At 68.0% G+C, this 55,561-nt stretch carries 50 protein-coding genes and 6 tRNA genes (2 of these 56 only partly in view); 36 read left to right on the top strand and 20 right to left on the bottom strand.

Going from position 1 to position 55,561, the window contains the following annotated elements:
- On the bottom strand, positions 1-561 hold the 5' portion of the coding sequence (locus tag AC07PA_RS14115) for a Bug family tripartite tricarboxylate transporter substrate binding protein (protein ID WP_494608240.1). The gene continues 432 nt to the left of window position 1, outside the view; only the first 561 of its 993 coding nucleotides appear in the window; its start codon is at positions 559-561; its stop codon lies off the left edge, out of view.
- Positions 562-727: 166 nt separating this feature from the next.
- Between AC07PA_RS14115 and AC07PA_RS14110 the strand changes: the two genes are divergently transcribed.
- The 3 genes from AC07PA_RS14110 to plsY are packed head-to-tail and all read left to right on the top strand — an operon-like array spanning position 728 to position 2,882.
- On the top strand, positions 728-1,666 hold the full coding sequence (locus AC07PA_RS14110; protein WP_494608239.1) for a LysR family transcriptional regulator: 939 nt from the start codon (positions 728-730) through the stop codon (positions 1,664-1,666).
- Between the two features lie 25 nt (positions 1,667-1,691).
- Positions 1,692-2,183: an aminoacyl-tRNA deacylase gene (locus AC07PA_RS14105; protein ID WP_494608238.1), complete on the top strand. Its 492-nt coding sequence runs from the start codon at positions 1,692-1,694 to the stop codon at positions 2,181-2,183.
- A 45-nt stretch (positions 2,184-2,228) separates the two neighbouring features.
- Entirely contained in the window at positions 2,229-2,882 is a 654-nt protein-coding gene (plsY, locus tag AC07PA_RS14100; protein ID WP_007857417.1) for a glycerol-3-phosphate 1-O-acyltransferase PlsY, read from the top strand.
- A gap of 67 nt (positions 2,883-2,949) precedes the next feature.
- Here the strand turns inward: plsY and AC07PA_RS14095 are convergent, their stop codons facing one another.
- The 3 genes from AC07PA_RS14095 to AC07PA_RS14085 are packed head-to-tail and all read right to left on the bottom strand — an operon-like array spanning position 2,950 to position 5,156.
- On the bottom strand, positions 2,950-3,978 hold the full coding sequence (locus AC07PA_RS14095) for an HD-GYP domain-containing protein (protein WP_007857415.1): 1,029 nt from the start codon (positions 3,976-3,978) through the stop codon (positions 2,950-2,952).
- 26 nt (positions 3,979-4,004) lie between these two features.
- A complete protein-coding gene (locus AC07PA_RS14090) occupies positions 4,005-4,658 on the bottom strand; it encodes a retropepsin-like aspartic protease family protein (protein ID WP_494608237.1) in 654 nt (217 codons plus the stop codon).
- 12 nt (positions 4,659-4,670) lie between these two features.
- Entirely contained in the window at positions 4,671-5,156 is a 486-nt protein-coding gene (locus tag AC07PA_RS14085; protein ID WP_494608236.1) for a YajQ family cyclic di-GMP-binding protein, read from the bottom strand.
- Between the two features lie 77 nt (positions 5,157-5,233).
- Between AC07PA_RS14085 and murB the strand changes: the two genes are divergently transcribed.
- A complete protein-coding gene (gene murB / locus AC07PA_RS14080) occupies positions 5,234-6,307 on the top strand; it encodes a UDP-N-acetylmuramate dehydrogenase (protein ID WP_007857412.1) in 1,074 nt (357 codons plus the stop codon).
- Positions 6,308-6,373: 66 nt separating this feature from the next.
- Here murB and argG read toward each other — a convergent pair whose 3' ends face one another.
- The 4 genes from argG to AC07PA_RS14060 form a co-directional block, all read right to left on the bottom strand.
- Positions 6,374-7,714 (bottom strand): argininosuccinate synthase, encoded by a 1,341-nt coding sequence (gene argG, locus AC07PA_RS14075; protein WP_007857411.1) that lies wholly within the window; start codon positions 7,712-7,714, stop codon positions 6,374-6,376.
- A 23-nt stretch (positions 7,715-7,737) separates the two neighbouring features.
- Positions 7,738-8,055 (bottom strand): pyrimidine/purine nucleoside phosphorylase, encoded by a 318-nt coding sequence (gene ppnP, locus AC07PA_RS14070; protein WP_007857410.1) that lies wholly within the window; start codon positions 8,053-8,055, stop codon positions 7,738-7,740.
- A 199-nt stretch (positions 8,056-8,254) separates the two neighbouring features.
- On the bottom strand, positions 8,255-8,881 hold the full coding sequence (locus AC07PA_RS14065; RefSeq protein ID WP_007857409.1) for a glycine zipper 2TM domain-containing protein: 627 nt from the start codon (positions 8,879-8,881) through the stop codon (positions 8,255-8,257).
- A 146-nt stretch (positions 8,882-9,027) separates the two neighbouring features.
- Complete coding sequence (locus AC07PA_RS14060) at positions 9,028-9,417, bottom strand: arsenate reductase (protein ID WP_494608235.1); 390 nt, start codon at positions 9,415-9,417, stop codon at positions 9,028-9,030.
- Positions 9,418-9,474: 57 nt separating this feature from the next.
- On the opposite strand from AC07PA_RS14060, the gene folC reads away from it, so the two are divergent.
- The 16 genes from folC to paoC all read left to right on the top strand — a co-directional run bounded on the left by folC (position 9,475) and on the right by paoC (position 22,127).
- Positions 9,475-10,803, top strand: coding sequence for a bifunctional tetrahydrofolate synthase/dihydrofolate synthase (gene folC / locus AC07PA_RS14055; protein ID WP_494608234.1), 1,329 nt, complete (start codon positions 9,475-9,477; stop codon positions 10,801-10,803).
- A gap of 24 nt (positions 10,804-10,827) precedes the next feature.
- Complete coding sequence (locus AC07PA_RS14050) at positions 10,828-11,742, top strand: SPOR domain-containing protein (protein WP_494608232.1); 915 nt, start codon at positions 10,828-10,830, stop codon at positions 11,740-11,742.
- Between the two features lie 28 nt (positions 11,743-11,770).
- Positions 11,771-12,259, top strand: a complete 489-nt coding sequence (locus AC07PA_RS14045; protein WP_007857404.1) for a CvpA family protein — start codon at positions 11,771-11,773, stop codon at positions 12,257-12,259.
- A 72-nt stretch (positions 12,260-12,331) separates the two neighbouring features.
- A complete protein-coding gene (gene purF, locus AC07PA_RS14040) occupies positions 12,332-13,837 on the top strand; it encodes an amidophosphoribosyltransferase (RefSeq protein WP_007857403.1) in 1,506 nt (501 codons plus the stop codon).
- 196 nt (positions 13,838-14,033) lie between these two features.
- Entirely contained in the window at positions 14,034-15,458 is a 1,425-nt protein-coding gene (gene gltX / locus AC07PA_RS14035) for a glutamate--tRNA ligase (RefSeq protein WP_494608230.1), read from the top strand.
- A gap of 100 nt (positions 15,459-15,558) precedes the next feature.
- Positions 15,559-15,634: transfer RNA gene (locus AC07PA_RS14030), tRNA-Ala, on the top strand.
- A 35-nt stretch (positions 15,635-15,669) separates the two neighbouring features.
- Positions 15,670-15,745 (top strand) — tRNA-Glu (locus AC07PA_RS14025).
- A gap of 58 nt (positions 15,746-15,803) precedes the next feature.
- Positions 15,804-15,880, top strand: a tRNA-Asp gene (locus AC07PA_RS14020).
- A gap of 46 nt (positions 15,881-15,926) precedes the next feature.
- Positions 15,927-16,002: transfer RNA gene (locus tag AC07PA_RS14015), tRNA-Ala, on the top strand.
- A gap of 35 nt (positions 16,003-16,037) precedes the next feature.
- Positions 16,038-16,113: transfer RNA gene (locus tag AC07PA_RS14010), tRNA-Glu, on the top strand.
- A 51-nt stretch (positions 16,114-16,164) separates the two neighbouring features.
- Positions 16,165-16,241 (top strand) — tRNA-Asp (locus tag AC07PA_RS14005).
- A 404-nt stretch (positions 16,242-16,645) separates the two neighbouring features.
- Positions 16,646-17,281, top strand: coding sequence for a YbhB/YbcL family Raf kinase inhibitor-like protein (locus tag AC07PA_RS14000; protein ID WP_007851709.1), 636 nt, complete (start codon positions 16,646-16,648; stop codon positions 17,279-17,281).
- A 29-nt stretch (positions 17,282-17,310) separates the two neighbouring features.
- Positions 17,311-18,165 carry a helix-turn-helix transcriptional regulator gene (locus AC07PA_RS13995; RefSeq protein ID WP_145698919.1) on the top strand — a complete coding sequence of 285 codons (855 nt, stop codon included), beginning with the start codon at positions 17,311-17,313 and terminating at the stop codon, positions 18,163-18,165.
- Positions 18,166-18,306: 141 nt separating this feature from the next.
- On the top strand, positions 18,307-18,969 hold the full coding sequence (gene paoA / locus AC07PA_RS13990; RefSeq protein ID WP_007851713.1) for an aldehyde dehydrogenase iron-sulfur subunit PaoA: 663 nt from the start codon (positions 18,307-18,309) through the stop codon (positions 18,967-18,969).
- Positions 18,966-19,916, top strand: coding sequence for an FAD binding domain-containing protein (locus AC07PA_RS13985; protein ID WP_007851715.1), 951 nt, complete (start codon positions 18,966-18,968; stop codon positions 19,914-19,916). Before paoA ends, AC07PA_RS13985 begins: the two co-directional genes overlap by 4 nt.
- A 3-nt stretch (positions 19,917-19,919) precedes the next feature.
- Positions 19,920-22,127, top strand: a complete 2,208-nt coding sequence (paoC, locus tag AC07PA_RS13980; protein ID WP_494608226.1) for an aldehyde oxidoreductase molybdenum-binding subunit PaoC — start codon at positions 19,920-19,922, stop codon at positions 22,125-22,127.
- Between the two features lie 3 nt (positions 22,128-22,130).
- Here the strand turns inward: paoC and AC07PA_RS13975 are convergent, their stop codons facing one another.
- Together AC07PA_RS13975 and map are read right to left on the bottom strand one after the other, a co-directional pair.
- Positions 22,131-24,722 (bottom strand): [protein-PII] uridylyltransferase, encoded by a 2,592-nt coding sequence (locus AC07PA_RS13975; RefSeq protein ID WP_494608224.1) that lies wholly within the window; start codon positions 24,720-24,722, stop codon positions 22,131-22,133.
- 81 nt (positions 24,723-24,803) lie between these two features.
- Entirely contained in the window at positions 24,804-25,619 is an 816-nt protein-coding gene (map, locus tag AC07PA_RS13970; RefSeq protein ID WP_007859993.1) for a type I methionyl aminopeptidase, read from the bottom strand.
- A gap of 143 nt (positions 25,620-25,762) precedes the next feature.
- Here map and purL point away from each other — a divergent pair, with 143 nt between their 5' ends.
- Positions 25,763-29,758 carry a phosphoribosylformylglycinamidine synthase gene (purL, locus tag AC07PA_RS13965; RefSeq protein WP_494608222.1) on the top strand — a complete coding sequence of 1,332 codons (3,996 nt, stop codon included), beginning with the start codon at positions 25,763-25,765 and terminating at the stop codon, positions 29,756-29,758.
- Positions 29,759-29,984: 226 nt separating this feature from the next.
- On the opposite strand, the gene AC07PA_RS13960 is transcribed toward purL, so the two are convergent.
- On the bottom strand, positions 29,985-30,689 hold the full coding sequence (locus AC07PA_RS13960) for a class I SAM-dependent methyltransferase (RefSeq protein WP_494608220.1): 705 nt from the start codon (positions 30,687-30,689) through the stop codon (positions 29,985-29,987).
- A gap of 206 nt (positions 30,690-30,895) precedes the next feature.
- On the opposite strand from AC07PA_RS13960, the gene AC07PA_RS13955 reads away from it, so the two are divergent.
- Positions 30,896-31,888, top strand: coding sequence for a DUF808 domain-containing protein (locus tag AC07PA_RS13955; RefSeq protein WP_007850287.1), 993 nt, complete (start codon positions 30,896-30,898; stop codon positions 31,886-31,888).
- A 176-nt stretch (positions 31,889-32,064) separates the two neighbouring features.
- Positions 32,065-32,670, top strand: coding sequence for an OmpW/AlkL family protein (locus AC07PA_RS13950; protein ID WP_494608218.1), 606 nt, complete (start codon positions 32,065-32,067; stop codon positions 32,668-32,670).
- Here the strand turns inward: AC07PA_RS13950 and AC07PA_RS13945 are convergent.
- From AC07PA_RS13945 to AC07PA_RS13935, 3 genes are all read right to left on the bottom strand, one after another.
- Positions 32,667-33,293 carry a LysE family translocator gene (locus tag AC07PA_RS13945; protein WP_494608216.1) on the bottom strand — a complete coding sequence of 209 codons (627 nt, stop codon included), beginning with the start codon at positions 33,291-33,293 and terminating at the stop codon, positions 32,667-32,669. The genes AC07PA_RS13950 and AC07PA_RS13945 overlap by 4 nt on opposite strands.
- Positions 33,290-33,541 (bottom strand): DUF1272 domain-containing protein, encoded by a 252-nt coding sequence (locus tag AC07PA_RS13940; protein WP_145698542.1) that lies wholly within the window; start codon positions 33,539-33,541, stop codon positions 33,290-33,292. The genes AC07PA_RS13945 and AC07PA_RS13940 overlap by 4 nt, the downstream gene beginning before the upstream one ends.
- 116 nt (positions 33,542-33,657) lie before the next feature.
- Positions 33,658-34,716, bottom strand: coding sequence for a metal-dependent hydrolase (locus AC07PA_RS13935; RefSeq protein ID WP_494608214.1), 1,059 nt, complete (start codon positions 34,714-34,716; stop codon positions 33,658-33,660).
- A gap of 267 nt (positions 34,717-34,983) precedes the next feature.
- On the opposite strand from AC07PA_RS13935, the gene egtD reads away from it, so the two are divergent.
- A complete protein-coding gene (gene egtD / locus AC07PA_RS13930; RefSeq protein ID WP_494608212.1) occupies positions 34,984-36,096 on the top strand; it encodes an L-histidine N(alpha)-methyltransferase in 1,113 nt (370 codons plus the stop codon).
- Between the two features lie 85 nt (positions 36,097-36,181).
- Complete coding sequence (gene egtB / locus AC07PA_RS13925; protein WP_494608210.1) at positions 36,182-37,465, top strand: ergothioneine biosynthesis protein EgtB; 1,284 nt, start codon at positions 36,182-36,184, stop codon at positions 37,463-37,465.
- A 19-nt stretch (positions 37,466-37,484) separates the two neighbouring features.
- Here egtB and AC07PA_RS13920 read toward each other — a convergent pair whose 3' ends face one another.
- A complete protein-coding gene (locus AC07PA_RS13920; RefSeq protein ID WP_145698547.1) occupies positions 37,485-38,768 on the bottom strand; it encodes an aminotransferase class I/II-fold pyridoxal phosphate-dependent enzyme in 1,284 nt (427 codons plus the stop codon).
- Between the two features lie 287 nt (positions 38,769-39,055).
- On the bottom strand, positions 39,056-41,062 hold the full coding sequence (locus AC07PA_RS13915; RefSeq protein WP_494608208.1) for a peptidase U32 family protein: 2,007 nt from the start codon (positions 41,060-41,062) through the stop codon (positions 39,056-39,058).
- A 262-nt stretch (positions 41,063-41,324) separates the two neighbouring features.
- Between AC07PA_RS13915 and AC07PA_RS13910 the strand changes: the two genes are divergently transcribed.
- Positions 41,325-42,398, top strand: a complete 1,074-nt coding sequence (locus AC07PA_RS13910) for a branched-chain amino acid ABC transporter substrate-binding protein (RefSeq protein ID WP_052024458.1) — start codon at positions 41,325-41,327, stop codon at positions 42,396-42,398.
- Positions 42,399-42,402: 4 nt separating this feature from the next.
- Here AC07PA_RS13910 and AC07PA_RS13905 read toward each other — a convergent pair whose 3' ends face one another.
- Positions 42,403-43,401: a GlxA family transcriptional regulator gene (locus AC07PA_RS13905; RefSeq protein ID WP_494608206.1), complete on the bottom strand. Its 999-nt coding sequence runs from the start codon at positions 43,399-43,401 to the stop codon at positions 42,403-42,405.
- A gap of 100 nt (positions 43,402-43,501) precedes the next feature.
- Between AC07PA_RS13905 and AC07PA_RS13900 the strand changes: the two genes are divergently transcribed.
- The 4 genes from AC07PA_RS13900 to AC07PA_RS13885 all read left to right on the top strand — a co-directional run bounded on the left by AC07PA_RS13900 (position 43,502) and on the right by AC07PA_RS13885 (position 46,932).
- Complete coding sequence (locus AC07PA_RS13900; protein ID WP_007857496.1) at positions 43,502-44,122, top strand: LysE family translocator; 621 nt, start codon at positions 43,502-43,504, stop codon at positions 44,120-44,122.
- A 59-nt stretch (positions 44,123-44,181) separates the two neighbouring features.
- Entirely contained in the window at positions 44,182-44,445 is a 264-nt protein-coding gene (locus AC07PA_RS13895) for a hypothetical protein (protein WP_494608204.1), read from the top strand.
- Between the two features lie 8 nt (positions 44,446-44,453).
- Entirely contained in the window at positions 44,454-45,848 is a 1,395-nt protein-coding gene (tadA, locus tag AC07PA_RS13890; protein WP_494608202.1) for a tRNA adenosine(34) deaminase TadA, read from the top strand.
- 88 nt (positions 45,849-45,936) lie between these two features.
- Positions 45,937-46,932, top strand: a complete 996-nt coding sequence (locus tag AC07PA_RS13885) for an LD-carboxypeptidase (protein WP_494608200.1) — start codon at positions 45,937-45,939, stop codon at positions 46,930-46,932.
- A gap of 149 nt (positions 46,933-47,081) precedes the next feature.
- Here AC07PA_RS13885 and AC07PA_RS13880 read toward each other — a convergent pair whose 3' ends face one another.
- A complete protein-coding gene (locus AC07PA_RS13880) occupies positions 47,082-47,432 on the bottom strand; it encodes a hypothetical protein (RefSeq protein WP_494608198.1) in 351 nt (116 codons plus the stop codon).
- A 417-nt stretch (positions 47,433-47,849) separates the two neighbouring features.
- On the opposite strand from AC07PA_RS13880, the gene AC07PA_RS13875 reads away from it, so the two are divergent.
- The 3 genes from AC07PA_RS13875 to AC07PA_RS13865 all read left to right on the top strand — a co-directional run bounded on the left by AC07PA_RS13875 (position 47,850) and on the right by AC07PA_RS13865 (position 52,570).
- The gene (locus AC07PA_RS13875) at positions 47,850-48,779 is read left to right on the top strand and encodes an adenylate/guanylate cyclase domain-containing protein (protein ID WP_007857501.1); all 930 of its coding nucleotides are present in this window, start codon (positions 47,850-47,852) and stop codon (positions 48,777-48,779) included.
- A gap of 204 nt (positions 48,780-48,983) precedes the next feature.
- On the top strand, positions 48,984-51,542 hold the full coding sequence (locus tag AC07PA_RS13870) for a penicillin acylase family protein (RefSeq protein ID WP_494608196.1): 2,559 nt from the start codon (positions 48,984-48,986) through the stop codon (positions 51,540-51,542).
- A 17-nt stretch (positions 51,543-51,559) separates the two neighbouring features.
- Complete coding sequence (locus tag AC07PA_RS13865; RefSeq protein ID WP_494608194.1) at positions 51,560-52,570, top strand: asparaginase; 1,011 nt, start codon at positions 51,560-51,562, stop codon at positions 52,568-52,570.
- Here the strand turns inward: AC07PA_RS13865 and AC07PA_RS13860 are convergent.
- A complete protein-coding gene (locus AC07PA_RS13860) occupies positions 52,559-53,299 on the bottom strand; it encodes a hypothetical protein (protein ID WP_494608192.1) in 741 nt (246 codons plus the stop codon). The genes AC07PA_RS13865 and AC07PA_RS13860 overlap by 12 nt on opposite strands.
- An 80-nt stretch (positions 53,300-53,379) precedes the next feature.
- Between AC07PA_RS13860 and AC07PA_RS13855 the strand changes: the two genes are divergently transcribed.
- The 3 genes from AC07PA_RS13855 to AC07PA_RS13845 all read left to right on the top strand — a co-directional run bounded on the left by AC07PA_RS13855 (position 53,380) and on the right by AC07PA_RS13845 (position 55,000).
- Positions 53,380-54,096 carry a hypothetical protein gene (locus tag AC07PA_RS13855; RefSeq protein ID WP_494608190.1) on the top strand — a complete coding sequence of 239 codons (717 nt, stop codon included), beginning with the start codon at positions 53,380-53,382 and terminating at the stop codon, positions 54,094-54,096.
- A gap of 80 nt (positions 54,097-54,176) precedes the next feature.
- Positions 54,177-54,602, top strand: a complete 426-nt coding sequence (locus AC07PA_RS13850) for an OsmC family protein (protein ID WP_494608188.1) — start codon at positions 54,177-54,179, stop codon at positions 54,600-54,602.
- Positions 54,599-55,000, top strand: a complete 402-nt coding sequence (locus AC07PA_RS13845; protein WP_494608186.1) for an OsmC family protein — start codon at positions 54,599-54,601, stop codon at positions 54,998-55,000. The genes AC07PA_RS13850 and AC07PA_RS13845 overlap by 4 nt, the downstream gene beginning before the upstream one ends.
- A 55-nt stretch (positions 55,001-55,055) precedes the next feature.
- Here the strand turns inward: AC07PA_RS13845 and AC07PA_RS13840 are convergent, their stop codons facing one another.
- Positions 55,056-55,561: the 3' end of an acyl-CoA dehydrogenase family protein gene (locus tag AC07PA_RS13840; protein ID WP_007857508.1), read on the bottom strand. The gene runs 769 nt beyond the window's last position; the window shows 506 of its 1,275 coding nt (coding positions 770-1,275); its start codon lies beyond the right edge, outside the window; its stop codon occupies positions 55,056-55,058.

Here is a 55,561-nt window from a genome sequence, read left to right as displayed (position 1 = left end):
CTGCAGCTGAATGCCCGCTGCCTGTTCGAGCAGCGCGCCTGCCAGGTGCGGGCCCGAGCCGGAGCCGAAGGTGGCGTAGTGAATGGCCTTGGGCGCGGCCTTGGCAGCCGCGATCAGGGCGTTGAGGTCCTTGTAGGGTGCATTGGCGCTGACCACCATGACCAGGGGCGCGCGTGCCACGGTGGCCACGGGCACCAGGTCGTTCACCGGGTCGTAGGGCAGCTTGGCGCGCAGCGCGGGGTTGACCGAGTAGCTGGTGGAGCCCGAGACCAGCAGCGTATAGCCGTCGGGCTTGGCGCGCACCACGGCCTCGGTGCCGATGATGGTGGAGGCGCCGGGCTTGTTGTCCACCACCACCGGCGTGCCCAGGCGGGTACCGAGCTTCTGGCCGAGGGCGCGGGCCACCGCGTCGGTGCCGCCGCCGGGCGGGAAGGGCACGACCAGGCGCACGCTCTGGTCGGGCCAGGTGTCCTTGGCGGCCGCGGCTGTTTGCGCACCGGCCATGCCGCAGGCCGCGGCAAGCGCGGCCATCAGCAGGGGGACTCGAAGGCGTTGTGTCATGGGGGCTCCAGGGTAGGGCGCCGGGCTTTGCACCGCAAGGGGCGGGCGCGGCGTGGCGATGGGTTGATTGGAGCCTCGATGCACGCAAGATCGATGCTGGTTTACCATTGCTATTCCTAGAGAATAAGCAACTGTCCATTGCCTCAAAGGCAATACAAAAGCACCCATGCCCCTGTCCCTGCTGAGCCTGCCCCTGCGCTACTTCCTGGAGGTGGCGCGCACCGGCTCGGTCAACCAGGCCGCGCAGCGCCTGCATGTGGCCGCGTCGGCCGTGAGCCGGCAATTGGGCAAGCTGGAGGATTCGCTGGGCGTGGCGCTGTTCGAGCGGCAGTCGCGCGGCATGCGCCTCACGGTCGCGGGTGAGCGCCTGCTGGCGCATGCGGGCGCGCATGCGCAGGAGTCGGCCCAACTGGTGGAGCAGCTGCAGGGCCTGGCTGCGCAGGAGGCGCGGCGTGTGCGGCTGGCCTGTACGGAGGGCTTTGCGGCGGGCTTCATGCCCCTGGTGATGGCGCAGTTCCGCGGAATGCACCCCGAGGTGGAGCTGCAACTGCACGTGGGCACGCCCGAGGAGGTGTCGACCCAGGTGCTGCGCGGCGACGCGGACCTGGCCCTCAAGTACAGCGTGGCGCCCGAAAAGGGCCTGGCGGTGCTGCATTCGGCCATTGCGCCCGTATTCGCCATCACAGTGGCGGCGCACCCCCTGGCGCAGCAGCGCAGCGTAAGCGTGGCCGATGTGGTGCGCTACCCGCTGCTGCTGGGCACGGCCGGCATCACGGGGCGCCAGCTGTTCGACCTGTCGTGCACGCTGCAGGGCCTGCGCTACACACCGGCCGTGGTGAGCAACTTCTCGTCGGCCCTGCTGCCGCTGCTGGGCCCGCGCGATGTGGCGCTGGCCAGCTACCTCACGGCCGCGCGCTGGGTGGAAGAGGGCGTGCTCGCCGCCCGCCCTTTCGAGGACGTGCAGCTGCAGCAGCGCCGCCTGCAGGTGCTGGCGCTGGACGGCCGGGTGCCACCGCCGCTGGTGCAGGAGTTCACGGGCGTGCTGGTGGCGGCCATCGAACAGTACGGCAAGCGCAAGGTGGGGCGGCGCAGGCGCTCTGGCTGAATCGGGCGGGTACCATCGGTGCACCATGGCCAAGAAAGAACATGTCTCCGAAACCCCCGCCACCCAGTTGCTCAAGGCCCGCAAGGTGGCCTTCACCGAGCACCCCTACGAGTACCTGGAGCATGGCGGCGCCCTGCACAGCGCCGAGGTGCTGGGGCTCGATCCCTTCACGGTGGTCAAGACCCTGGTGATGCAGGACCAGAATGCCAAACCCCTGATCGTGCTGATGCACGGCAACCGCAAGGTCTCCACCAAGAACCTGGCGCGGCAGATCGGCGCCAAGTCGGTCGAGCCCTGCGCCCCCGAGGTGGCCAACCGGCACAGCGGCTACCTGGTGGGCGGCACCTCGCCCTTCGGCACGCGGCGCGAGATGCCGGTCTACATCGAGGGCAGCATCCTCGCGCTGCCGCGCATCGCCATCAATGGCGGGCGGCGCGGTTTTCTGGTGCAGATCGACCCAGAGGTCTGCGTGCAACTGCTCGGTGCGCAGACCGTGCACTGCGCGCTGGCAGAATAGCGGCCCTGCGCCGCTGTCGGCACGCACCCCATCCAAGGAACTGAATTGACCGCCGTGTACCCCATCCTCGCCACCGTGGCGGCCTACCTGCTCGGCTCGCTGTCGTTTGCCGTGATCGTGACGCGCGCCATGGGCATGCGCGACCCGCGCACCTATGGCAGCAAGAACCCGGGCGCCACCAATGTGCTGCGCTCGGGCAGCAAGGTGGCGGCCGTCGTCACGCTGCTGCTGGACGCCGTGAAGGGCTGGCTGCCGGTGGCGCTGGTGGCCTGGTTCGGCAAGCCCTACGGCCTGCAGGAGGGCACCATGGCCCTGGTGGGCCTGGCGGCCTTCCTCGGACACCTGTGGCCGGTGTTCTTCCGCTTCGAAGGCGGCAAGGGCGTGGCCACGGCGCTTGGCGTGCTGCTGGGCGTGAGCGGCTGGCTGGGTCTGGCCACGGCCGTCACCTGGGTGATCATCGCCTTCTTCTTTCGCTACTCGTCGCTGGCCTCGCTGGCGGCAGCCCTGTTCGCGCCGATGTACTACCTGCTGGCCGATGGCGTGGTCTGGAATGCCGACAACCGCATTGCTGGCGCCATCGTGGTGATGGGCCTGCTGCTGGCCTGGCGCCACAAGGAGAACATCCAGCGCCTGCTCGAAGGCAAGGAGTCGCGTCTGGGCAGCAGCAAGGTGGGCAAGGCCAAGGGCGCCAAGGGCTGAGCCCTTTTTCCCAATTCCCAATCCCTCGCCCTGGCGGGGGGAGAAGACCCCGCGGCATGAACAGGGGTCAACGCGCCCCAAGCGATGCGGGCGCCGTGATGAGCGAGCGCATGCCCGAGATGCGCTGTGCGGCATACAGGCCCAGGCGCACCATGGTGCGGTGGTTGAGCTCCACCTTGACGGCAGAGCGCGCCACGGCCGACTGGATGCGCGGCTTGCCGCTGGCCGTCTGGTACAGGTTGGGCAGGTTCTGCTGCTGGCCCACCGGGTCCAGCAGGCTGGCCACCAGCGGGTAGTTGGCTTTTTCGCTGCGGCGCAGCACGATGGCCACCTCGCCGTTGTCCAGCCGCACGAAGGTGCCGGGCGGGCACAGGCCGATGGAGCGCACGAGCGTGTAGCTCACTTCGTCGCGCTGGTCCACTTCCTGGCCCACGATGGCGCGCACCGAATCGGTGGCGCTGCGCCCCGCACGCGATTTGCGCGGGCTGATCATGGCCGCGTAGCGGTCGATGGTGCCCAGGATGCGTGTCAGGCGGTCTTCGGGGTTCTGCTGGGCCAGGGGAACCTGGTCGGCCATGTTGGTGTGGTGCTGGCCCACGACGTCGAGCCACAGCTGGTCGTTCACGAACAGGCGCTCCAGCAGGGCCTGGCTTTCCTCGGGGTGGCTGCGGATGGCCTCCTGCTGGGCGCTGCTAGGGCGCTCGCGCTGCTCGGCCAGCTCGTCCTGCAGTGAGGTCATGCCGATGTTCATGGTGAGCGCGGCGCGCACCAGGCTGTCGCGCTCGCTGGGCGCCAGGCGCAGGTCCTGCGCCATGATGTGGCACAGGGTGCCGCAGACCAGCGCATGCGCTGCGCTGTAGCCCACCGACGAGGTGGAGGCGAGCTGGAACATGAGGTACAGCGCCGCATCGATGTCGTGCGCCACCAGTTCCTGCAGCCACAGGTCGAAGCTGCGCACCTTGCCCGGGAAGTCCTGCACCTGCAGCGGCTTGGACAGCAGCACCGACAGGCCCGACTCCAGGTCCGACCACAGACTCAGCAGGTCCTCGTACTCGCCTTCGGGCGGGCTGTTGCTGGGCAGGGCGATGGCGTTCATGGGGGGGGTGTGGCGGGCCGAAGCGCTCAATGGCGCTTTTCCAGCACCATCTGGTCGTTGTTGCGTGTCATCTGGAACTGGGTCAGAAAGCTGTTGCCCAGCAGCACGAAGGGCATGCCCTCGGGCATGATGACCGCCATCACGCCCAGCACTTCCACGTCACCCAGGCGCACCGAGTTCAGGCGCACACGCCAGCCGACGGCAGAGCCATTGGCCGTGCTCATGACCACCTTCTGGCTGTCGTCGACCTTGATGCCCATGCGGTCTGCATCGGGTTTGCCGATGGCGACCACGGACGCACCGGTGTCCACCATGTACTTCATCTGCTTGCCGTTGATGGTGCCGGTGTTGACGAAGTGGCCCTGGTTGTCGGCGATGAGGACGATGCGCTTGCCGCTGCCGCTGGAACCCAGCGCCACGGGGGATTCGCCGAGCCGCAACAGGCGCCGGGTGCCCTGGACTTCCACGGTGGCTTCGTCGCGCGTGACGGACAGCACCTTCACGCCCTGGTGCGTCTCTCCGGGGCCGACGGCACGTGGCTCCCCGCCATCGACCACCAGCAAGGCCTTGCTCCCCAGCATGCCGGCCAGCGCGATGGACTGACCGGATGGCTGTGCCGCCAGCGGCCATGCCAGGCCGGCGGCGAGTGCGAAGGAGAGGGCGGAACGCAGAGGGCGCATGGTGAGAACGCGTCAGTCGCGGAAGTTGTCGAACGACAGCGGCACGTCGGTCACCTCCTTGCGGATCAGCGCCATGGCCGCCTGCAGGTCGTCGCGCTTGGCGCCGGTGATGCGCACCTTGTCCTCCTGGATGGCGGCCTGCACCTTGAGCTTGCTTTCCTTCATGAGCTTCTGGATCTTCTTGGCCAGCTCGCTCTCGATGCCGTTGCGCACCTTGATGACCTGCTTGACCTTGTCGCCACCCATCTTCTGCACGTCGCCCATGTCCAGGAAGCGCACGTCCACATTGCGCTTGGTCAGCTTGTTGCGCAGCACGTCCTCGATCTGGGTCAGTTGGAAGTCGGCGTCGCCGATCAGCGTGATCTCCTTGTCCTTGATCTCGATGCTGGCGGAAGTGCCCTTGAAATCGAAGCGGGTACCGATCTCCTTGGCGGTGTTTTCTACGCCGTTCTTCACTTCGACCAGGTTGGCTTCGCAGACGGTATCAAAAGATGGCATGGTGGTGGCTCTCAATCTATCTCGGGAATACGGGGTTCGCCCCAACGCACGCAAGCGTGGGTGCGACAATCGGGCCAATGGTAGTCGAGAAAAACGTCCCTTTGCAGCCCTGCAATACCTTCGGCATTGCGGCGCGCGCCCAGACACTGGTGCGCGTGCACTCCGCCGATGATATTTCGGCCTTCCTGGCCGATAAAGAACTGTCTGGCAGCCCGGCCTTCGTGCTGGGCGGCGGCAGCAACATCATCCTGACGGGCGACGTGCGCCCCGTGGTGCTCAAGATGGAGATCAAGGGCCTGCGCCTGGTTGAGGAAACACCCAAGGCCTTCATCGTCGAGGCCGGTGCCGGCGAGGTCTGGCACGACTGCGTGGCCTGGACGCTGGAGCAGGGCTACCCAGGCCTGGAAAACCTGGCCCTGATCCCCGGCACCGTGGGGGCATCGCCTGTGCAGAACATCGGCGCCTATGGCGTGGAGCTGCAGGACCGCTTTGAATCCCTGGATGCCATCGACCTGGCCACGGGCGAGCGTTTCACGCTCGACGCGGCGCAGTGCGCCTTTGGCTACCGCGATTCGGTGTTCAAGCACGCCCCTGCGCAGCCCGAGGTGCCTGGCGGCCTGCCGCGCGGCATGGGGCTGGCCGGGCGCGCGGTGATCACCCATGTGCGCTTTCGCCTGCCACGCCCCTGGAAGCCGGTGCTGGGCTACCTGGAGCTGGAGCGCCGCAGGGCCGAGGCCGGCATCGAGAACCCCACGGCCCGGCAGATGTTCGACTGGGTGTGCGACATCCGCCGCGCCAAGCTGCCCGACCCGGCCGTGGTGGGCAATGCCGGCAGCTTCTTCAAGAACCCCACGGTCTCGCCCGAGCAGTGCGCCGACATCATCGCGCGCGAGCCCAAGATCGTGCACTACCCCATGGCCGACGGCAGCATCAAGCTGGCCGCCGGCTGGCTCATCGACGCCTGCGGCTGGAAGGGCAAGTCGATCGGCAAGGCGGGAGTCTATGAGAAGCAGGCCCTGGTGCTCGTCAACCGCGGGCGCGGCGAGCAGAGCGTGACCGGAGGCGAGGTGATGACCCTGGCCAAGGCCATCCAGACCAGCGTGTACGAGCGCTTCGGCATCCGGCTGGAGCCCGAGCCGGTCGTCGTGTAGCGCCACGAAGTAAAAAAAGCCACCCGAGGGTGGCTTTTTTCATGGGGGCGAAGCGAACGCTGCTGTTTACCCGCCGCGCTCGTCGTTGAGCTGTGCCAGTGCGGCATTGCCACCCAGGGACAGCAGGCCGGCGCGCGAGTACACGCCAAGCTTGGCGCGCGTGTCGATGATGTCCAGGTTGCGCATGGTCAACTGGCCGATGCGGTCCGCTGGCGAGAACGGCGCGTCTTCCACCTTTTCCATGCTCAGGCGCTCGGGCGCGTAGGTCAGGTTGGGGGATTCGGTGTTCAGCAGCGAGTAATCGTTGCCGCGGCGCAGTTCCAGCGTGACCGTGCCGGTGATGGCGCGGGCCACCCAGCGCTGGGCGGTTTCGCGCAGCATGATGGCCTGGGGGTCGAACCAGCGGCCCTGGTAGAGCAGGCGGCCGAGCTTGAGGCCGTTCATGCGGTACTGCTCGATCGTGTCTTCGTTGTGGATGCCGGTCACCAGGCGTTCGTAGGCGATGTGCAGCAGCGCCAGGCCCGGGGCTTCGTAGATGCCGCGGCTCTTGGCCTCGATGATGCGGTTCTCGATCTGGTCGCTCATGCCCAGGCCATGGCGGCCACCGATGCGGTTGGCTTCCAGGATCAGGGCCACGGGGTCGCTGAACTCGACGCCGTTCAGGGCCACGGGCTGGCCTTCCTCGTAGCGCACCGAGACTTCCTCGGCCTTGACCTGCACGTCGTCCTTCCAGAACGCGACGCCCATGATGGGATTCACGATGCGGATGCCGCTGTTCAGGAATTCGAGGTCCTTGGCTTCGTGCGTGGCACCCAGCATGTTGCTGTCGGTGCTGTAGGCCTTCTCGGCGCTCATCTTGTAGCCGAAACCTTCCTTGGTCATGAAGGCCGACATCTCGGCGCGACCGCCTAGCTCGTCGATGAACAGCTGGTCCAGCCAGGGCTTGTAGATCTTGAGCGAAGGGTTGGTCAACAGGCCGTAGCGGTAGAAGCGCTCGATGTCGTTGCCCTTGAAGGTCGAACCATCGCCCCAGATATGGACGTCGTCTTCCTTCATGGCGGCCACCAGCATGGTGCCGGTGACGGCACGGCCCAGCGGCGTGGTGTTGAAGTAGGTGATGCCGGCGGTGCTGATATGGAAGGCGCCGGCCTGCAGGGCGGCAATGCCTTCGTGCGCCAGCTGCGTGCGGCAATCGACCAGGCGCGCCTTCTCGGCGCCGTATTCCATGGCCTTGGCCGGAATGGCGTCGTAGTCGGGCTCGTCGGGCTGGCCCAGGTTGGCCGTGTAGGCGTAGGGCACGGCGCCCTTGTTCTTCATCCAGCGCAGTGCGGCGCTGGTGTCGAGGCCGCCGGAGAAGGCGATGCCGACCTTCTGGTCGATGGGCAGGTTCTGGAGGATGGTGGCCATGACGGTCAGGACTTTCTCAGGGCTCAGCCGAAGTGGCAGATGTAGTGGTAGGCGCTGGCGACGCGGATCTCGAACTTGGAGTTGCCTGGCACGCTGAACTTCTCGCCCGCGCCGGACTTGACCCAGGCATCGGTGCCGTCGAGCTTGTACTCGCACTCGCCGCCCACGCATTCCATGATCTCGGGCGCGCCGGTGTTGAAGGTCAGCGACGCGGGCAGCACCACGCCCACCGACTTCTTCGTGCCATCGGGGAAGGTGATGTTGTGGCTCACGCACTTGCCGTCAAAGTACACATTGGCCTGGGTGGTGACGGACACGCCGTCGATTTTTTCGGTGGTCATGGATGCGCGTTGGTTAGAGGGAAACCCCTGATTTTAGGCCACCGTGCCGCATTGCCGCTTTCGATCCGGCGCAAGGCAAAAAAAAGAGCCCCGAAGGGCTCTTTGAAGACTGGCGCAAGGGGAGGGCAACCGTCAACGGCAATGGTCACTGGGCCGGCGGCGTGCTCATGCCGCCGGCTGCCCGGGCTGCCCACCCGAATCAGCGCCAGTAGGGATTGCGGGGGTGGTGGTAGGAGCGGTCGTAGCCGTACTCGATCACCGTGACCGGGGGTGTCACGTAGGTGGGGGGCGGTGCCGGGTAGGTCGAGGTGACCACGCCCGGCTGTGCATAGCCCTGCTGGTACGAGGGCTCCGTGGAGTAGGTCTGGCCTGGCTGCACGCTCACGGGGATCCAGCGGCCCGGGTCGTACTGGGTGCGCGTGGTGTACTGGCGGCCTGCGTACTCGTAGGTCACGTTGTAGCCCACGGTGCGGTTCTCGTAGTAGGTCTGGTTGTGGCAGCGCTGCACGTTTTCGTACTGCGGCTGGCCATTGCCTTCGATGTTGTTGCCCAGCACGGCGCCACCGATCAGGCCCAGCGCCGTGGCGGCAGCGCGGCCGCTGCCCTTGCCGATCTGGTTGCCCACGGCCCCGCCGGCGATGGCACCGATCACTGCGCCGCCGCCGGTAGTGCGGTTGCCGCTGTACACGGTTTCGTTGTTGCACACCTGCTGGGGCACGGCCACCTGCTGCACGATGGGGGTGGACGAGAGCACGCGGCCCTGTTCCTGGGCTGCGGCCATGGAGGCGATGGCGGCCATGGCGGAAAAAACGACGATCTTTTTCATGGAGAAACTCCTTTCAGGTCGGTACATAACGCACCAGACTGTCGAAAAGTTTAGGCGCTACCCGTCAATACCGGGTGGGCAGGCCGTAAAACTGCGTAAAGATTTGTGCAATATCTCCGGTTTCAGTGCACTGCATCCGGGCGATTTCAGCGGTTGGAGCCCGCCTGGCGCCATTCGTTCCAGGTTTCAGGCGCAAAACCGACCGAAATGCGGGTCGTGCCGCCCTGGCTCCACTCCACCACGGGGCGCTTGACCACGCTGGGCTGGGCCTGCAGCAGGGCGCTGGCGCTGGCATCGTCCTGCACGGCGGCCTGGGTGTCTGCGTCGAGCTTGCGCCAGGTGGTGCCCTGGCGGTTCACGAGCCTGTCGCGCCCCACGGCGGAAAGCCAGCCGGGCAGGCGGTCGGCCGGAACGCCCTGTTTCTTGAAATCGTGGAAGCGGTATTCCAGGCCCTGGTCGGTGAACCAGGTGCGGGCCTTTTTCACGGTGTCGCAGTTGGGAATGCCGTAGAGGGTGATGGTGTGCTGGCTTGTCATGGGTAATTGGGGCTGAAGATGTGCGCGACCGTGGGCTGGGCGACAATCGCGGGCTGTATGCACACCAATAATATCGACACCCTGGAAGGCTGGCTGCAGCACTGCGAGCAACTGCACCCGCACAACATCGACATGGGCCTGGACCGGGTCAGCGAAGTGGCCCGCCGCATGGCGCTGCGCTTCGATTGCCCGGTGATCACCGTGGCGGGCACCAATGGCAAGGGTTCCACCTGCGCCATGCTGGAGGCGGTGGGCCTGCAGTCGGGCTACCGCACGGGGGTGTACACCTCGCCCCACCTGGTGCATTTCGAGGAGCGCTGCCGCGTGCACGGCGAGATCGTGGCCGCCGCCGACCTGGTGCCGCACTTCGCGGCCGTCGAGGCCGCCCGCGTGCAGGGCGGCGAGGCCATCTCGCTGACCTATTTCGAGTTCAGCACCCTGGCCATCCTGCGCCTCATGAGCCAGTCGCGACTGGACCTGGCCATCCTGGAGGTGGGCCTGGGCGGCCGGCTCGACGCCACCAACATCATCGACGCCGACTGCGCCATCATCACCAGCATCGACATCGACCACACCGAATTCCTGGGCAAGGACCGCGAAAGCATCGGCCGCGAGAAGGCAGGCATCATGCGCGCCGGCCGTCCGGCGATCGTGAGCGACCCCATGGCCCCGCAGAGCGTTGTAGACCATGCGGCGGCCATCGGCGCCGACCTGTGGCGCTCGGGCCGGGATTTCAATGTCTCGGGCGACAAGCAGCAGTGGAGCTGGGCCGGACGCGGCCGGCGCTACGCGGGCCTGGCCTACCCCTCGCTGCGCGGCGCCAACCAGCTGGTGAATGCCGCGGGCGTGCTGGCGGCCTTCGAGGCGCTGCGCGAGCGCATCCCCGTGACGGCCCAGGCCGTGCGCACCGGCATGGCCATGGTGGAGCTGCCCGGGCGCTTTCAGATCGTGCCGGGCGAGCCCACGCTGGTGCTGGACGTGGCACACAACCCGCATTCGGTGGCAGCCCTCACGGCCAACCTGGATGCGATGGGCTTTTTCCCCACCACGCATGCGGTGTTCGGTGCCATGGCCGACAAGGACCTGGCCACCATGCTGGCCAAGGTGGGCCCGCTGGTAGACCGCTGGTACTTCACCAGCCTGCCCACGGCCCGGGCCGAGACGGGCGCGGCGCTGCAGCAGAAATGGAATGCCCTGCAGATGGTGGCCGGCGGGCGCCGCGAGGTGGCCACCAGCGTGCACCAAGACCCCATGCAGGCACTGCAGGCCGCCGTGGCGGCGGCAGACCCCGCTGATAGAATCGTGGTCTTTGGCTCGTTCTACACGGTGGGCGGGGTATTGATCAACGGCACCCCCCGCCTGCACGCCAAACATCTGGGCGCGTAAGCACCCCGCACGAGTCGCAACTCCATGGCATTTTTCAAGTTTCGGTGGCCCGGTCAGAGTGAACCCGCACCGGCCGACAAGCCGGCCAAGCGCTCGCGCGCAGCGCCCCCGGCCGAAAGCATCGAAGCGATGCGCCGGCGCGCGCGCCACCGCCTGATCGGCGCGGCCGTGCTGGTGGCTCTGGGCGTGGTGGGCTTTCCACTGCTGTTCGACACCCAGCCGCGCCCTATCGCGGTGGACATTCCCATCGAGATCCCTGATCGCAACAAGACCGCGCCCGTGGTCGTGCCCGCCCCCGCGCCTGCCGCAGCACAGGCGCCATCGCCTGCTCCGGCTCCGGCCTCTGCCGCCGTGGCACGCCAGGCGGCGCCAGCGGCCGCTCCTGCCGCGCCGTCCGGCAGCCGCTCCGCGCCGACAGGCCAGGGCAACGCCGGCAATGGACTGAGCGAGGGCGAAGAGATCATCTCCAGCCCCAGGCCCGCACCCGCACTGGTGCCCAAGCCGCCCGCGGTGGCGGCCGCACCCAAGCCGGAGCACAAGCCCGAACCGAAGCCCGAGCCCCGGCCGGCCGTGGTGGCCGCCACGCCCGCGCCCGCACCGGCGGCGCCGGCGCGTGCCAACGACGAAGCTGCCCGCGCCCGCGCACTGCTGGAAGGCCGCACCGCGGCGCCGGCCGTTGCAGCAGCCGCCGCCTCGGCCAGTGCCGAGGATGCCCGTTTCATCGTCCAGGTGGGGGCGTTCGCCGATGCCGACAAGGCCCGCGAGGCGCGCACCAAGGTGGAGCGCTCTGGCCTCAAGACCTTCGTGCAGGTGGTGGATACCAAGGATGGCAAGCGCACCCGGGTGCGCGTGGGGCCCTTCAACAACCGGGCCGATGCGGACAAGGCGGCCGGCAAGATCCGTTCGCTGGAGCTGTCGGCGTCGGTGCTGACGCTCTGATGTGATGCCAGAGCAGGCTGCGCCGGTGATGGCGGCGCTGGACTGGGTTTTCGTGGCCGTGCTGCTGGCCTCCATGCTCATGGGGGCCTGGCGCGGCTTGGTGTACGAGGTGCTGTCCCTGGTGGGATGGGTGGCGGCGTTTTTTGTGGCGCAGTGGCTGGCCGACGATGTGGCGGCGCTGCTGCCCATGGGGGAGTCGGCCAGCGGTCTGCGCTATGCGGCGGGTTTTGCCCTGGTGTTCATCGCTGCGGTGTTCGCGTGCGGCTTCCTGGCCTGGGTGGCCAAGAAGCTGGTGGAGTCCATCGGCCTGCGCCCGGCAGACCGCACGCTGGGTGCGGTCTTCGGCGTGCTTCGGGGCATGGTGCTGCTGCTGGCCGTGGCTGTGGTGGCCGGGCTCACGCCGCTGCACGAGGCCGCCTGGTGGCAGGAGTCGCGGGGGGCGCCGGTATTGGCCCAGGTGCTCGAAGGGTTGAAACCGGCACTTCCGGAAGAATTTACGAGGCACTTGCCTTCGTGAGGCGGCAACGGCCAGAAGCTGTTGTCGTGGGTTTGCAGCGGGGATGTTCCCGCAAACGGATGGAAACGAACTATGTGTGGAATCGTCGGCGTCGTCAGTACCGCGCCCGTCAATCAGTTGATCTATGACGCCTTGCTGCTGCTGCAGCACCGGGGCCAGGATGCCGCCGGCATCGTGACCCAGCAGGGCCGCAAGTTCTTCATGCACAAGGCCAAGGGCATGGTGCGCGACGTGTTTCGCACGCGCAACATGCGGGCCCTGCCCGGCAATGTGGGCCTGGGCCAGGTGCGCTACCCCACGGCCGGCAACGCCTACAGCGAGGAAGAGGCCCAGCCCTTCTACGTGAACGCGCCTTTCGGCCTGGTGCTGGTGCACAACGGCAACCTGACCAACGCCCAGACGCTGCGCACGGAGCTGTTCCAGACCGACCACCGCCACACCAACACCGAGAGCGACTCGGAAGTGCTGCTCAACGTGTTCGCGCACGAGCTCGAGCGCGCCACTGCCGGCGTGCCGCTGCGCCCTGAAGACGTGTTCACCGCCGTGCGTGCCGTGAACAAGCGCATCAAGGGCTCCTACGCCGTGATCGCCATGATCGCCGGCCACGGGCTGCTGGCCTTCCGCGACCCGCATGGCATCCGCCCCCTGGCCATTGGCCGCAGTGCCGACGGCAACGTCATGGTGGGCAGCGAATCCGTGGCGCTGGAGGGCACCTCGCATGTGTTCGAGCGCAATATCGAACCCGGCGAGGCCGTGTTCATCACGCTCGACGGCACCGTGCATTCGGCCCAGTGCGCCGAGAACCCGCAGCTCAACCCCTGCATCTTCGAGTTCGTGTACCTGGCACGCCCCGATTCGGTGCTCGACGGCATCTCGGTCTACCAGGCGCGCCTGAACCTGGGCGAGGCCCTGGCCAAGCGCGTGGTCTCCACCGTGCCGCCCAACGAGATCGACGTGATCATCCCCATCCCCGAGTCGAGCCGTCCCAGCGCCACGCAGCTGGCGCACCTGCTGGGCGTTCCGTACCGCGAAGGCTTCGTGAAGAACCGCTACGTGGGCCGCACCTTCATCATGCCGGGCCAGGGCGTGCGCAAGAAGTCCGTGCGCCAGAAGCTCAACGTCATCGCCAGCGAGTTCAAGGGCCGCAACGTGCTGCTGGTGGACGACTCCATCGTGCGCGGCACGACCTCGCGCGAGATCGTGCAGATGGCGCGCGATGCCGGCGCCCGCAACGTCTACCTGGCCAGCGCCGCACCACCGGTGCGCTACCCCAACGTCTACGGCATCGACATGCCCACCAGTAGCGAGCTGGTGGCCCATGGCCGCACGGTGGAAGAGATCCGCCAGGTCATCGGCTGCGATGCGCTGATCTACCAGGACGTGGATGGCATGAAGCGCGCCATTGGCTCGCTCAACAAGGCCATCGTCGGCTTTGACGCATCGTGCTTCGACGGCACCTACGTCACGGGCGACATCACCGCCGAGGACATCGCACGCCTGAACGAAGGCCGCGTGGGCGTGGAAGAGAACGAAGAGGACACCTCTCGCCTGGCCCTGCCCAACGCCCAGGACGCGTGAAAGACGCCCCCTCGGGGGCTGCCGCCTTCTTCATCGAGAAGCCTTTCGCGGGCGCGCCGATCATCCGGGGCGCCCGTGCCGTTTCAGCTGCCGGGACACCCGGCCAGGGCGCGGCACTTATCATTACCGGCATCGACCGCCGCCTTCGCACCTGCCCGGACCGCAGCAGGGCAGGGTGGCCCACCCAGCAAGACCTATGACCGACCAGAACAACACCCCCGCCACCGGCCGCGTGCGCACGCGCTTCGCGCCCTCGCCCACCGGCTTCATCCACCTGGGCAACATCCGCTCGGCCCTGTACCCCTGGGCCTTTGCGCGCGCCATGGGCGGCGACTTCATCCTGCGCATCGAAGACACGGATGTGGAGCGTTCCAGCCAGGTCGCGGTGGACGTGATCCTGGAAAGCATGGAATGGCTGAGCATGCAGCCCGATGAGGGCCCGTTCTACCAGATGCAGCGCATGGACCGCTACCGCGCCGTGCTCGAGGACCTCAAGGCCACCGGCCTGGTCTACCCCTGCTACATGGGCATTGCCGAACTCGACGCCCTGCGCGAAAAGCAGATGGCCGCCAAGGAAAAGCCGCGCTACGACGGCACCTGGCGCCCCGAGCCCGGCAAGACCCTGCCGGCCATCCCCGACGGTGTGCAGCCCGTGCTGCGCTTCAAGAACCCGCAGGGCGGCGTGGTCGCCTGGGACGACAAGGTCAAGGGCCGCATCGAGATCAGCAACGATGAGCTCGACGACCTGGTGATAGCGCGCCCCGACGGCACGCCCACCTACAACTTCTGCGTGGTGGTGGACGACCTCGACATGGCCATCACCCATGTGATCCGCGGCGACGACCACGTGAACAACACGCCGCGCCAGATCAACATCTTCCGCGCGCTGGGCAAGGAGCCGCCGGTGTACGCCCACCTGCCCACCGTGCTCAATGAGCAAGGCGAGAAGATGAGCAAGCGCAACGGCGCCAAGCCCGTGACGCAGTACCGTGACGAGGGCTACCTGCCCGATGCCATGGTCAACTACCTGGCCCGCCTGGGCTGGAGCCATGGCGACGACGAGATCTTCAGCCGCGCGCAGTTCCTCGAATGGTTCAACCTCGATCACCTGGGCCGCAGCGCCGCGCAGTTCGACGAAGCCAAGCTGCGCTGGGTGAATGCCCAGCACCTGAAGGCCATGGACGACGACGCTCTGGCCGCTCTGGTGTCGACCCAGCTGCAAAAGCGCGGCGTGTCTGCCGCCGATCTGGCCGACGGCCGCCTGCCGCGCATCTGCGCGCTGTTCAAGGACCGCTGCGACACCACCGTGGCGCTGGCCGACTGGGCCCAGGTGTTTTATGGCGACGTGACTCCCAATGAAGCGGAACTCGCCCAGCATGTGACCGAGGCCATCCGGCCGGCCATCGCCGCGCTCGCAGAAGTGCTGGCCACCTGCGAATGGAACAAGGCCGCGATCAGCGCTGCCTTCAAGCAGGTGCTGGCTGCGCATGGCCTGAAGATGCCGCAACTGGCCATGCCGGTGCGCGTTCTGACCGTGGGCACGGCCCATACGCCATCGGTCGATGCGGTGCTGGAATTGATCGGACGCGAAAAAATTGGCGTTCGTTTGCAAAACCGCTAAAAACCTGTCTATAATTTGAGTCTCTGATGAAGACGACATACACAGTGTGAATGACGTCGACAAGGAGCGGTTTGGGAAGGTATTTCCAGTCGCATCAAGTGGGGGTATAGCTCAGCTGGGAGAGCGCTTGCATGGCATGCAAGAGGTCATCGGTTCGATCCCGTTTACCTCCACCACTTCCATCAGAACGGTTCGCAAGTTCCAAGGTTTTGACCCTATCGTCTAGAGGCCTAGGACATCACCCTTTCACGGTGAGTACCGGGGTTCGAATCCCCGTAGGGTCGCCAAGTTGTAGCGCTTGGCTTGTGAGGTGGCAACACCGCTGCAAGCGAAAGCTGCCTGCCAGGAGTGGTAGTTCAGTTGGTTAGAATACCGGCCTGTCACGCCGGGGGTCGCGGGTTCGAGTCCCGTCCACTCCGCCAGTTTATTGCCGTCGTGTGTCATCTGTGTGATGCGCGAGGGCCCCGTGGGGGTATAGCTCAGCTGGGAGAGCGCTTGCATGGCATGCAAGAGGTCATCGGTTCGATCCCGTTTACCTCCACCACGGTTTTTTTGTCAGTCGGTTAGTTCCAAGGTTTTGACCCTATCGTCTAGAGGCCTAGGACATCACCCTTTCACGGTGAGTACCGGGGTTCGAATCCCCGTAGGGTCGCCAAGTTGTAGCGCTTGGCCTGTGTTGAAGAATGCAGGCGAAAGCTATCTACCAGGAGTGGTAGTTCAGTTGGTTAGAATACCGGCCTGTCACGCCGGGGGTCGCGGGTTCGAGTCCCGTCCACTCCGCCATTATGAAAGCCGATGCAAATTTCTGATTTGCATCGGCTTTTTCATTGGCGATTTTGATTTATGGGCGTTCTCGGGTGCAAATGCACCGGGCAAATGTCTCGGAAGGTGGTGATGGCGCGGCTGCTTTTGCACTACCTTGGTCTTGCAGCGCGGTGCATCATCCGCATCGCTCCGTGCCTGCATTGACCTTGCCCGCGGACGGGCTCCTCGACCGCGACTTGGCTGTGCCAAGGGCAAGGGGAACCCTGCGAAGAAGCACCTGATGCCATCATGTTGACTGGATTGGTCGAGAGTTTGAGCGGATGAGGTGCATGCGCTGCGCCATGTGTCCCTAGAATTTCGGTGCGTCCCGGTACCTGTCGGCCACCGGATTCTTCACTGCCCATCCAAGGATGAGACCTTCCATGCAACTCACCAGCCACAGCTTCAAAGACGGCCAGGCCATTCCCGGCGAATTTGCCTTTGCCGTCCCCGATGCCGCATCGCATGTCGCGCTGTCGGCCAACCGCAATCCGCACCTCGCGTGGAGCGGCGCGCCGCAGGGCACGCAATCGTTCGTTGTGGTCTGCCACGACCCCGACGTGCCCAGCCGGGGCGATGATGTGAACCAGGAGGGCCGCGAAGTGCCCGCCACGCTGCCGCGCGTGGACTTCTTCCACTGGCTGCTGCTCGACATTCCGGCCGGCACCACGCAGATCGAGGCGGGCGCGCAGTCGGATGCCGTCACGGCCCGCGGCAAGAGCGGCCCGGCAGCACCCGGCGGCCTGCGCCATGGCATCAACGACTACACCGGCTGGTTCGCGGGCGACGAGCAGATGAAGGGCGACTACTACGGCTACGACGGCCCCTGCCCCCCATGGAACGACACGCTGGTGCACCACTACGTCTTCACGGTGTATGCCCTGGCCACGCCGACCCTGGCCGTCACCGGGCCGCTGACCGGTGCGAACTTGCAGGCGGCCCTGGCTGCGGCCCCGGTGCTGGCCCAGGCCCGCCTGACCGGTCTCTACAGCCTCAATCCTGCGGTACCTGCCGTTTGAGTGCCGCGGGGTCACGGCTGCCGGCCGCCATGCCAGGGGAGGGCGCCGGCAGGGACGCGGGCTGGTGGTTGCCGGCTGGCGCACCCGTGCTGCGGCGTGGGCTGTGCAGTCTGGCCCAGCCCTGCCTGAAGCAGCCGCAGTGCACGCCGCGTTTCCTGTTCCACGAGGCGACCCTGGTGCTGGTGGCGTCAGGCCGGCTGCAACTGGACGATGGCAGTGGTGGCCCGGCGGTGGTGGCGGATTCGCCGGCCTCGCTGCTGCTCGTCGGGCCCAACACCTGCGCAGAACTGGTGAAGACACCGGGCGGTGACGCGCAGCGTTTTCGCTCCGTGCTGCTCACGCTGTCGGCCGACCTGCTGGAAGCCTTCCACCGCGCCCGGCCACCGGGCGTGGCGGAGGTCGCTGCTGTTGCCGCACCTTGGCGGCAGATGCCGTTGGACGATGACCTCGCCGAGACCCTGCGGCAGGTGCTGGACAGCGCTGGCGCGGCGGGCCTGAGCGACGAGCGCCTGCGTTACCGCCTGATGGACCTGCTGGCTGCCTTCGCGGAGCGGGGCCATCTTTTCAGGGCGGCCCCGCAGCAGGGCACCGCTTGGCGTTTGCGCACACTGATCGGCGAAGCGCCCGAACGCCACTGGACGGCGCAGGAGGCCGGGCGCGCGTTGGCGATGAGCGAAGCCACCCTGCGGCGGCGTCTCGCCCGCGAGCAGGTGCGCTTCGACGCGCTGCTGGTCGACATCCGCATGCACCATGCCCTGATGCTGGTGCAGACCACCTCCTGGAGCATCCCGCGCATCGCGCAGGCCTGTGGCTACCAGTCCCGCGCGCGCTTTGCCGAGCGCTTTCGTGCGCGCTTCGGCTACCTGCCCTCGGCCGTCCGCTAGGCGCGTCTCCGGTCCTGTATTTCCTGTGCCCTGGCCGCCGGGCGGCGGGCAGTCGTCCTACACCGATTCAGGACGCAGCCGCCATGGCAGCGCGTGCGCAAGCGCCCACCATGGGCCGACCCGCCCCCACAGGACCCAAAAATGCAACAAGCGACTGCGCTGCCGATATCCCGGCGCGACCTGTTGATCGCCAGCGCTGCCACCGGCGCGGCCACGGCGACCCTGCCCGCCGACGCCCAGACCACGGCGGCCCCCCAGCCGCCCGGCGTCGTCTTCCCGATTCCCATGGCCAAGGTCGCGTTCATCGTGAACAGCCAGCCGCGCGAGCTGGAGGTGGACACCCGCACCACGCTGCTCGACGCGCTGCGTGAGCACCTGCAGCTCACCGGCACCAAGAAGGGCTGCGACCATGGCCAGTGCGGCGCCTGCACGGTGATGGTGGACGGCCGGCGCATCAATGCCTGCCTCACGCTGGCCGTGATGCACGAGGGCGCACAGGTCACCACCGTGGAGGGCCTTGGCACGCCACGCAACCTGCACCCCCTGCAGGCGGCCTTCGTGAAGCACGACGGCTACCAGTGCGGCTACTGCACGCCAGGGCAGATCTGCTCGGCCGTGGGCGTGCTCGACGAGATCCGCCGCGGCATTCCCAGCCATGTGAGCGCCGACCTCACGGCACGCCCGCTGCTGTCGGCCGACGAACTGCGCGAGCGCATGAGCGGTAACATCTGCCGTTGCGGCGCCTACTCGAACATCGTGGATGCCATCACGGAAGTGGCTGGCATGGCGGGAGGCAAGGCATGAAGCCCTTTACCTACGAACGGGCGCAATCGCCCGCCGAGGCCGCCGCCGCCGTGGAGCGGGTGCCCGGCGCCAAGTTCATCGCGGGTGGCACCAACCTGCTGGACCTGATGAAGCTGCAGATCGAGAACCCCGTGCACCTGGTGGACGTAAACGCATTGCAGCTCGACCGCGTGGAGCCCGCGCTGGACGGCGGCCTGCGCATCGGTGCCCTGGTGCGCAACACCGACCTGGCGGCGCACGAGCGTGTGCGCCGCGACTATGCCGTGCTGTCGCGCGCCCTGCTGGCGGGCGCCTCGGGCCAGCTGCGCAACAAGGCCACCACGGCCGGCAACCTGCTGCAGCGCACGCGCTGCCCGTATTTCTACGACACCCACATGCCCTGCAACAAGCGCCAGCCGGGCAGCGGCTGCAGCGCCATCGGCGGGGTCACGCGCCAGCATGCGGTGGTGGGCACCAGCCCGGCCTGCATCGCCACGCACCCGAGCGACATGGCGGTGGCCCTGCGAGTGCTCGACGCCAGGGTGGAGACCGTGCGCGGCGATGGCCGCACGCGGGTGATCCCGATCGCCGACTTCCACCGCCTGCCCGGCACCACGCCGCAGGTGGAGACCGTGCTGGCCCCGGGAGAGCTCATCACTTCCGTGACGTTGCCCCGGCCGGTGGGCGGCACGCATATCTACCGCAAGGTGCGCGACCGTGCCTCGTACGCGTTTGCGCTGGTCTCGGTGGCGGCCATCGTGCAGCGCAATGGCACGGGCCGCATCGCCCTGGGTGGTGTGGCCCCCAAGCCCTGGCGGATGGAGGCGGCCGAGGCCGAGCTGCCCAGCGGGGCCAGGGCCACCATGGCCAGGTTGCTGGCCGGCGCCCAGCCGGGGCACGACAACGCCTTCAAGCTCGCACTGGCCGAGCGCACCCTGGCTGCCGTGCTGGCGCAGGCGAGGAGCTGACGCATGAAATTCGACACCCCCGCCACCACCAACCCCATCGACCAGCTGCGCTTCATCGGCAAGGCCACCGACCGCATCGACGGGCCGATGAAGACCAGCGGCACGGCGCCCTATGCCTACGAACGCCACGACGCCGTTGCCCGCCCCGCCTATGGCGTGGTGGTGGGTGCCGCGATTGCCAAGGGCCGCATCGAATCCATGGACCTGCGTGCCGCGCAGGGCTCGCCCGGTGTGATCACCATCGTGACCGCCAAGACGGCGGGCACCCTGGGCCAGGGCAAATTCAACACCGCGAAACTGCTCGCCGGACCCGAGGTGCAGCACTACCACCAGGCCATCGCCCTGGTCGTGGCCCATACCTTCGAGCAGGCGCGCGCGGCGGCGCAATTGGTCAAGGTGCAGTACACCCGCATGCCGGGCCAGTTCGATCTGGCCGCCGCGCGGCCTTCGGCGCACAAGCCGCCCGAGCAGGATGGCTCGCCTGCCGACACCCGCAAGGGCGGCTTCGAGAAGGCCTTCGATGCCGCGCCCGTGCAGCACGATGCCACCTACACCACGCCCGACCAGTCGCACGCCATGATGGAGCCGCATGCCACCACGGCGGCGTGGACCGGCGACAAGCTCACCGTGTGGAGCTCCAACCAGATGGTCGACTGGAGCGTGGGCGACCTGGCCAAGACCCTGGGCATCCCCAAGGACAACGTGCGCCTTGTTTCGCCCTTCGTGGGCGGGGGCTTCGGGGGCAAGCTGTTCATCCGCGCCGACGTGCTGCTGGCCGCCCTGGGCGCCAGGGCGGCGCGCCAGCCCGTGAAGGTGGCGCTGCAGCGGCCGTTGATCGCCAACAATACCACGCACCGGCCCGCGACCATCCAGCGCATCCGCATCGGCGCGGCCAAGAACGGCAAGATCGGCGCCATCGCGCACGAGAGCTGGTCGGGTGACCTGCCCGAGGGCAAGCCCGAGACGGCCGTGAACCAGACGCGCCTGCTCTATGCCGGGGCCCACCGGCTCACGGCCACACGCCTGGCCGTGCTCGACCTGCCCGAGGGCAATGCCATGCGCGCGCCCGGCGAAGCGCCCGGCATGATGGCGCTGGAGATCGCCATGGACGAGATGGCCTACAAGCTGGGCATCGACCCCGTGGAGCTGCGCGTGATCAACGACACCCAGGTGGACCCCGAAAAGCCCGAGCGCCCGTTTTCGCAACGCCAGCTCGTCGAATGCCTGCGCACCGGCGCCGCGCGCTTTGGCTGGGGCCAGCGCAAAGTCGAGCCCGCTCAGGTGCGCGATGGCCGCTGGCTCGTGGGCATGGGCGTGGCGGCGGCCTTTCGCAACAACCTGGCGATGAAATCCGGCGCGCGCGTGCGGCTCGGCCAGCGCGGCGTGGTCACGGTGGAGACCGACATGACCGACATCGGCACGGGCTCCTACACCATCATCGCGCAGACGGCTGCCGAAATGCTGGGCGTGCCGATCAGCAAGGTGATGGTGCGCCTGGGTGACTCTGCGTTCCCGGTGTCTGCCGGCTCGGGCGGGCAGTGGGGCGGCAACTCGTCCACTGCAGGGGTGTATGCGGCCTGCGTGAAGCTGCGCGAAGCGATTGCGCAGAAGTTGGGCATGCCACCCGAGGCGGCCCAGTTCGCCGATGGCATGGTGCGCGCGGGCGAGCGCTCCGTGCCGCTGGCCGATGCGGCGGCCGACGGCGACATCGTGGCCGAGGACAGCATGGAATACGGCGACCTGCAGAAGAAGTTCCAGCAATCGACCTTCGGCGCGCACTTCGTGGAGGTGGGCGTGGACGTGGCCACCGGCGAGATCCGCGTACGCCGCATGCTGGCGGTGTGCGCCGCGGGCCGCATCCTCAACCCCAAGTCCGCACGCAGCCAGGTGATCGGCGCCATGACCATGGGCGTGGGCGCGGCACTGATGGAAGACCTGGCCGTGGACAAGCGCCAGGGCTTCTTCGTCAACCACGACCTGGCCAGCTACGAGGTGCCGGTGCATGCCGACATTCCGCACCAGGAGGTGATCTTCCTGGACGAGACCGACCCCACCTCGTCGCCCATGAAGGCCAAGGGCGTGGGCGAGCTTGGCCTGTGCGGCGTGGGCGCCGCCATTGCCAACGCCGTCTTCAATGCCACGGGGGCGCGGGTGCGCGATTACCCGATCACGTTGGACAAGCTGCTCGACAAGTTGCCTGCGGTGGTCTGAGCGTCAGGCGCTCAATTCGCGCAGCAGCTCGGTTTCGATCTGGATCTGCCGCGCGTTGTTCTGCAGCTCGGGGCCCTGCACCAAAAAGGTGTCTTCCACCCGCTCGCCCAGCGTGCTGACCTTGGCCAGCTGCACGCTCAGGTGGTGCTGCGCCAGCACCCGCGCCACCAGGTAGAGCAGGCCGGCGCGGTCGCTGGCCGAAATCGCCAGCAACCAGCGCTGGGCCTTTTCGTCGGGGCGCAGCGTGACGCGCGGGGCGATGGGGAAGCTCTTGACCCGGCGCGAGACGCGCTTGCGCGTGGGCTCGGGCAAGGGGCCGCCTTCCTCGATCACATGCACCAGATCGCTCTCGACCATGTGCGTCAGCTCGCGGTAGTGGCCGGCCTGGTCGTCGGCCACGATCTGGAAGGTGTCGAGCGCATGCTGGTTGTTGGCCGTGTGCACGCGCGCATCCAGGATGCTGAAGCCCGCGCGGTCGAAGTAGCCGCAGATGCGTGCGAACAGGTCTTCCTGGTCGGGCGCGTAGACCATCACCTGCAGGCCATCGCCGGCCAGCGATTGGCGCGCGCGCACCACGGCGCGCGGCGCGCCCACGTGGCGCGACAGGTGGCGCGTGTGCCAGGCGATGTCGGCGGCCTCGTGGCGCATGAAATAGCTCACGTCCAGCGTGGCCCACAGGGCCTTGTGCGCCTCGAAGGGCAGGGCGCTCAGGGCCAGCAGCACCAGGGCCTCGCGCTTGCGTGCCTCGACCTCGGCCGCGGCATCGGGCGCGCGCCCGCCCAGGGCGCGCAGCGTGGCGCGGTAAAGGTCCTCGAGCAGCTTGCCTTTCCAGGCGTTCCACACCTTGGGGCTGGTGCCGCGGATGTCGGCCACCGTGAGCAGGTACAGCGCCGTGAGGTAGCGCTCGTTGCCCACGCGCTTGGCGAAGGCGGCGATCACGTCCGGGTCGCTCAGGTCTTCCTTTTGCGCGATGCGGCTCATGGCCAGGTGTTCGCTGACCAGGAACTCGACCAGCTGGCCGTCTTCGCGGTCCACCTTGTGCTGGCGGCAAAAGCGCCGCACTTCCATGGCGCCGATCTGCGAATGGTCGCCACCGCGGCCCTTGCCGATGTCGTGGAACAGCGCGGCCAGGTACAGCAGCCAGGGCTTGTCCCAGCCGCCGGCCAGTTGCGAGCAGAAGGGGTACTCGTGCGCATGCTCGGCCATGAAGAAGCGGCGCACGTTGCGCAGCACCATCAGGATGTGCTGGTCCACCGTGTAGACGTGGAACAGGTCGTGCTGCATCTGCCCCACGATGCCGCGAAACGCCCACAGGTAGCGCCCCAGCACCGAGGTCTGGTTCATGAGCCGCATGGCATGCGTGATGCCGGCCGGCTGCTGCAGGATGCGCATGAAGGCGGCGCGGTTCACCGGGTCGCTGCGAAAGGCCCCGTCCATCACGCCGCGCGCGTTGTACAGCGCGCGCAGGGTGCGCGCCGACAGGTCCTTGAGCCCCACCGTGGTCTGGTAGAGCAGAAAGGTCTCCAGGATGGCGTGCGGGTCCTTGAGGTACAGATCGTCGCTGGCCACCTCGATCAGGCCTGACTTCTCGAAGAAGCGCTCGTTGATGGGGCGCAGCTCGTGCGCCGAGGGGTTGAGCGCCTCCTCGATGTTGAGCAGCAGGATCTGGCTGAGCTGCGAGACCGCCTTGGCCGCCCAGTAGTAGCGGCGCATCATGGCCTCGCTGGCGCGCATGGGCAGGCGCGAGCCGTCGGGCGCCTGCGAGCGGTAGCCGAAGGACTCGGCCACGGAGGTCTGCAGGTCGAACACCAGCCGGTCCTCGTGCCGACCGGCCGCGGCGTGCAGGCGCGCGCGGATCAGGCACAGCACGGCCTCGTTGCGCTCGATCTGGCGCACCTCGAAGGCCGTGGCCATGCCGTTGGCGGCCAGTTCCTTCCAGGTGCTGCCCAGGCCGGCGGCACGCGCCACCCACAGGATCATCTGCAGGTCGCGCAGGCCGCCGGGCGACTCCTTGCAGTTGGGCTCCAGCGAGTAGGGCGTGTTCTCGTACTTGTTGTGGCGCTGGCGCATCTCCAGCGTCTTGGCCACCAGAAAGGCCTGCGGATCCATCTGCGCCCAGTACTGTTCCTGGAACTGCGCAAACAGCTCGGTGCTGCCGCAGACCTGGCGTGCTTCGAGCAGTGAGGTCTGCACCGTCACGTCGGCGGCCGATTCGGCCAGGCACTCGGCAATCGTGCGCACGCTGGAGCCTATCTCCAGCCCCGCGTCCCAGCAGCTGCCGATGAAGGCTTCGAGCTGCGCGCGCAGCACGCTGCAGCCATCGGCCGCGCGGTCGTCTGGCAGCAGCAGCAGCACGTCGACGTCGGAGTAGGGGAACAGCTGGTCGCGACCGAAGCCGCCCACTGCCACCAGGGCCAGGTCGGCCGGCAGCTCGGCACGGCGCCACAGCTCCTGCAGCAGGCTGCCCGCCAGGGTGGAGAGCTTGCGCAGCAGAACGCGGATACCGCGCGTGGAGGCACCCGTGGCCTGGATGGAGGCCATCAGCGCCGCCTTGTCGCGGCGGTAGGCGTCCCGCAGGGCGTGGACTTCAGTCATGGACGATAGGGGCGTTGCAGTCGATATGGCCATGCAGTGTTCCACGCAAGAGTCGTGCGCAGCGGGGTTCCCGCTGACTTTTTATGTCTTTGTGGCGGTCACAAAGGACGGCAGAGGCGGCGAACCGGCCGAGATCGTCATCACCTCGTAGCCTGTCTCGGTGACCAGCACCGTGTGCTCCCACTGGGCCGAGAGGCTGTGGTCCTTGGTCACGATGGTCCAGCCGTCGTTGCCGTGTTCCTTCACCTCGCGGCGGCCGGCGTTGATCATGGGTTCGATGGTGAACACCATGCCGGGCTTGAGCTCTTCGAGCGTACCGGGCTTGCCGTAGTGCAGTACCTGGGGCTCTTCGTGGAAGCGCTGGCCGATGCCATGGCCGCAGAACTCGCGCACGATGGAAAAACCCAGGCCTTCGGCAAACTTCTGGATCGCATGGCCGATGTCGCCCAGGTGCGCGCCCGGCTTGACCTGCACGATGCCATGCCACATGGCGTCGAAGGTCATGGCGCACAGGCGCTTGGCGGCGATGGAGGTCTCGCCGATCAGGTACATGCGGCTGTTGTCGCCGTACCAGCCTTCCTTGGTGATCACGGTGACGTCCACGTTCACGATGTCGCCCTTCTTGAGGGGCTTGTCGTTGGGGATGCCATGGCACACCACGTGGTTGACCGAGGTGCACAGCGACGCAGGGTAGGGCGGGTAGCCCGGCGGCTGGTAGCCCACCGTGGCCGATATCGTGCCCTGCTGGACCATGCATTCGGCGGCCAGCCGGTCGATCTCGTTGGTGGTGATGCCGGGCTTGATGTGGGGGGCGATGTAGTCCAGCACTTCAGACGCCAGGCGGCAGGCGACGCGCATGCCCTCGATGTCCTGTGCACTTTTGATGGTGATGCTCATGGGGGGATTATCCCATTGCGCTTGAGATGCTGCATGGTGTTGAGCGCCGCCGGTTAAAATGGGAGGCTAACCGCCACCAAGCCTGCGTTTTCCGGATGGCGGCGGCGCCCACCGTACCCCTCACACCCCAACAGGCCGCTACCGTGACCTTGCACATGACCACGCTGGCGGGCGGCAACGCCCTCAGCACCTTTCGCGCCCAGCAACTCCAGCCTGCCCTCGAGGCCATCCATCCCAAGATCACTGGCATCGCTGCGCGCTTCGTGCACCTGGTGGCCACCGATGCGGCGCCGTCGCCTGCCGATCAGGAGCGCCTGGCGGCCCTGTTGACCTACGGCGACCCCTATGCCGGCCCCGAAACCGGTGCCGTCATCGTCGTCACCCCGCGCCTGGGCACGCTCTCGCCCTGGGCCTCCAAGGCCACCGACATCGCGCGCAACTGCGGCATCGCCATCCGCCGCGTGGAGCGCATCACCGAATACCGCGTGGCCCTGAAGCCCGGCCTGCTGGGCGGCACGCCCGAGCTGACTGCCGACCAGGTGGCCCAGGTCGCCGCCCTGCTGCACGACCGCATGACCGAATCGGTGGTGGCCGACCGCAGCGGCGCCGCCGCCCTGTTCACCGAGCTGCAGCCCGCGCCCATGGAGCATGTGGACCTGCTGGGTGGCGGCCGCGCCGCGCTGGAAGCCGCCAACACCCGCTTCGGCCTGGCCCTGGCCGAAGATGAGATCGAATACCTGGTCAACGCCTTCACAGGCCTGGCGCGCAACCCGAGCGACGTCGAGCTGATGATGTTCGCCCAGGCCAACAGCGAGCACTGCCGCCACAAGATCTTCAACGCCGAGTTCACCATCGACGGCGTGGCGCAGGACAAGAGCCTGTTCGGCATGATCCGCAACACCCACCAGCTGGCACCCCAGCACACGGTGATCGCCTACTCCGACAACGCCTCCGTCATGGAAGGCCACACGGTCGAGCGCTTCCTGGCGCGCATGGGCGATGCCGGCACGGTCGGCTATGCCAAGAGCGAAGCCACCCAGCACGTGCTGATGAAGGTGGAAACGCACAACCACCCCACGGCGATCTCGCCCTTCCCCGGCGCCTCCACCGGCGCGGGCGGTGAAATCCGCGACGAAGGCGCCACCGGCCGGGGCTCCAAGCCCAAGGCCGGCCTGACCGGCTTCACCGTCTCCAAGCTCTGGGGCAGCGAGGTCGGCAAGCCCGAGCACATCGCCAGCCCGCTGCAGATCATGGTCGAAGGCCCCCTGGGCGGCGCCGCGTTCAACAACGAATTCGGCCGGCCCAACCTGGCGGGCTACTTCCGTGAATACGAGCAGAACGTGGGCGGCGTGCAGCGCGGCTACCACAAGCCCATCATGATCGCGGGCGGTGTGGGCGTGATCGACGCCGGCCTCACCCAAAAGATCGAATTCCCGGCCGGCTCGCTGCTGATCCAGCTGGGCGGCCCCGGCATGCGCATCGGCATGGGCGGCAGCGCCGCCAGCTCCATGGCCACGGGCACGAATGCGGCCGAGCTCGACTTCGACTCCGTGCAGCGCGGCAACCCCGAGATCGAGCGCCGCGCACAGGAAGTCATCAACCACTGCTGGGCGCAGGGCGATGCCAACCCCATCCTGGCCATCCACGACGTGGGTGCGGGCGGCCTGTCCAACGCCTTCCCCGAGCTGACCAACGACGCCGGCCGCGGTGCGCGCTTCGACCTGCGCGCCGTGCCGCTCGAAGAATCGGGCATGGCACCCAAGGAAATCTGGAGCAACGAGAGCCAGGAGCGCTACGTGCTGGCCATCGCACCCGGCTCGCTGGCGCAGTTCCAGGCCTTCTGCGAGCGCGAGCGCTGCCCGTTTGCCGTGATCGGCACCGCCACCGAAGAGCGCCAACTGGTGCTGGACGACACGGCCGTGGCCGGCGGTGACCAGAAGAACCCCGTGGACATGCCCATGAACGTGCTATTGGGCAAGCCGCCCAAGATGCACCGCGACGTGGCCACGGTGGAGCGCCAGTTCGCGCCCATGGATTTGACCGGCGTGCCGCTGCAAAAGGCCGTGATCGACGTGCTGGCCCACCCCACGGTGGCCTCCAAGCGCTTCCTCATCACCATCGGCGACCGCACGGTGGGTGGCCTGTCGCACCGCGACCAGATGGTTGGCCCCTGGCAGGTGCCGGTGGCCGATTGCGCCGTGACCCTGGCCGACTACAAGGGCTTTGCCGGCGAGGCCATGAGCATGGGCGAGCGCACGCCGCTGGCGGCCATCAACGCCCCCGCCTCGGGCCGCATGGCCGTGGCCGAAGCCATCACCAACCTGCTGGCCGCGCCCATCGAGCTGCCGCGCGTCAAGCTCAGCGCCAACTGGATGGCCGCCTGCGGCGAACCCGGTGAAGACGCCGCGCTCTACGCCACGGTGAAGGCCGTGGGCATGGAACTGTGCCCGGCCCTGGGCGTCTCCATCCCCGTGGGCAAGGATTCGCTGTCCATGCGCACGCAGTGGCAAGAAGGTGGCGACAAGAAGAAGGTCACCTCGCCAGTGAGCCTGATCGTGAGCGCCTTCGCCTCGCTGGCCGACGTGCGCGGCACGCTCACGCCGCAGCTCGATGCCACCGAAGCCGACACCACCCTGGTGCTGGTGGACCTGGGCAAGGGCCAGAGCCGCATGGGCGGCAGCATCCTGGGCCAGACGCTGGACCAGAGCGGGGACGTGGTGCCCGACCTGGACGATCCGCAAGACCTGGTGAACCTGGTCAACGCCGTGAACGCACTGCGCGCCAAGGGCCAGATCCTGGCCTACCACGACCGCAGCGACGGCGGCCTGCTGGCCGCCGCTGCCGAAATGGCCTTTGCCGGCCATGTGGGCGTGTCGCTCAACGTGGACCTGCTGGTCACCGAGGGCGACGGCATCAGCGACAGCCGCATGGAAACCGGCGACGCCAAGAACTGGGCCTCCCAGGTCAGCGCGCGCCGTGAAGAATTGACGCTCAAGGCGCTGTTCAATGAAGAGCTGGGCGTGCTGCTGCAGGTGCGCACCGCCGAGCGCAACGAGGTGATGCAGCTGCTGCGCGAGCACAATCTCTCGCGCTTCAGCCACTTCGTGGGCAAGACGCGTCCCGTGTCTTCACCCATCGACGCCGGCAAGGGCGAGCTGCAGGTCTGGCGCGATGCCAAGGCCGTGTTCAGCGCGCCCCTGGCCGACCTGCACCAGGTGTGGGACGCTGTGAGCTGGAAGATCTGCCAGCAGCGCGACAACCCCGCCAATGCCGATGCCGAACACGCCGCCGCTGGCGCACCGGCCGACCCCGGCTTGCACGTGCACCTGGCGTTCGACCCCGCCGAGAACGTGGCCGCGCCCTATTTCAACCTGGCGCGTCCCAAGGTCGCCATCCTGCGCGAGCAGGGCGTCAACTCGCACATCGAGATGGCCTATGCCTTCACCGAGGCGGGCTTCGAGGCCTACGACGTGCACATGACCGACCTGCAGACCGGGCGTGCCCAACTGGCGGACTTCAAGGGCGTGGTCGCCTGCGGCGGCTTCAGCTATGGCGACACCCTGGGTGCCGGCATCGGCTGGGCGCGCAGCATCACCTTCAACCCGGTGCTGGCCGAGCAGTTCCAGGGCTTCTTCGGCCGCACGGACACCTTCGGCCTGGGCGTGTGCAACGGCTGCCAGATGTTTGCCGAGCTGGCCGACATCATCCCCGGCGCGCAGGACTGGCCGCGCTTCACCACCAACCAGAGCGAGCGCTTCGAGGCCCGCCTGTCGATGGTGGAGGTGCTCGAATCCCCGAGCCTGTTCTTCCAGGGCATGAGCGGCAGCCGCCTGCCGATCGCCGTGGCGCATGGCGAGGGCTACGCCAACTTCCGCTACCGCGGCAATGCCGACAAGGCGATTGCGGCCATGCGCTATGTGGACAACCACGGCGCAGCCACTGAGCAGTACCCCTTCAACCCCAACGGCAGCGCGGGCGGCCTCACCGCCGTGACCACGGCCGACGGCCGCTTCACGGCCATGATGCCGCACGCCGAGCGCGTGTTCCGCAACGTGCAGATGAGCTGGACCAGCGAGGACCGCAGCCAGTTGAGCCCGTGGATGCGCATCTGGCGCAATGCCCGCAAGTGGGTGGGCTGATGGAATTGCCGCTGCGGCGGCGTTGAAAGAAAACGGGGCTTCGGCCCCGTTTTTCATGCTCGGCTAGTGTTCTGTCCCGTAAATAGATGCCAAAAATAAAACCGATGGATTTCGCGCCAGGGCAAGGCGCAAACCGCAGCGATAGCCGTAGCTATCGCGAGGATTTGCAACGCTGCCCTGGCGTGAAAGACGCGGTTTTATGGGGATTTATTTGCGGGACAGGACACTAGTTGGCGAGGTCAGGCCGCTGGTACACCAGCAGCCGGCCCTTGTAGGCGGGGCGGTCGTCCAGGGCTGGGTGGTCCAGGCGCTCTTCCACCACCTCGAAGCGGTGCACCGCCATCTGCTTGTGGAAGGCCCTTCGGTTGCCGCGGTCGGGGTCCACGATCCAGATCTGTGCGCCCACCTCGGCATGGCGGTCGATGAAGCCGGCCAGGGTGGCGCGCGCGTCGCGCTCGTAGAGCACGTCGCTGCCCATGATCAGGTCGAACCGGCCGCTCACGGTGCTGGCAGCGGGGCCGTCGCCCTCGGCGCCTTGCGGTGGGTTCCAGTGCCCGGCACGGTACTTCATGGGCGGCAGGGCGTTCAGCCGCAGGTTTTCGAGCAGAAAGCTGTCGGCCAGCGGGTGGCCGTCGCTGGCGGTGATGTCCACGCCGCGCCGGTGGCACACCAGGCTGGCCAGGCCCAGGCCGCAGCCGATCTCCAGCACGCGCTCGCCCGCCTGCAGCGGCCGGGTGGCCATGCGCTCGGCCAGTTGCGTGCCCGAGGGCCACAGCAGGCCGAACAGCGGCCACAGGGCGGAGGAGATGCCCAGCCGCTCGGCCTCGCCCAGCGGGTCGGAGAACTGCTGCTTGTCCAGCAGCGAACGGATGGTGAGATTGGCGACGCCCGCAATGGCGACGCTGTCTTGCTTGGTGAGGTAGCCTGGCATGGCTCGGGCGAGAAGCCCGTTGTCAAGGGACCCCAAAAGGTTGGTGGTGTGAGCGCCGAGTATGCGCCTTTTGCCAAAGCCACGGCGGGCCGCGTCCTCTGCAAGGCCTTTGCGGCGCCGTGCGGTGGCCCCTGGCAGCGTGTGGAATTGACCCAGGTCATTGCTATAGTCGGCGCTTTGACCGAACCACCACCCAAGGACATCCCATGGCCGCTGGCAGCCTTCTAGCCCTGTTGGACGATATCGCCACCATCCTCGACGACGTCGCCCTCATGACCAAGGTGGCGGCCAAGAAGAGCGCCGCCATGGCCGACGACGTCTCGGTGATGACCAAGGTGGCCGCGCAGAAGACGGCGGGCGTGCTGGGCGACGACCTGGCGCTCAACGCCCAGCAGGTCACCGGCGTGCGCGCGGAGCGCGAGATTCCCGTGGTCTGGGCCGTCGCCAAGGGCTCCATGGTCAACAAGGCCATCCTGGTACCTGCAGCGCTGTTGATCAGCGCCTTCGCGCCCTGGGCCGTCACGCCGCTGCTGATGATCGGCGGCGCCTTCCTGTGCTTCGAGGGCTTCGAGAAGATCGCCCACAAGTTCCTGCACAGCGAAAGCAAGGACGAGGCCGAGCACGAAAGCCGTGCCCAGGCCAATGCCAACCCGGCCGTGGACCTGGTGGCCATGGAAAAGGACAAGATCAAGGGCGCCGTGCGCACCGACTTCATCCTGTCGGCAGAAATCATCGCCATCACGCTGGGCACGGTGGCGACAGCCTCGTTTGCGCAGCAGGTGGCCGTGCTGACGGGAATCGCCGTCATCATGACGGTGGGGGTGTACGGCCTGGTGGCGGGCATCGTCAAGCTCGACGACCTGGGCCTGTGGCTCAACAACAAGCGCAGCGCGGTGGCCAAGGCCCTGGGCACGGGCATCGTCAATGCGGCGCCCTGGCTCATGAAATTCCTGTCCATCGCCGGCACGGCCGCCATGTTCCTGGTGGGCGGCGGCATTCTGGTACACGGCATTCCGGCCCTGCACCATGCCGTGGAAGGGGCGGGCGCTGCAGCCGGCACCTGGCCCGCGGGAGCGCTGTGGGGGGGGCTGATCTCCAACCTGCTCAATGCCGTGGTGGGCATCGTCGCGGGTGGCCTCGTGGTGGCCGTGGTGACCGTCGTACAAAAAATGCGTGGCAAGGGCGCGGCCGCGCACTGACGCGCCACGCACCACGCACCGTTGTTGATCCAGATCGAAGCCCCGTCATCCGGGGCCTGATGCGCCGCGTCAGCCGGCCCATCGGTTGATCTGCGGCAAGGTACGCGCGGGCGTGCGGGGGCCCAATGCATGCACGGGGGTCGTCCCCGTTCAACCGCATCGAATCGATCGCTCCCATGAACAACAACAAGCTGCTGAAACTGGCCCTGGTGGCCGCCTGCGCGCTGGCATCCGGCGCCACCATGGCACAAGAATCCGAAGGCCCCTGGCTGGTGCGCGCCCGCGCCGTGCACCTGGACAGCGCCAACAAGGACACCACCGGCCTGGGCCTGTCGGTCAATGACAAGGCCATTCCCGAGGTCGACGTCACCTACTTCTTCACCAGGAACATCGCCGCCGAGCTGGTCCTGACCGTGCCGCAAAAGCACGACGTGCGCGCCAGCACGCTCGGCGGCAAGATCGGCACGCTCAAGCACCTGCCGCCCTCGCTGCTGCTGCAGTACCATTTCGATGCCCCTGGCTTCAAGCCCTATGTGGGCGCGGGCCTGAACTACACGCGCTTTTCCAGCGTGCACCTGCCCGCCGGCGTGGGCATCGACAAGAACAGCTGGGGCGCAGCCCTGCAGGTGGGCGTGGACATTCCGCTGTCGAAGAACCTGTACCTGAACGTGGACCTGAAGAAGGTCTACATCCAGACCGACGTGTTCGCGGGCAGTGCCAAGGCCGGCACCTTCAAGGTCGATCCGGTGCTGTTCGGCATCGGCCTGGGCTACAGGTTCTAGGCGCTGCGGCGATAGAAGGCCAACGACCCCGCCAAGGCCAGCAGCGCACCGCCGCAGCAGCGGTCAAGCCACAGCACCGCGCGGCGGCGCAGCAACTGCACGGCCTTGGCGCCCACGATGGCATAGGCCAGCATCACCGCAAAATCCAGGCCCGCGAACACCACCGCAATGGCGGCGTACTGGGGCCACTGCGGTGCATTCGCGTCGATGAACTGTGGCAGCAGGGCCGAGCAGAACAGGTAGCCCTTGGGGTTGGTCACCGCGACCAGGAACGACTTGGCAAAGACGCCGCGGGCCGTCACACCCTCGGCGCTGCCGGCCTGCGACAGATCCAGCCCGCCCTGCGAGCGCAGCAGGCGCAGCCCGAGCCATGCCAGGTAGGCGGCGCCCACCCATTTGACGACGGAGAACCAGAACTCCGAGGCCGCGAGCAGAGCGCCCAGGCCCAGCGCCACAGCACCCACCAGCACGAAGTCGGAGGCCACGGCGCCGAGCATGCCCGGCACGGAGCGGCGTACGCCATAGCGCGAGCCGTTGGCCAGTGCCAGCAGCACCGTGGGCCCGGGCGTGGCAATGGCCACCAGGGCCACGAGCGCAAAGACCAGCAGCGTGGTCGCGTTCATGCCAGCACCGGGCCGCAGCCTTGCGGCTTGTGCACGCGCTCGGTCGACGCGGGGTACTTGGCCAGCTTGGATGCGGGCCGGCGCGGGCGCTGCAGCAGCTCACCCCCGCAGTTGGGGCAGATGCCGCCCAGCGGGCCGCCCGCGCAGGTGCTGCAGAAGGTGCACTCGAAGGTGCAGATGCGTGCGTCGGTCGCATCGGGTGGCAGGTCTTTGTCGCAGCATTCGCAGCTGGGGCGCATCTGGAGCATGGCGGGGCCTCGGGGTGGTCGGTGAACCGGCCACTCTATGCGCAGCGGCCCTGCGCGGCAAGACACAGACGGCGGTTGCCAGCGCTGCCGTCTGTACTGCCCGTCTGTCTGCTGGCTCAGCCTGCCGGGGTGGTCGGGGCAGGTGTTTTGGGCGCGGTACCCGCCGGGCGCAGGGGCGCATCGTCCAGCGCCAGCATGCGGCGCCACAGCCAGGGCAGGGCGGTTTCCAGGTCGGGGCGCTGCCACTCCTGCCGGGCCTTGGCGGTGCCCGCCAGCACCTGCTGCGGCGTGCCGATGTCGAAGTGGAACGAGTACGCGGGCTCCATGCCCATGCGCAGGTCGGTGATGTAGATGTGCCCACCCGCCTCGTTCATGCGGTAGAAGCCATGGGTGAAGCGCGACAGGCGCTGCACATGCGCATTGCCCTGGTAGGTGGCGTACAGGTCGGTGCCACGCTCATGGCGCGTCCAGCGCATGGGCTGCTGGCCGCCATCGGCCAGCGAGCGAAAGCCTTCCAGGTAGTGCGTGGGTGTCATCGCCACCACGCGCCACAGCACGGCAGAAAACGGCGCAGGCGTCACCAGCACGCGCTCGGCGGTGATGCCCTCGGACTGCAGCGATGCACGCGCAATGCCCTCCACATGCTGCTGCGCCAGCACGCCCAGGCCCAGGTAGGCGGTGCTGAACACCAGTGCCCAGGCATTCCAGCGCAGGCCGCGGCCGCCGCGCATGGACAGGGCCGCGACCACCCCGATGAGCAGCGGCAGCGTGTACAGCGGGTCGATGATGAACACGCTGCCCACGCCGTACGGGTGGTTGGTGAAGGGGTAGAGCAGCTGCGTGCCGTAGATCGTCATCGCATCCAGCAGCGGGTGGGTGACCAGCGCCAGCCACAGGGCCAGCCACCAGCGCAGCAGGTGCGGCGTTTCGCCATGCAGGCGCGCCACCAGCCAGGCCAGCGGGCCTGACAAAAGTGTGAGGGTCAGCAGGGCATGGCTGCTGCTGCGGTGCAGCACCATGTTGAGCATGGCGTCGCCATGGTCGATGAAGGCATCCAGGTCGGGCAGGGTGCCGGCCACGGCGCCCCAGAAGACGGCTTTCCATGCGGCGGTGCGGCGGCCCATGGTGGCGAGGGTGACGGCGGAGCCCAGGGCGATCTGGGTCAATGAATCCATGGGGCGGTGTGTCCTTGTGTAGCGATGATTGCGGCAAAGGTGTGACAGCAAGCGAAATGCGGGCCAGCCGAAACAGGGCTTGCCGTGGCCGCGCCGGGGGCCCATGATTGTGGCTTGGCTCGATGACAGGCCGGGTATGCGCCCAGCCGGTACCCGGGCCATGCATGCTTGCCCACGGTGCGTGGTGGCTTGGTGCATCCACCGGGCAAGGCACACGGGCGTTCGTCCTACTTGGGGGCTGTACACCCCCCGCTAACCTTGCGAACCATGGCCCACGCACTCCTCCAGAATCCGTCGCCCTTGCTTCCAACCCGGGGCGCACAGCGCCAGGCAGCCTGGAATGCCAAGCCACCCCATCTGGCCTTCGAAGCCTTCGAGGGGCTGGCCCCGGAGCCGGACAGTGCCGATGCCTCCAACACCTCTCAGGCGCCCCAGGCGCTGGCGGAGCAATCGGTCCACGACGAGATCACAGAGGGCCTGCTGCAGCAGCCCGCCACCATCTCGCCCAAGTACTTCTACGACCAGCTCGGTTCGGAGCTGTTCGAGTCCATCACCCGCCTGCCCGAGTACTACCCCACGCGCACCGAGCACGCCGTGATGCAGCAGCACGCCGCCGCCATTGCCGCCGCCGTAGGCCAGGGCCGCACGCTGATCGAGCTGGGCGCGGGCAACTGCGAGAAGGCGCGTACGCTGTGCCGCACCCTGGCCCCAGACTGCTTTGTGGGCGTGGACATCTCGGCCGATTTTCTGCAGGGCGCCGTGGCCCGCATGCGCGAGGAGTTCCCGCACATGGACGCGCGCGCCGTGGGCGCCGACATGACGCGCGGCGTGACCCTGCCGGCCGACATACCGCGCACCGGGCGCCTGGTGTTCTACCCGGGCTCGTCCATCGGCAATTTCGACCCGCCGCATGCGCTGATGCTGCTCGAACAGATGCGCGAGCTGGTCGATGGCGAGGGTGAGCCCGATGCCGACGGCGGCCTGCTCATCGGCATCGACCTGCCCAAGGAGGTGGACGTGCTCGAGGCGGCGTACGACGATGCCGCCGGCGTCACCGCGGCCTTCAACCTCAACGTGCTCTCGCACGTGAATCGCCTCATCGGCAGCAACTTCGACCCCGCGCAGTGGCGCCACCTGGCCTTCTTCAACACCCTGCATTCGCGCATCGAGATGCATCTGCAGGCCATGTCGCCGCTGCAGGTGCGCTGGCCCGGCGGCGGTGTGCGCGACTTTGCGGCCGGTGAATGCATCCACACCGAGAACAGCTACAAGTACACGCTGCCCGCCTTCACTGACCTGCTGGCGCGCGCAGGCTTCTCGCGCGCCCAGGCCTGGACCGACCCGCGCGGCTGGTTTGCGGTGGTGCATGCGCAACCCTGACGCGCGCTTTCCGCCGCTGCCCGGCACTGGCCTGCCTCTGCGGCTGGTACAGCCGCATGCCACCCCGGTGGGGCACACTGGCAGGATGACGACGAACCCGCCCCCCCGGCCCGCCGACTACGCCACCGTGCGCCAGCGCTCGGTGGAGCTGGTGGTGCCGCTGTCGCCCGAAGACGCCTGTGCCCAGTCCATGCCCGACGCCAGCCCCGCCAAGTGGCACCTGGCACACACCACCTGGTTTTTCGAGACCTTTGTGCTGGAGCCGCACGAACTGGCGTTTGCGCCGTTCCACCCGGCGTTTCGCGTGCTGTTCAATTCGTACTACAACGGCGTGGGCGCCAAGCACCCGCGCCCGCAGCGCGGCCTGCTCACGCGTCCGTCGCTGGCCGAGGTGCTGGCCTACCGCGCCCAGGTGGACGAGCGCGTGCAGGCCCTGCTGGCGCGCCAGGCAGACAACGCCAGGCTGCAGGCCCTGGTAGAACTGGGCCTGCACCACGAGCAGCAGCACCAGGAGCTGCTGGTGACCGACATCAAGCACCTGCTCTCGTGCAACCCGCTGTTTCCGGCCTACCATGGCTTGCAGCCGAGCATCGATGGTGGCCTGGCCCAGCCCCTCACCTGGCACCGCAGCGACGGCGGCGTGGTCGAAATCGGCCACCATGCCGGCAGCGGCGCGTTTGCCTTCGACAACGAACTGCCGCGCCACCGCGTCTACGTGCAGCCCCACGCCCTGGCATCGCGCCTGGTGAGCAATGGCGAGTACGCTGCCTTCATCGAAGACGGCGGCTACCGCAACCCCGTGCACTGGCTGGCCGAAGGCTGGGACTGGCGCACCGCGCAGGGCCTTACGCAGCCCATCTATTGGCACCGCGCGGGGCTGGGCGGTGGTGATGACGAGGGTGATGCCTGGCACGAGTTCACCCTGGCCGGCCTGGTCCCCCTGGCCAGCGCACTGCCCGCCGTGCACCTGTCGTACTACGAAGCCGATGCTTATGCCCGCTGGGCCGGCGCCCGCCTGCCCACCGAGGCCGAATGGGAATGCGCCGCCGCACGCCAGCCCCTGCAGGGCCATTTCGCTGACGGCCCCGATGCCCCGCTGCACCCCGGCGCGGCCGAGGGCCCGGGCATGGTGCAGGTGTTCGGCGATGCCTGGCAGTGGACCCAGTCGAGCTACGCCCCGTACCCCGGCTTTCGCACGGCCGAGGGCGCCGTGGGCGAGTACAACGGCAAGTTCATGGTCAACCAGTATGTTTTGCGCGGGGGGTCGTGCGCCACGCCCGCGGGGCATGTGCGGGCGACCTACCGCAATTTTTTCCCGGCAACTGCGCGGTGGCAGTTTGCGGGGGTGCGGTTGGCGCGGGATGTCTGAGCGGTAGGCCGCTGCGCGGTCACACCTTGCCCAGCGCCTGCTCCAGATCCGCCTTCAGGTCGTCAATGTGCTCGATCCCCACCGACAAGCGCACCATCCCCTCGCTCACCCCCGCCTTGGCCAGTTCCTCGGGGTTGAGTTGGCGGTGCGTGGTCGATGCCGGGTGCGTGGCCAGTGACTTCGCATCGCCGATGTTCACCAGCCGGGTGAACAGCTGCAGCGCATCAAGAAAACGTGCCCCCGCCGCGCGCGGATCGGCATCGCTGTTCTTGACGCCAAAGCTCAAAATGCCCGATGCCCGCCCGCCCAGCTGGCGCTTGACCAGCGCGTGGTCCGGGTGGTCAGGCAGGCCGGCGTAGCGCACCCATTCGACCTTGGGGTGGGCCTGCAGGTACTCGGCGATGGCCAAGGTGTTGTCGCAGATGCGGTCCAGGCGCAGGGCCAGGGTTTCGATGCCTTGCAGGATCAAGAACGCGTTCTGCGGGGCCAGCGCGGCACCCGTGTTGCGCAAGGGCACGACGCGGGCGCGGCCGATGAAGGCGGCGGGGCCCAGGGCCTCGGTGTAGACCACGCCGTGGTAGCTCACGTCGGGCTCGTTCAGGCGCGGGAAGCGCTGCTTGTGCTCTGCCCAGGGGAACTTGCCGCTGTCCACAATGGCGCCGCCCACGCTGTTGCCGTGGCCGCCCAGGTACTTGGTGAGCGAGTGCACGACGATGTCGGCACCGTGCTCGATGGGGCGCAGCAGGTAGGGCGTGGGCACGGTGTTGTCCACGATGAGTGGCACGCCATGGTCGTGCGCCACCTTGGCCAGGGCGGCGATGTCGGTCACGTTGCCCAGCGGGTTGCCGATGCTCTCGATGAAGATGGCCTTGGTGCGCGCGTCGATGTGCTGGGCAAAGCTGGCCGGGTCGCGCGGGTCGGCAAAGCGCGTGGTGATGCCCTGCTGGGGCAGGGTGTGGGCGAACAGGTTGTAGGTGCCGCCGTAGAGCGTGCTGGCCGAGACGATGTTGTCGCCCGCCTCGGCAATGGTCTGGATGGCGTAGGTGATGGCCGCCATGCCCGATGCGACGGCCAGCGCCGCAATGCCGCCTTCGAGTGCCGCGATGCGCTTTTCAAGCACATCGTTGGTCGGGTTCATGATGCGGCTGTAGATGTTGCCCGGCACCTTGAGGTCGAACAGGTCGGCGCCGTGCTGCGCGCTGTCGAAGGCATAAGCCACCGTCTGGTAGATGGGAACGGCGACCGCTTTGGTCGTTGGGTCAGGGCTGTAGCCGGCGTGCACGGCCAGGGTTTCGATCTGCATTGCGTTCTCCTTTGGCGGGCGTGCCTTCAACCGGCTAACGTCGTTGCAAAGCCTTGCCGTGCTACAGCACTGTCTGCGGCTTTGCGCCTAGTTATCCGGCTGAAACCACACCCGCTGCGGTATGGGGTTGATAGGAGCAGGTCCGGGCGGGTAAGCCGCACTGGGCGCATCCCGTGTGGGGCGCGCAGACCATTCTTCCATCGCCCCTCCAAGGGCAGATCGAATCGTTTCGTATGTGCTTATGCGGCCAGCAATGGCAGGCCCGCGCCTGCCAATCCCGCACCCGCTCAACTGGCCTGCTGGGGCCGCGTGCGGTAGAAGTTCAGCGGCGTCTCGCGCGCCTGGTTGTTGAGCACCTGGCGCTTGATCTTGCCCACCACATGCATCTCGCAGGGCTTGCAGTCAAAGCGCAGGGTCAGCTTTTCCTTGCCGTTGATGAGCATCAAGGGCTCGGCTTTGATGGTGCCCTGCACGCCGGTGACGCCCTTGGCCTGCTTGGGGCACAGACTCATCGAGAAGCGCACGCAGTGCTTGGTGATCATGAGGCTGACTTCGCCTTCTTCCTCGTGCGCCTCGTACGTTGCATCGATCACCTTCACGCCGTGGCGCACGTAGAAATCGTGGGCCTTGTGGTTGAACACATTGCCCAGAAAGCTCAGCGTGTCTTCGGGGTACGGGGCCGGCGGCTCCACCGGGGTGGCGCGCTGCAGGCGCATGAAACCCTTGGCGCGGTTGGCCTCCAAGTCGGCCAGCGCGTCACGGCGCAACGCGTTGACGGCCGATGCGGGGATGAACCAGGGCTGCGAGAGCTGCAGGCCCACGTCGTTCACCGCGAAGATGGTGGCGCCGAAGCGGGCCAGGTGCTCGCGCAGGCTGGCCTCGGCCTTGGCGGCGTCGGTGGCCGGCTGGTGGGCGTGGTCCAGTTGCGCGCCGCCGGCATAGCCGTCTTCGTCGGTCAGCGTAAGGGCAAAGCCGGTGGGCGTTTCCGACAGGTAGACCCACAGGCCGATGCGGCGGTCGCTCGACTTCTTGTCGAGCGTGCGCACCCAGTCCATGTCGCGGTTGCGGTTGATCTCGGTGCCCTTGCGCAGGTCCTTGAAGCCCTCCATCGGGTCCTTGGGGAACACGCGCCACTGCGTGGTGCTGCGCGGCGACACGGGCTCGGCCCGGTTGATGGCCATGCCCACCAGGTCCTTGTGCAGGTCGTAGTAGCACAGGCCGTCGCCGTTGTGCAGCACGGTCTCGGGGCTGCTCACTTCCAGCTCCACGAAATCGGCGCCCACCTTGGTCACCCAGCCGATGGCCTGGCCGGGGTTCTTGGGCGTGTCGAAGGCGCCGATGTCCTGCTTGCGGCCGGTGACGAAGTAGTCGGTGAACTCGCGGTTGAAGTTCTGCAGCGGGTCGGGCGTGAAGGTGAACGTGGTGCGCCCGCTCGACGAGCGCGACAGCGGGTGGCCCGAGGACTCGCGCTCTTCCATGATGCCGTCGATGATGGTGCGGTAGTGGGCCGTGATGTTCTTCACGTAGCCCATGTCCTTGTAGCGGCCTTCGATCTTGAAGCTGCGCACGCCGGCATCGATCAGCGCGCGCATGTTGTCGCTCTGGTTGTTGTCCTTCATGCTGAGCACGTGCTTGTCGTGCGCGATGAAGCGGCCCTGCGCGTCGGTCACCTGGTAGGGCAGGCGGCAGGCCTGGCTGCAGTCGCCGCGGTTGGCGCTGCGCCCGGTCTGCGCATGGCTGATGTTGCACTGGCCGCTGTAGGCCACGCACAGCGCGCCGTGGATGAAGAACTCGATGTTGGCGCGCCCGGGCGCGTCCACCGGGCCCAGGGCCTTGTGCACCGCGGCGATCTGCTGCACCGTGAGCTCGCGCGCCAGCACGATCTGCGACAGGCCCGCGTCCTGCAGAAAGCGCGCCTTCTCGGGCGTGCGGATGTCGGTCTGCGTGCTCGCATGCAGCTGGATGGGCGGCATGTCGATCTCGAGCAGGGCCATGTCCTGGATGATCAGCGCGTCGGCCCCGGCCTCGTAGACCTGCCAAGCCATCTTGCGCGCGTCTTCGAGCTCGTCGTCGCGCAGGATGGTGTTGAGCGTGATGAAGATGCGGCTGTTGAAGCGGTGCGCATGCTGTACCAGTCGCTCCAGGTCGCGGATGTCGTTGCCCGCGCCCACGCGCGCGCCGAAGGCCGGGCCGCCGATGTAGACGGCGTCGGCACCGTGGTTGATGGCTTCGATGCCGATGTCTGCGTCGCGCGCAGGCGCGAGCAGTTCGAGCTGGTGGGGCAGGAGAGACATGGGGCCCGATTATCCCAGCCTGGCACGCTGCCGGGGAATTCTGGTTTCAATTAGTCGGACTAATACTGTATGCAATTCTGTTGTGCAAGCCTGGTGTACTGAAGACGGGATAGGATGGCGGCGCCTGGCCGGAACTCCTGGCCAGCGCGTTCTCCCTTGTTCTTGTTCATCCGGAGTCTTGCCCGTGTCCTTTGCTTCCCGTTCGCGCTTTCACTTCTCCCTGGTTGCTGCTGCAGCCGCCACCGTTGCCTGCACCGCCGCCATGGCGCAGGACGTGCAGGTCGTCAAGATCGCCCATGCGGGGCCGCTGTCGGGCGGCATTGCCCACATCGGCAAGGACACCGAGAACGGCGTGCGCCTGGCGCTGGACGATTTGAACGCGCAGAACCTGGTGATCGGCGGCAAGAAGATCAAGTTCGAGCTCGCCGCCGAAGACGACGCCGGCGACCCGCGCCAGGCCACCGCCGTGGCGCAAAAGCTGTGCGACCAGAAGGTGGCCGGCGTGGTGGGCCACCTGCAGTCGGGCACCTCCATCCCCGCCGCTGCGGTGTACGACAAGTGCGGCGTGCCGCACATCACGGCGGCCGCCACCAACCCCGACCTGACCAAGCCCGGCTACAAGACCACCTACCGCCTGATCGCCAACGACAGCGCGCTGGGCGCGGCGCTGGCCATCTTCTCGGCCGACCACCTGAAGCTCAAGTCCGTGGCCATCATCGACGACCGCACGGCCTACGGCCAGGGCGTGGCCTCGGTGTTCAAGGCCACGGCGCAGCAAAAGGGCCTCACGGTGGTGGGCGAGGAGTTCACCACCGACAAGGCCACGGACTTCATGGCCATCCTGACCGCCATCAAGAACAAGAAGCCCGACGCCATCTTCTACGGCGGCCTGGATGCCCAGGCCGGCCCCATGCTGCGCCAGATGGAGCAGCTGGGCCTGGGCAACGTGAAGTTCTTCGGCGGCGATGCGCTGTGCACCGAAAAGCTGCCCGAGCTGGCCGGCAAGACGCCGGCCCTGAAGAACGTGACCTGCGCCACGGGCGGCGCCTCGGTCGCCAAGATGCAGGGCGGTGCCGACTGGAAGAAGCGCTACGATGCCAAGTTCCCTGGCCAGTTCCAGATCTACAGCCCCTACGCCTACGACGCAGCCATGGTGCTGGTTGATTCGATGAAGCGCGCCAACTCGGTGGACCCCAAGGTCTACATCCCCTTCATCGGCAAGACCGAATACAAGGGCGTGACGGCCAACATCGCCTTCACCAGCAAGGGTGAGCTGACGACCCCCGCCGTGACGCTGTACACCTACAAGGACGGCAGCCGCGTTGCATTGAACTGATCCCTCAGGGCTCGGTTCCGGCCCGCCCGGCGCGCAATGCGCCTGGGCTGGTGCCGTAGTGTTGGCGGAACAGCCGCGCCAGGCTGCTGGCATTGCCCAGGCCGACTTCGTCGGCAATGGCCGCCAGGCTGTGGTGCGAATTGGTCACGCGCCAGTGCGCCTGCTCCATGCGCATCTTCGTCCAGTGGTCGTGGGCGCTCATGCCCATCTGCTCGGTGAACAGCCGGTCCAGCTGCCGGCGGCCGATGCCGATGCGCTCGGCCAGGTCGGCCACGGTCAGCCCGTCGGCCAGGGAGCTGCGCATCAGCGCCACCGCACGCGCAAGGTGGCGGGTGAAGTCGGGCCCACCACCTTCCATCGACTGCAGGTGGTGCCCCTGGTGCCGGGGCGCGTCCACCAGCATGTCGGCCAGGCCCTTGAAGGCCCGCACCCGGCCACAGTGGCGCGACAGAAGCTCCACCGCCATGTCGATGGCGGCCGTGCCGCCCGCGCAGGTGATGCGGTCGCTGTCGAAGCAATAGATCTGCTCGCTGGCCACCGCGATGCGCGGAAAGGCGTGGCGGAACTCGGCCACATGGCGCCAGTGCAGGGCCACGCGGTGGCCCTTGAGCAGGTCCGCCTCGGCCAGCAGAAAGCTGGCGTTGTCGATGGCCACCAGCGGCAGGCCGCGCGCCGCAGCCTTGCGCAGCACCGGGCCATAGGCCTGCACGTACCCGCGCGAGGCCTGCACCGTGCGGCTGCCAAAGACCACCAGGTAGTCGAATGCCGCCAGGTCCACGGCGTCGGCCGTGGTGTCCATGTTCACCTGCACCGCGCTGCTGGAGACCACGGGCGCGGCGTCGATGCCGAGCAGGGTCCATGCGCAGTAGCGCTGGCGGCTGTGGTCCTCGTCATCGGCCGAAAAGCGCAGCTTGTCGAGGAAGGCGCCAAAGGGCAGCAGGGCGAAGTCGGGCAGCGGCAGCAGCAACAGGCGAACGTCGGGGCGGGGCAGGGCGGTGCTCATGCGGGTGTCCAATTTGGTATGGATGTTAGCCAGTTTCGATGCGGTGCATGCTGCCGTGCGCCCCTAGACTGCAGGCCATGTTTCGAACGATGGTGCAGCAATGGAACTGAAAATCTGGCTGGTCTACCTGCTCGCGGTCATCGGCCTGTCGCTGACCCCGGGCCCCAACAGCCTGCTGGTGCTGGCCCATGGGGCGATGCACGGGCGGGCGCGCACCTTGTGGACCATTGGCGGGGGCGCGGTGGGCTTTGTGGCCTTGATCGGGCTGTCGATGCTGGGCATTGGCGCGCTGCTGCAGTCGTCGGCCCATGCGCTCACGGTGATGAAGTGGGTGGGCGGCGCCTACCTGGTGTGGCTGGGCATCCAGCTGTGGCGCGCGCCGGCCATGCAGCTGGAGGCGCTGCCGAGTGCCCAGGGCGAGCGGGCAGTCAGCGGCGGTCGCTTGTTCCGCCAGGGGCTGCTGGCGGCCATCTCCAACCCCAAGGTGCTGCTGTTCTATGGCGCCTTCTTGCCGCAGTTCATCGTGCCGGGGCGTGACCTGTGGCTGCAGTTCGTGGTCATGGCGGGCACATTTGCGGCGGTGGAATGCCTGGTGGAGTTTGGTCTGGCGAGCCTGGCGCACCGCATCCGCCCCTGGCTGCAGCGCACGGGGCGCAAGTTCAACCGCTCCTGCGGTGCGCTGTTCGGGTTGATGGGCGCGGCGCTGCCGATGACGCATTGATCTTTTTAACCACCGTCCCGGTTTACAGTGCGAGCTTGCACGGTATCGGGAGCACAGGCATGCGTGGATTGTTCGGGTTGGTGGGGCTGGTCGTGGTGCTGGCCATTGTGGGCATCATTGCCAAGAAGCAGCTGTCGACCACGCGCGCGCCTGCTGCGGCGCTGCAGCAAGTGCCCATCCCGGGCACCGGTGCGTCGGCGCCGGTCATCAACCCCACGGGCAATGTGCGCGAGCAGAGCCAGCAGGTGCAGCAACAGGTCCAGCAGCAGCTGGACGACATCATGAAGCAGCGCACGCAAAGCCTGCCCGACGCAGACAAGTGAGCAGGGCGATGGCGGCTGTGTTGACCGACGAAGACGGCATGCACCTGGCGCTGGCCGAGGCCCGCACCGCGGCCGAGGCGGGCGAGGTGCCCGTGGGCGCCGTGGTCGTCAAGGACGGCCAGGTGATAGCCACGGGCCGCAATGCCCCGGTGCAGGCCAACGACCCCACGGCCCATGCCGAGATCGTGGCCTTGCGCGCGGCCGCGCAGCGCCTGGGCAACTACCGGCTCGACGGCTGCACGCTCTACGTCACGCTGGAGCCCTGCGCCATGTGCAGCGGTGCCATGCTGCATTCGCGCCTGGCGCGCGTGGTGTTCGGTGCCACGGAGCCGAAAACGGGCGCTGCCGGCTCGGTGCTCGACCTGTTTGCCCACACCGCCATCAACCACCAGACCCAGGTGCATGGCGGGGTGCTGGCGACCGAGTGCAGCGCGCTGCTTACCGGCTTCTTCGGCGCACGGCGCAGCCAGCAGCGTGCCGACGCGCTGGCCCGCCACCCGCTGCGCGACGATGCCCTGCGCACGCCCGATGCCGCGTTTGCCGATCTGCCCGGCTACCCCTGGCCACCGCACTATGTGAGCGACCTGCCCAGCCTGGCGGGACTGCGCCTGCACTACCTGGACGAAGGCCCGCAGGACGCGCCGCGCACCTGGCTGTGCCTGCATGGCAACCCGGCCTGGAGCTACCTGTACCGCCACATGCTGCCCGTGTGGCTGGCGGCCGGTGACCGGGTGGTGGCGCCCGACCTGATCGGCTTTGGCAAAAGCGACAAGCCCAAGAAGGAGGCCGCGCACCGCTTCGAATGGCACCGCCAGGTGCTGCTGGAGTTGGTGGAGCGCCTGGACCTGCAGCGCACCGTGCTGGTGGTGCAGGACTGGGGTGGCATCCTGGGCTTGACCTTGCCCATGGACTGCCCCGAGCGCTTTGGCGGCCTGCTGGTGATGAACACGCTGCTGGCCACGGGCGATGTGCCGCTGCCGCAGGGCTTTGTGGACTGGCGCGCCATGTGCCGCGACAAGCCGCTCTACGGCGTGGGCCGGCTGCTGGCGCGCGGCAACCCGCAGCTGTCGGCCGCCGAATGCGCGGCCTACGACGCGCCTTTCCCCGACAAGGGCTACCGTGCTGCGCTGCGCGCCTTTCCGGAGCGCGTGCCGGCCGGGCCCGATGACCCGGGCGCTGCACTCTCGCGCCAGGCCCGTGATTTCTGGCGCCAGCAGTGGCAGGGCCGGGGCCTGATGGTGGTGGGCGCGCAGGACCCGGTGCTGGGCCTGGCGACCATGCAGGTGCTGCAAAAAGACATCCGTGGGTGCCCCGAACCGGTGGTGTTGCCGCAGGCCGGGCACTTTGTACAGGAGCACGGCAGGGACATTGCCGAACGGGCTGTGGAATACTTCAGCCCCTGACCGCACGCCAGCGCCTGCCTTCCTGCGCGCACGCCAGCGGTCACCGCACACTACCTCGGAGCAGGCGCGCCAGCGACGCCTGAACGCTTTGCACAACGATCACGACCACCACCATCACGACCACGCCGATTGCGACCATGACCATGGTCCCAAGCACATCTACATCTACTCGCCGTCGAGCGCCGTGCGCGACAAGGCCGCCTTCAAGCGTGGCATTGCCCGCCTGAAGGCCCTGGGCCACGAGGTCGAGGTGGATGTGGACGCCCTGGCCAGCCACACGCGCTTTGCCGGTGACGATGCCACCCGCCTGGCCGCCATCCACCGCGCGGCCGCCAGCGGCGCGCATGTGGCGCTGATCTCGCGCGGGGGCTACGGGCTCTCGCGCATCCTGCCGGGCATCCGCTACAAGGCGGTGGCCAAGGCCATCGACAAGGGCATGAAGTTCGTCGGCCTGAGCGATTTCACGGCCTTCCAGAATGCGCTCCTGGCGCAGACCGGCGCCGTGAGCTGGGCCGGCCCGGCGCTGGGCGCGGATTTTGGCGTGGCTGGCGAGCCCGACGACATCATGGAGGCCTGCTTCGACGACCTGCTGACCGGCCACGGCGAAGGCACGGGCTGGCGCATGCACCGCGAAAAGCCCGATGCCACCACCGGCAAGCCGGCCGTGCCGGACATCTACGTGAAAAGCGCCCAGCTCTGGGGTGGCAATCTGGCGGTGCTGGCATCGCTGGTGGGCACGCCCTACCTGCCCAGCGTGAAGGGTGGCATCCTGTTCCTCGAAGACGTGAACGAGCACCCCTACCGCATCGAGCGCCTGCTGACCCAGTTGCTGCATGCCGGCGTGCTGGCGCAGCAAAAGGCGGTGGTGCTGGGCCAGTTCAACCAGTTCAAGCTGGTGCCCCACGACAAGGGCTACAAGCTGCAGTCGGTGGTGGACTGGCTGCGCACCCAGATCAAGGCCCCGGTGCTCACCAACCTGCCGTTCGGGCATGTGGAGACCAAGGTGCTGCTGCCCGTGGGGGCCACAGTCTCCTTGTCGGTGGAAGAGCGCGATGCCCTCATCTATTGGGGGCATATTGGCTGACACCCCCTGAGACGCTTCGCGTCTTCCCCCTCTCTTGTCTTGTTGCGCGAGGCGGGAGGGAGACACCCCCGGTGTGGCGGGGCGGCCCTTGAACGGGGGGCGGCCCTGCGCGGCGCGGGCTCAAACGTTGTGGGCGGGCCCGAATGGAGTCAGGACAGCGAGGCGCGTACCGGGGTTCCCAGGGCGCGCGGCAGCAGGCCCTGGAACAGGAGTGTCACCTGGGCGATGACGTTTTTGGCAGATGGCTCGCCCTGCAGGGGGGTGAGGGTGCTCTGCAGGTCGCTGCGCAGGTACCACAGCGCTTCGATGTCGCCCGCATAGCGCAGGCGGATGTTCATGCGGGCCACCTCGCAGCCCGAAAAGCCCGACAGGCTGCCGATCATGGCGCGGCGCACCTCTTCCAGTTGCTGGTCGCGCACCCAGGCGGTCGACGCAGGCGCGTCACGGCCAATGAGGCCGTGCAGGCTGCTGCCGCGTACATAGGGTTTGTTCCAGCGCATGGAATGGTTTTCCACCATAAATGGGTACAAGGCTCAAGGTACGTGGCCGACTGTGCAAATGCAAGGGGGCCGCTCCCGTTTTTTGCAGAAAGCCAACAGGCCTTCATAGCTTTTTGCAAACAATTGCAAGTTTTCGATGCTTATTTGCATCTAGTATGAAAGGATTAAGCAGGAGTCATGCCAGATGCGTCGGTCGGTTGGCACCGTCCACCGACAACCGCCTGCAAGGCATTGCAGGCCTTGCGAACGGGCGCACAACGGGCGCGCCTGGTGCCTGCGCGGGACGGTCGGGCAGGGCGCATCCCGAGGGGGATGCCCCACGCGGCATTCAGGTCCGCCCACTGACATGGGCGCCATGCACATTGCAGGCGCTTGAACTAAACTGGGTCACATGATGTTACCTGTGCCTGCGTGTCCATGACGGTTCTATCGACGGTGGTCTTTGCCGACATTTCCGGGAGTACGTCGCTTTACGAGACGCTGGGGAACGAGCGCGCCACCGAAGCGGTGACGCAGCTGACCCAGTGGATCGCCGACACCATCGAGGGCAATGCGGGCCGCGTCGTCAAGAAGCTGGGCGATGGCGTGCTGGGCATCTTTGGCGATGCCGCCGGCGCTGTCTCGGCCATGGCCGAGATGCAGCGCAAGCACCTGGCCCGGCTGGACCGCTGGCCGCACCCCCTGCGCATGGACATCCGCGTGGGCGTGGCCACAGGCGAGGTGGTGGATGTGGATGGCGATTGCTACGGCGACGCCGTGAACGTGGCCTCGCGCCTGTGCGAGCGGGCCGGCCCGTCCGAGATCTGGGCCACCGAAACGGCGGTGCTGCTGGCCGGTGCGGCCGCCTCGGTCTGGTACCGCAAGCTCGGGGTGATGGAAATCCGCGGCAAGGCCGAAACCCTGATGCTCTACCAGGTGGAGTGGCGCCAGGACGAGGAGCCCGACTCGCTCACCATGCAGTCTGCGCTGATCAGCAATTTCTCGCCGGTGGATTCCATCCTGGGGCAGATCCAGTTTTCCTGGCACGGGGTGGACCTGTCGTTCAGCTCGGCCGATGCCCCGGTGCATGTGGGCCGCGCCACCGAGATGCAGCTGCGCATCAACGACCCGCGGGTCTCGCGCCTGCATGCCCGCATCGACTGGCGCAACAGCGGCTTCGTGCTGACCGACATGAGCAGCTTCGGCACCTGGGTGCGCTTCGAGGGCAGCGATTCGCCCGTGCGCCTGCGGCGCGATGCCTGCATCCTTCACGGCACGGGGGAGATCGCGCTGGGCGTGTCGTTCAGCGAGCCCACCGCGCCCAAGATGCACTTCCAGGTGGTCGGCGGCAGCGTGCACTTGGGTTGACCCCCTGAGTCGCTTCGCGCCTTTCTCCTAAAGGGGGAGGCCCCCAGCGCGGGGGGCACTGGCGTGGGGCGCCAGTTGTCGAGGGCTGCGCTGGCGCGCAGCGTTGTCGAAAACCGGCACGAGACCAATCTGCACTGGTGCTGCGCTGACACGTTCTGACACAATGCCCGGCGACTAGACCGAGACAAAACAGGACAGAACGATATGGCGTGGATCAAGAAAACGGCCGTGGCCCTGGTGGCCGGGGCCTTGCTGGTGGGGGCGGGGGCCGCCATCTATGTGCAGCGGACCTTTGCCGTGGTGGATGGAAAGATCACGGTCGCCGGCCTGGCCCGGCCCGTGGGCGTGCAACGCGATGGCGCGGACGTGACGCACATCAGCGCGCAGAGCCCGCAGGACGCCTGGTTTGCCATGGGCTACGTGCATGCGCAGGAGCGCACCTGGCAGCTGGAGTTCAACCGCCGCGTGATGCACGGCCAGCTCTCGGAGGTGTTTGGCGAGGCCACGCTGGAGACCGACAAGCTCATGCGCTCGCTGGACATCGTGGGCAACGCGCGCAAGCAGTACGCGGGCCTGCCCCTGTACGCACGCGAGGCGCTGCAGGCCTACAGCAAGGGCATCCATGCCTTCCACCAGAACCGCCCGCAGGCCCTGCCGCCCGAGTTCCTGGTGCTGGGCGCCAAGCCCGGCGGCGAGGCCGGTGCCGTGTGGGAGCCCGAGGACAGCGTGGGTTGGGCGCTGATGATGGCGCTGGACCTGGGCGGCAACTGGGGCAATGAATTCGCGCGCCTGTCTGTGGCGCGCACGCTCGATACCGAGCGGCTGTGGCAGCTGATGCCCCCCTATCCGGGTGAGCCGCCTGCGGCATCGGCCGACCTGGCCGCGCTGTACCGGCAGCTCGGGGTGTACCGTGGCGACGCTGCCGCAGGGGCTGCGCCCAGTGCCGGCCTGGACCGTGGCGCTGCGCTGCAGGCCGCCAGGAAGCCCGAGGCGGCCGCTGCGCCAGGGCAGGGTGGTGGCCCGGTGGCGCGCCAGGTCAGCGCGGGCATGCTGGCCTGGGCCAAGGAGCTCACCCGCAATGCCGGCACCAACGACGGCAAGGGCAGCAACAACTGGGTGCTGGCCGGTTCGCGCACCGAAAGCGGCAAGCCGCTGCTGGCCAACGATCCCCACCTCTCCCTGAGCGCGCCGGCCATCTGGTACTACGCCCGCCTGCAGGCGCCGGCCGGCAAGGCATCGGACGGCTCGCCCATCGCCGCCATCGACGCCCTGGGCGCCACCTTGCCAGGCCTGCCCTTCGTGGTGCTGGGCCGCACGGCCAGCGTGGCCTGGGGCTTCACCAACACCAGTCCCGACGTGCAGGACCTGTACCTGGAGCAGATCAACCCGGCTGACGCCACGCAGTACCGCACGCCCGAGGGCTGGGCGCCGTTCGCGGTGCGCAAGGAGACCATCCGCGTCAAGGGCAAGCCCGACGTGGAGATCGCGCTGCGCAGCACGCGCCATGGCCCGGTGCTCAGCGATGCGCAGAAATCGCACGCCGACGTGCTGGACCTGAAGAAGTACGTGCTGGCCCTGCGCTGGACGGCGCTGGACGCCGACAACCAGACCGTGCTGGCCGGGCTGATGGTCAACCAGGCCACCACGGTGGAGGACCTGTTCGCCGCCTTTGAACACCACCAGGCGCCCATGCAGAGCGTGGTGGCGGCCGACGTGAACGGGCGCATCCGCTTCCAGGCCATGGGCCGCGTGCCTGTGCGCGCGCCCGACAACGACATCCGCGGCGTGGCCCCGTCGCCCGGCTGGGACGCGCGCTACGACTGGAAGGGCTGGCTGCCGCTGGACCAGACCCCGCAGGACGAGGGCGCCAAGGGCTGGATCGCCACGGCCAACCAGCGCGTGACACCGCCCGGCTACCCGCACTACCTGACGCAGGACTGGGCGCTGCCCTACCGCTACGAGCGCATTGCCCAGCTGATCGAGGCCCGCCCCAAGCACACGGCGGCGAGCCTGCAGGCCATCCAGCTCGACACGGCGTCGCTGGCTGCGCGGCACCTGCTGCCCCACCTGCAGCAGGCGCAGTCCAGCCACCCGCTGGCCGCGAAGGCGCAGGCCCTGCTCAAGGACTTCGATGGCGTGATGGATGCCGGCCGCGCAGCGCCGCTGATCATGGCCGCCTGGACCGACGAGCTGGTGCGCGGCCTGGTCGTGCCGCGCATCGGCGAGGCACGCTTTGCGGCCACCTACGGCAAGCGCGACTACCGTGCCGGGCTGGAAGGCATGCTCGCGCGCAACGACACCTGGTGGTGCCAGCCCTCCACCTGCGCCGAGCAGTCGGCCGCGGCCCTGGGCCGTGCGCTCGACCGGCTGCAGGCCGCGTACGGCGCCGATCCTGCCGCCTGGCGCTGGGGCGATGCGCACCCTGCGGTCAGCGGCCACCGGCCGTTCGGCAACGTGGCGGCGCTGGCGCGCTGGTTCGACGTGAGCGTGCCCTCCAACGGCGACTCGTACACGGTGAACGTGGGCCAGTACAACCCGGGCGATGCCAAGACCCCCTTCGCGAACCGGCATGCCGCATCGCTGCGCGCCATCTACGACCTGGCGGACCTGGAGCAATCGACCTTCATCTACCAGACGGGGCAGAGCGGCCTGGTGTTCTCGCCACGCTACCGTGACATGGCGGTGGCCTGGGCCGGGGCGGGCAACCGGCTGCTGCAGCGCGAGCCGGCGCGCTTTGTTCACAGCCTGACACTTCAGCCCTGAGCACGCAAAGGATACACATGGGTTTCGTACCGTTGATCGAAGTCACCCGGGGTGGACTGGTCGAGTGCCAGCACTGGGGTGCCGTGGCCGTGGCCAACCGTGCGGGCCAGGTGCTGGCCCGGGTGGGCGACCCAGAGGCGGTGGTGTTCACGCGCTCCACCATCAAGGCCTTCCAGGCGCTGCCGTTCATGCAGTCGGGCGGCGCCCGGGCCCTGGGCTGGGGCCCGGCCGACCTGGCGCTGCTGTGCGCCAGCCACAACGGCGAGCCCATGCACGTGGCGCAGGTCGAGCGCATGCTCGCCAGCGTCGACCAGGACTACCACGCGCTGCGCTGCGGCTGCCACCGGCCGCTGTTCGCCGAGCTGGGGCTTGGGTCGCTGCCCGCCGGCTTCGTGCCCGATGAGCGCCACAACAACTGCAGCGGCAAGCATGCGGGCTTCGTGGCCTACTGCGTGCAGCAGGGCCTGCCGCTGGACGACCACCTGCACCCGGGCCACCCGCTGCAGGTGGCCATACGGGAGCGTGTGGCCCAGGCCGTGGGCCTTGCGCCGGATGACCTGGCCGCCGGCACGGACGGCTGCTCGGCCCCCAACTACGCGCTGCCGCTGGCCAACCTGGCGCGCGGCTATGCGCGCCTGGCCGGTGGCGCGCCGGACACCGAATTCGACGAGAGCTTCACGGCGCTGGCCGATGCCATGGTGGCGCGGCCCGAGCTGGGCTCGGGCACGGGCCGGCACGACCTCGATTTCATGCGCGTGGGCGCTGGCGACTGGGTGTCGAAGACCGGCGCCGATGGCGTGCAGGTGGTGGGCAGCCGCAGCCGGGGCGAGGCCTTTGCGCTCAAGGTCATGGATGGCAGCATGCTCGCTCAGGTCGCCGCTTCCGTGGAAGTGATGGACCAGCTGGGCTGGCTCAGCGAAGCCCAGCGCGAGGCGCTGGTGCCCCGGCGCTCGGCGCGCATCGTCAATGCGCGTGGGCTGGAGGTGGGCGGGCGCAGACCCGTGTTTCGCCTCGGTTCAGGACGGTAGCCGGGCCAGCGGGTAGGCCGCGTCCGCTGCCGGGAAGAAGGCGGCGAACGGCTCCGCATCGGGCAGCACATAGACCACACCCGCCTCGCGGCCGAACCAGGGGGCGATGCAGCGGTTGTAGAAGTCCGTGGGGGCGTTCACGCAGCCGTGGCTGATGCGCCGCTCGGCCAGCACGGGGCTGGCCAGGCGCTGCACGCGGCGCTCGGCCGGGTTGCCGCGCACGCGGTGCAGGGAGACGGCCGACGGGTAGTCGATCCACACGATGTCGTGGCCCTGCAGGTTGCTGCCGGGCTCGCTCACGAAGCGGCCGGCCGGTGTGGTGCGCTCGTGCGGGCGTATCTGCGACAGTGGCCGCTGGCCGATGCCGGGCGCCGAGTGGTCGCCCAGGGCCGAACCCAGCAGCACCGGCGCGCTGCCGGCATGGTCGCCGCCAGGGCCGAACACATGGATGGTCGCCGCGGGCTTGTCGATCACCGCAAACGGCATGCCCTCGTGGTTGCCAGTGGCTGCCGTCCAGCGCACCAGGCGCTGCGCGTCCAGACTGGCGCCAGAGCGCTCCCACGGGGCCGCGGCCCGGGCCGATGGCGCCCAGGCGGCCGAGCCCAGGAGCATGCCGGCGCTGGCCAGCAGGCGGCGCCGGCGCAGCAGGCCCGCCGGGGTGGCCGGTTGCGCGGCCGAAACCGCCAAAATTTCACGAAGGACAGGGTCGGGCGTGGCAAGAGAGGTCATGGTGTCCCCCAATCGTAGCGGTTTGTGCCAATAATGGCGCTACCCGCGACTTCCGCAAGGCCCCCGGGCCTGTGAACACCATGTTTGATCGCATCCGCCAGGCCTTTGCCGGTGCCCCGTCCGACGATCCATCCGATGGCCTGTCGTCCAGCCAGCCGGTGACCGGCCCGCAACTGGCGCGCTGGATTGCCGACCAGCAGCTGTCCAGCGTGCCGCAGGCGGGGGCCGGCCATTTCGACGTGGGCGGCGAGATCCTGGGCCACCCCTGGCGGCTGGAGTGCGGTGCGTCCACGCGCGACTACATCCTGGGCCTGGAACTGCGCGGCCGTGCCGACGTGAAGGCCGACCCCGACGCCGCCGTGCTGGTGCTCAACCGCCCGCTGCGCGATGCGCTGGAGCGCCATGCCTACAACGCCATCACCGACAACCTGCAGACCAGCGTGGACGCGCGCATGCCCGAGGAGATGCGCTGGCTGTCCATGTTCGACGAGGTGTCCTGGCCCGAGCTGCCGGGCTCGTTCCGGCGCCATTTCGCGGTGGTGGCAGAGCGCATCGAGCATGCCGAGCACTGGATCCATGCGCACCTGGTGTCGGCTCTGCTCAATGCGGTGGAGGGCGAGCAGGGCGCGCTGCGCTCGGAAACCCCCATGGTGCTGATGCTCGCGCGCGGCCACGTCTACCTGCGCACCGAGCACACCCGGCGCACCCTGGCCGAGATTGCGCACGCGCGCACGGTGCTGGTGACGGCCGCCCAGGCGGCGGCGCAGAACCTGCCGGCACCGCCGCTCGATGAGTGACAGGCTGAGATCAATCGCCACAGGCTCTTATGATCTTAGGCCACCGGCGCATGGGCGCCGGGCCTGAGAGCATTTGAACAATGAGCACACCTTCTGTCCGCGCCATTGGCGGGACCACACCCTATGCCGTGACCCTGGTCGATGACGCCGGCCACACCTGGCTGGGCGACGAGCCTGTCGACCTGGGCGGGGCCGATGCCGGCCCGTCCCCGTTCCACCTGCTGCTGTCGAGCCTGGGGGCCTGCACCGTCATCACCCTGCAGATGTTCGCAGCGCGCAAGCAATGGCCCCTGGCCGGCGTGGAGGTGGCACTGCAGCTCAACCCCGAAGGGGCACCCGCCAGCGGCACCGACATCACGCGCACCATCACCCTGTCGGGCGCGCTGAGCGAGGAGCAGCGCGCGCGCCTGCTGCAGGTGGCCAATGCCTGCCCGGTGCACAAGCTGCTGACCGGTGAGGTGCGCATTGCCTCCGCACTCGCGGCATCGGAGGGCGGACTGCCATGACGAAAATGGGATCGGCTTTGGTGGTGTCGGGCGACACCAACTACGTCCACAAGGTGCGCGCAGGGCATTTCGACCTGATCGCCGATGAACCCAAGGCGCTCGGCGGCCAGGGGCAGGGCCCGGCTCCGTTCGACTACTACCTGGCGGCCCTGTCGGCCTGCACGGCCATCACGCTGCGCATGTACGCCGAGCGCAAGGGCTGGAACCTCGGCGAATTCCGGGCCGAGCTGGCCTTGAGCCGGGATGAGGAGGGCCGGCTGCACGTCCACCGCGTGCTGCATTCGGACCAGGCACTGAGCGACGCCCAGTGGGAGCGGCTGCTGGAAGTGGTCGTGAACACGCCGGTGACCAAGGCCCTGCGCGAAGGGGCCGAGATCACCAGCGAACGGGGGCGCTGACCGCAGGGCGGCCAGTGCTGTCCCCCGCGTGGTGCGCGGGGGGGGGCGGGCTGTCTCAGCTTCCGCGCGTGATCGGCACGCCGCTGTCGCGGCCGTAGGCGCCGTACTTGCCCAGCTCCCACTTGGCGATGGCGTTGCGGTGCACTTCGTCCGGGCCGTCGGCAAAGCGCAGGGTGCGCGCGCCGGCGTAGGCGTAGGCCAGCGGGAAGTCGTCGCACATGCCGCCGCCGCCATGCACCTGCATGGCCCAGTCGATGACCTGGCAGGCCATGCTCGGGGCGACGACCTTGATCATGGCGATCTCGGTCTTGGCGACCTTGTTGCCGGCCACGTCCATCAGCCAGGCGGCCTTCAGGGTCAGAAGGCGGGCCATGTCGATCTTGCAGCGGGCTTCGGCGATGCGCTCCTGCGTCACGGTCTGCTGGGCCACGCTCTTGCCGAACGCGACGCGCGAGGAGGCACGCTTGCACATCAGTTCCAGTGCGCGTTCGGCCAGGCCGATCAGGCGCATGCAGTGGTGGATGCGGCCAGGGCCCAGGCGACCCTGGGCGATTTCGAAGC

Source organism: Acidovorax sp. GW821-FHT09B03 (assembly GCF_059418305.1).
Note: the sequence above shows the minus strand (reverse complement) of the source record. Positions and strands in the feature narration are given on the sequence as shown.

Excerpts from the sequence above, each read along its gene's own strand:
- AC07PA_RS14110 (WP_494608239.1), top strand. The coding sequence starts at position 728 with ATGCCCCTGTCCCTGCTGAGCCTGCCCCTGCGCTACTTCCTGGAGGTG.
- AC07PA_RS14105 (WP_494608238.1), top strand. The coding sequence starts at position 1,692 with ATGGCCAAGAAAGAACATGTCTCCGAAACCCCCGCCACCCAGTTGCTC.
- AC07PA_RS14095 (WP_007857415.1), bottom strand. The coding sequence starts at position 3,978 with ATGAACGCCATCGCCCTGCCCAGCAACAGCCCGCCCGAAGGCGAGTAC.
- AC07PA_RS14090 (WP_494608237.1), bottom strand. The coding sequence starts at position 4,658 with ATGCGCCCTCTGCGTTCCGCCCTCTCCTTCGCACTCGCCGCCGGCCTG.
- AC07PA_RS14085 (WP_494608236.1), bottom strand. The coding sequence starts at position 5,156 with ATGCCATCTTTTGATACCGTCTGCGAAGCCAACCTGGTCGAAGTGAAG.
- murB (WP_007857412.1), top strand. The coding sequence starts at position 5,234 with ATGGTAGTCGAGAAAAACGTCCCTTTGCAGCCCTGCAATACCTTCGGC.
- argG (WP_007857411.1), bottom strand. The coding sequence starts at position 7,714 with ATGGCCACCATCCTCCAGAACCTGCCCATCGACCAGAAGGTCGGCATC.
- ppnP (WP_007857410.1), bottom strand. The coding sequence starts at position 8,055 with ATGACCACCGAAAAAATCGACGGCGTGTCCGTCACCACCCAGGCCAAT.
- AC07PA_RS14065 (WP_007857409.1), bottom strand. The coding sequence starts at position 8,881 with ATGAAAAAGATCGTCGTTTTTTCCGCCATGGCCGCCATCGCCTCCATG.
- AC07PA_RS14060 (WP_494608235.1), bottom strand. The coding sequence starts at position 9,417 with ATGACAAGCCAGCACACCATCACCCTCTACGGCATTCCCAACTGCGAC.
- folC (WP_494608234.1), top strand. The coding sequence starts at position 9,475 with ATGCACACCAATAATATCGACACCCTGGAAGGCTGGCTGCAGCACTGC.
- AC07PA_RS14050 (WP_494608232.1), top strand. The coding sequence starts at position 10,828 with ATGGCATTTTTCAAGTTTCGGTGGCCCGGTCAGAGTGAACCCGCACCG.
- AC07PA_RS14045 (WP_007857404.1), top strand. The coding sequence starts at position 11,771 with ATGGCGGCGCTGGACTGGGTTTTCGTGGCCGTGCTGCTGGCCTCCATG.
- purF (WP_007857403.1), top strand. The coding sequence starts at position 12,332 with ATGTGTGGAATCGTCGGCGTCGTCAGTACCGCGCCCGTCAATCAGTTG.
- gltX (WP_494608230.1), top strand. The coding sequence starts at position 14,034 with ATGACCGACCAGAACAACACCCCCGCCACCGGCCGCGTGCGCACGCGC.
- AC07PA_RS14000 (WP_007851709.1), top strand. The coding sequence starts at position 16,646 with ATGCAACTCACCAGCCACAGCTTCAAAGACGGCCAGGCCATTCCCGGC.
- AC07PA_RS13995 (WP_145698919.1), top strand. The coding sequence starts at position 17,311 with ATGCCAGGGGAGGGCGCCGGCAGGGACGCGGGCTGGTGGTTGCCGGCT.
- paoA (WP_007851713.1), top strand. The coding sequence starts at position 18,307 with ATGCAACAAGCGACTGCGCTGCCGATATCCCGGCGCGACCTGTTGATC.
- AC07PA_RS13985 (WP_007851715.1), top strand. The coding sequence starts at position 18,966 with ATGAAGCCCTTTACCTACGAACGGGCGCAATCGCCCGCCGAGGCCGCC.
- paoC (WP_494608226.1), top strand. The coding sequence starts at position 19,920 with ATGAAATTCGACACCCCCGCCACCACCAACCCCATCGACCAGCTGCGC.
- AC07PA_RS13975 (WP_494608224.1), bottom strand. The coding sequence starts at position 24,722 with ATGACTGAAGTCCACGCCCTGCGGGACGCCTACCGCCGCGACAAGGCG.
- map (WP_007859993.1), bottom strand. The coding sequence starts at position 25,619 with ATGAGCATCACCATCAAAAGTGCACAGGACATCGAGGGCATGCGCGTC.
- AC07PA_RS13960 (WP_494608220.1), bottom strand. The coding sequence starts at position 30,689 with ATGCCAGGCTACCTCACCAAGCAAGACAGCGTCGCCATTGCGGGCGTC.
- AC07PA_RS13955 (WP_007850287.1), top strand. The coding sequence starts at position 30,896 with ATGGCCGCTGGCAGCCTTCTAGCCCTGTTGGACGATATCGCCACCATC.
- AC07PA_RS13950 (WP_494608218.1), top strand. The coding sequence starts at position 32,065 with ATGAACAACAACAAGCTGCTGAAACTGGCCCTGGTGGCCGCCTGCGCG.
- AC07PA_RS13945 (WP_494608216.1), bottom strand. The coding sequence starts at position 33,293 with ATGAACGCGACCACGCTGCTGGTCTTTGCGCTCGTGGCCCTGGTGGCC.
- AC07PA_RS13940 (WP_145698542.1), bottom strand. The coding sequence starts at position 33,541 with ATGCTCCAGATGCGCCCCAGCTGCGAATGCTGCGACAAAGACCTGCCA.
- AC07PA_RS13935 (WP_494608214.1), bottom strand. The coding sequence starts at position 34,716 with ATGGATTCATTGACCCAGATCGCCCTGGGCTCCGCCGTCACCCTCGCC.
- egtD (WP_494608212.1), top strand. The coding sequence starts at position 34,984 with ATGGCCCACGCACTCCTCCAGAATCCGTCGCCCTTGCTTCCAACCCGG.
- egtB (WP_494608210.1), top strand. The coding sequence starts at position 36,182 with ATGACGACGAACCCGCCCCCCCGGCCCGCCGACTACGCCACCGTGCGC.
- AC07PA_RS13920 (WP_145698547.1), bottom strand. The coding sequence starts at position 38,768 with ATGCAGATCGAAACCCTGGCCGTGCACGCCGGCTACAGCCCTGACCCA.
- AC07PA_RS13915 (WP_494608208.1), bottom strand. The coding sequence starts at position 41,062 with ATGTCTCTCCTGCCCCACCAGCTCGAACTGCTCGCGCCTGCGCGCGAC.
- AC07PA_RS13910 (WP_052024458.1), top strand. The coding sequence starts at position 41,325 with ATGGCGCAGGACGTGCAGGTCGTCAAGATCGCCCATGCGGGGCCGCTG.
- AC07PA_RS13905 (WP_494608206.1), bottom strand. The coding sequence starts at position 43,401 with ATGAGCACCGCCCTGCCCCGCCCCGACGTTCGCCTGTTGCTGCTGCCG.
- AC07PA_RS13900 (WP_007857496.1), top strand. The coding sequence starts at position 43,502 with ATGGAACTGAAAATCTGGCTGGTCTACCTGCTCGCGGTCATCGGCCTG.
- AC07PA_RS13895 (WP_494608204.1), top strand. The coding sequence starts at position 44,182 with ATGCGTGGATTGTTCGGGTTGGTGGGGCTGGTCGTGGTGCTGGCCATT.
- tadA (WP_494608202.1), top strand. The coding sequence starts at position 44,454 with ATGGCGGCTGTGTTGACCGACGAAGACGGCATGCACCTGGCGCTGGCC.
- AC07PA_RS13880 (WP_494608198.1), bottom strand. The coding sequence starts at position 47,432 with ATGCGCTGGAACAAACCCTATGTACGCGGCAGCAGCCTGCACGGCCTC.
- AC07PA_RS13875 (WP_007857501.1), top strand. The coding sequence starts at position 47,850 with ATGACGGTTCTATCGACGGTGGTCTTTGCCGACATTTCCGGGAGTACG.
- AC07PA_RS13870 (WP_494608196.1), top strand. The coding sequence starts at position 48,984 with ATGGCGTGGATCAAGAAAACGGCCGTGGCCCTGGTGGCCGGGGCCTTG.
- AC07PA_RS13865 (WP_494608194.1), top strand. The coding sequence starts at position 51,560 with ATGGGTTTCGTACCGTTGATCGAAGTCACCCGGGGTGGACTGGTCGAG.
- AC07PA_RS13860 (WP_494608192.1), bottom strand. The coding sequence starts at position 53,299 with ATGACCTCTCTTGCCACGCCCGACCCTGTCCTTCGTGAAATTTTGGCG.
- AC07PA_RS13855 (WP_494608190.1), top strand. The coding sequence starts at position 53,380 with ATGTTTGATCGCATCCGCCAGGCCTTTGCCGGTGCCCCGTCCGACGAT.
- AC07PA_RS13850 (WP_494608188.1), top strand. The coding sequence starts at position 54,177 with ATGAGCACACCTTCTGTCCGCGCCATTGGCGGGACCACACCCTATGCC.
- AC07PA_RS13845 (WP_494608186.1), top strand. The coding sequence starts at position 54,599 with ATGACGAAAATGGGATCGGCTTTGGTGGTGTCGGGCGACACCAACTAC.